This is a genomic window from Burkholderia sp. GW821-FHT14F03 (genome assembly GCF_058803765.1).
Window position 1 is genome coordinate 1 of the sequence record NZ_JBXAPG010000048.1, and the last position, 56,682, is coordinate 56,682.

Annotated in this window: 46 protein-coding genes, 1 tRNA gene and 2 pseudogenes; 30 read left to right on the forward strand and 19 right to left on the reverse strand. The window is 69.0% G+C overall.

Translation table 11 applies throughout. The features are described from left to right. The first annotated feature begins 626 nt into the window (after positions 1–626). Positions 627–1,559, forward strand: a complete 933-nt coding sequence (locus AC1RQF_RS26760) for an EamA family transporter (RefSeq protein ID WP_274002239.1) — start codon at positions 627–629, stop codon at positions 1,557–1,559. Between the two features lie 85 nt (positions 1,560–1,644). Here the strand turns inward: AC1RQF_RS26760 and AC1RQF_RS26765 are convergent, their stop codons facing one another. The 7 genes from AC1RQF_RS26765 to AC1RQF_RS26795 form a co-directional block, all read right to left on the reverse strand. Then, entirely contained in the window at positions 1,645–2,844 is a 1,200-nt protein-coding gene (locus AC1RQF_RS26765; RefSeq protein WP_274002240.1) for an MFS transporter, read from the reverse strand. 312 nt (positions 2,845–3,156) lie between these two features. Next, positions 3,157–3,981, reverse strand: coding sequence for a phosphodiesterase (locus tag AC1RQF_RS26770; protein WP_492873321.1), 825 nt, complete (start codon positions 3,979–3,981; stop codon positions 3,157–3,159). A gap of 24 nt (positions 3,982–4,005) precedes the next feature. Further along, positions 4,006–5,034 (reverse strand): ABC transporter ATP-binding protein, encoded by a 1,029-nt coding sequence (locus AC1RQF_RS26775; protein WP_274002244.1) that lies wholly within the window; start codon positions 5,032–5,034, stop codon positions 4,006–4,008. A 34-nt stretch (positions 5,035–5,068) separates the two neighbouring features. Continuing rightward, on the reverse strand, positions 5,069–5,971 hold the full coding sequence (locus AC1RQF_RS26780; protein WP_492873322.1) for an ABC transporter permease: 903 nt from the start codon (positions 5,969–5,971) through the stop codon (positions 5,069–5,071). 10 nt (positions 5,972–5,981) lie between these two features. Then, the gene (locus AC1RQF_RS26785) at positions 5,982–6,809 is read right to left on the reverse strand and encodes an ABC transporter permease (RefSeq protein WP_274002247.1); all 828 of its coding nucleotides are present in this window, start codon (positions 6,807–6,809) and stop codon (positions 5,982–5,984) included. Between the two features lie 10 nt (positions 6,810–6,819). Next, on the reverse strand, positions 6,820–7,872 hold the full coding sequence (locus AC1RQF_RS26790; protein ID WP_443111563.1) for an ABC transporter substrate-binding protein: 1,053 nt from the start codon (positions 7,870–7,872) through the stop codon (positions 6,820–6,822). A 35-nt stretch (positions 7,873–7,907) separates the two neighbouring features. After that, positions 7,908–8,939, reverse strand: coding sequence for a substrate-binding domain-containing protein (locus AC1RQF_RS26795; protein WP_274002248.1), 1,032 nt, complete (start codon positions 8,937–8,939; stop codon positions 7,908–7,910). 228 nt (positions 8,940–9,167) lie between these two features. On the opposite strand from AC1RQF_RS26795, the pseudogene AC1RQF_RS26800 reads away from it, so the two are divergent. Continuing rightward, positions 9,168–9,523 (forward strand): annotated as a pseudogene (locus tag AC1RQF_RS26800) (cytochrome P460 family protein); the annotation flags it as partial. 197 nt (positions 9,524–9,720) lie between these two features. Here the strand turns inward: AC1RQF_RS26800 and sbnB are convergent. Then, positions 9,721–10,791: a 2,3-diaminopropionate biosynthesis protein SbnB gene (gene sbnB / locus AC1RQF_RS26805; protein WP_274002249.1), complete on the reverse strand. Its 1,071-nt coding sequence runs from the start codon at positions 10,789–10,791 to the stop codon at positions 9,721–9,723. Further along, a complete protein-coding gene (gene sbnA, locus AC1RQF_RS26810; RefSeq protein ID WP_274002251.1) occupies positions 10,784–11,785 on the reverse strand; it encodes a 2,3-diaminopropionate biosynthesis protein SbnA in 1,002 nt (333 codons plus the stop codon). Before sbnA ends, sbnB begins: the two co-directional genes overlap by 8 nt. A 450-nt stretch (positions 11,786–12,235) precedes the next feature. Between sbnA and AC1RQF_RS26815 the strand changes: the two genes are divergently transcribed. The 7 genes from AC1RQF_RS26815 (at position 12,236) to AC1RQF_RS26845 (ending at position 25,788) form a co-directional block, all read left to right on the forward strand. After that, a complete protein-coding gene (locus AC1RQF_RS26815; RefSeq protein ID WP_274002252.1) occupies positions 12,236–12,763 on the forward strand; it encodes a hypothetical protein in 528 nt (175 codons plus the stop codon). A gap of 67 nt (positions 12,764–12,830) precedes the next feature. Then, complete coding sequence (locus AC1RQF_RS26820) at positions 12,831–19,586, forward strand: amino acid adenylation domain-containing protein (protein ID WP_492873323.1); 6,756 nt, start codon at positions 12,831–12,833, stop codon at positions 19,584–19,586. Further along, positions 19,583–22,846, forward strand: coding sequence for an amino acid adenylation domain-containing protein (locus AC1RQF_RS26825; protein ID WP_492873324.1), 3,264 nt, complete (start codon positions 19,583–19,585; stop codon positions 22,844–22,846). The genes AC1RQF_RS26820 and AC1RQF_RS26825 overlap by 4 nt, the downstream gene beginning before the upstream one ends. Beyond that, positions 22,843–23,058 (forward strand): MbtH family protein, encoded by a 216-nt coding sequence (locus AC1RQF_RS26830; protein WP_274002255.1) that lies wholly within the window; start codon positions 22,843–22,845, stop codon positions 23,056–23,058. Before AC1RQF_RS26825 ends, AC1RQF_RS26830 begins: the two co-directional genes overlap by 4 nt. Next, entirely contained in the window at positions 23,055–23,906 is an 852-nt protein-coding gene (locus AC1RQF_RS26835) for a formyl transferase (protein ID WP_492873325.1), read from the forward strand. Before AC1RQF_RS26830 ends, AC1RQF_RS26835 begins: the two co-directional genes overlap by 4 nt. Further along, the gene (locus AC1RQF_RS26840; RefSeq protein ID WP_274002258.1) at positions 23,903–25,015 is read left to right on the forward strand and encodes an asparaginase domain-containing protein; all 1,113 of its coding nucleotides are present in this window, start codon (positions 23,903–23,905) and stop codon (positions 25,013–25,015) included. The genes AC1RQF_RS26835 and AC1RQF_RS26840 overlap by 4 nt, the downstream gene beginning before the upstream one ends. 38 nt (positions 25,016–25,053) lie before the next feature. Continuing rightward, positions 25,054–25,788: a hypothetical protein gene (locus tag AC1RQF_RS26845; RefSeq protein ID WP_274002259.1), complete on the forward strand. Its 735-nt coding sequence runs from the start codon at positions 25,054–25,056 to the stop codon at positions 25,786–25,788. A 293-nt stretch (positions 25,789–26,081) separates the two neighbouring features. Here the strand turns inward: AC1RQF_RS26845 and AC1RQF_RS26850 are convergent. After that, a pseudogene (locus tag AC1RQF_RS26850) lies at positions 26,082–26,390 on the reverse strand (alpha/beta hydrolase); the annotation flags it as partial. A gap of 293 nt (positions 26,391–26,683) precedes the next feature. On the opposite strand from AC1RQF_RS26850, the gene AC1RQF_RS26855 reads away from it, so the two are divergent. The 11 genes from AC1RQF_RS26855 to AC1RQF_RS26905 all read left to right on the forward strand — a co-directional run bounded on the left by AC1RQF_RS26855 (position 26,684) and on the right by AC1RQF_RS26905 (position 34,349). Next, on the forward strand, positions 26,684–26,980 hold the full coding sequence (locus AC1RQF_RS26855; protein ID WP_492873339.1) for a DUF1176 domain-containing protein: 297 nt from the start codon (positions 26,684–26,686) through the stop codon (positions 26,978–26,980). Positions 26,981–27,429: 449 nt separating this feature from the next. Continuing rightward, a complete protein-coding gene (locus AC1RQF_RS26860) occupies positions 27,430–27,708 on the forward strand; it encodes a hypothetical protein (RefSeq protein ID WP_492873326.1) in 279 nt (92 codons plus the stop codon). A 64-nt stretch (positions 27,709–27,772) separates the two neighbouring features. Then, a complete protein-coding gene (locus AC1RQF_RS26865) occupies positions 27,773–28,225 on the forward strand; it encodes a hypothetical protein (protein ID WP_274002261.1) in 453 nt (150 codons plus the stop codon). Further along, positions 28,222–28,434, forward strand: a complete 213-nt coding sequence (locus tag AC1RQF_RS26870) for a hypothetical protein (RefSeq protein ID WP_492873327.1) — start codon at positions 28,222–28,224, stop codon at positions 28,432–28,434. Before AC1RQF_RS26865 ends, AC1RQF_RS26870 begins: the two co-directional genes overlap by 4 nt. Next, a tRNA-OTHER gene (locus AC1RQF_RS26875) sits at positions 28,401–28,520 on the forward strand. Before AC1RQF_RS26870 ends, AC1RQF_RS26875 begins: the two co-directional genes overlap by 34 nt. 614 nt (positions 28,521–29,134) lie before the next feature. Then, a complete protein-coding gene (locus tag AC1RQF_RS26880; protein ID WP_492873328.1) occupies positions 29,135–29,527 on the forward strand; it encodes a DUF3592 domain-containing protein in 393 nt (130 codons plus the stop codon). 16 nt (positions 29,528–29,543) lie between these two features. Further along, positions 29,544–30,113, forward strand: coding sequence for a hypothetical protein (locus AC1RQF_RS26885; RefSeq protein WP_274002264.1), 570 nt, complete (start codon positions 29,544–29,546; stop codon positions 30,111–30,113). 386 nt (positions 30,114–30,499) lie between these two features. Continuing rightward, positions 30,500–32,611: a type VI secretion system Vgr family protein gene (locus AC1RQF_RS26890; RefSeq protein WP_492873329.1), complete on the forward strand. Its 2,112-nt coding sequence runs from the start codon at positions 30,500–30,502 to the stop codon at positions 32,609–32,611. A 195-nt stretch (positions 32,612–32,806) separates the two neighbouring features. Then, positions 32,807–33,226 carry a hypothetical protein gene (locus AC1RQF_RS26895; protein ID WP_492873330.1) on the forward strand — a complete coding sequence of 140 codons (420 nt, stop codon included), beginning with the start codon at positions 32,807–32,809 and terminating at the stop codon, positions 33,224–33,226. Then, positions 33,223–33,789 (forward strand): transglycosylase SLT domain-containing protein, encoded by a 567-nt coding sequence (locus AC1RQF_RS26900; RefSeq protein WP_274002269.1) that lies wholly within the window; start codon positions 33,223–33,225, stop codon positions 33,787–33,789. Before AC1RQF_RS26895 ends, AC1RQF_RS26900 begins: the two co-directional genes overlap by 4 nt. Further along, a complete protein-coding gene (locus AC1RQF_RS26905; protein WP_492873331.1) occupies positions 33,786–34,349 on the forward strand; it encodes a hypothetical protein in 564 nt (187 codons plus the stop codon). Before AC1RQF_RS26900 ends, AC1RQF_RS26905 begins: the two co-directional genes overlap by 4 nt. 249 nt (positions 34,350–34,598) lie before the next feature. On the opposite strand, the gene AC1RQF_RS26910 is transcribed toward AC1RQF_RS26905, so the two are convergent. Continuing rightward, positions 34,599–35,231, reverse strand: coding sequence for an FMN-dependent NADH-azoreductase (locus tag AC1RQF_RS26910; RefSeq protein ID WP_492873332.1), 633 nt, complete (start codon positions 35,229–35,231; stop codon positions 34,599–34,601). Positions 35,232–35,363: 132 nt separating this feature from the next. Between AC1RQF_RS26910 and AC1RQF_RS26915 the strand changes: the two genes are divergently transcribed. Then, entirely contained in the window at positions 35,364–36,263 is a 900-nt protein-coding gene (locus AC1RQF_RS26915) for a LysR substrate-binding domain-containing protein (protein ID WP_492873333.1), read from the forward strand. Positions 36,264–36,465: 202 nt separating this feature from the next. On the opposite strand, the gene AC1RQF_RS26920 is transcribed toward AC1RQF_RS26915, so the two are convergent. Further along, entirely contained in the window at positions 36,466–36,894 is a 429-nt protein-coding gene (locus AC1RQF_RS26920; RefSeq protein WP_492873334.1) for a copper resistance protein NlpE, read from the reverse strand. Between the two features lie 158 nt (positions 36,895–37,052). On the opposite strand from AC1RQF_RS26920, the gene AC1RQF_RS26925 reads away from it, so the two are divergent. The 4 genes from AC1RQF_RS26925 to AC1RQF_RS26940 all read left to right on the forward strand — a co-directional run bounded on the left by AC1RQF_RS26925 (position 37,053) and on the right by AC1RQF_RS26940 (position 40,138). Further along, positions 37,053–37,373: a hypothetical protein gene (locus tag AC1RQF_RS26925; protein ID WP_274002276.1), complete on the forward strand. Its 321-nt coding sequence runs from the start codon at positions 37,053–37,055 to the stop codon at positions 37,371–37,373. Between the two features lie 216 nt (positions 37,374–37,589). Further along, positions 37,590–38,855, forward strand: a complete 1,266-nt coding sequence (locus AC1RQF_RS26930) for an FAD-dependent monooxygenase (protein WP_492873335.1) — start codon at positions 37,590–37,592, stop codon at positions 38,853–38,855. Positions 38,856–38,909: 54 nt separating this feature from the next. Beyond that, positions 38,910–39,350 (forward strand): cupin domain-containing protein, encoded by a 441-nt coding sequence (locus tag AC1RQF_RS26935; RefSeq protein ID WP_274002279.1) that lies wholly within the window; start codon positions 38,910–38,912, stop codon positions 39,348–39,350. A gap of 41 nt (positions 39,351–39,391) precedes the next feature. Further along, a complete protein-coding gene (locus AC1RQF_RS26940; protein ID WP_274002280.1) occupies positions 39,392–40,138 on the forward strand; it encodes an SDR family oxidoreductase in 747 nt (248 codons plus the stop codon). On the opposite strand, the gene AC1RQF_RS26945 is transcribed toward AC1RQF_RS26940, so the two are convergent. Continuing rightward, positions 40,073–41,038 (reverse strand): LysR family transcriptional regulator, encoded by a 966-nt coding sequence (locus AC1RQF_RS26945; protein ID WP_274002281.1) that lies wholly within the window; start codon positions 41,036–41,038, stop codon positions 40,073–40,075. The genes AC1RQF_RS26940 and AC1RQF_RS26945 overlap by 66 nt on opposite strands. 221 nt (positions 41,039–41,259) lie before the next feature. Here AC1RQF_RS26945 and AC1RQF_RS26950 point away from each other — a divergent pair, with 221 nt between their 5' ends. Continuing rightward, positions 41,260–42,822, forward strand: coding sequence for an MFS transporter (locus AC1RQF_RS26950; RefSeq protein WP_274002282.1), 1,563 nt, complete (start codon positions 41,260–41,262; stop codon positions 42,820–42,822). A gap of 158 nt (positions 42,823–42,980) precedes the next feature. Beyond that, positions 42,981–44,117, forward strand: a complete 1,137-nt coding sequence (locus AC1RQF_RS26955; protein ID WP_274002283.1) for an AraC family transcriptional regulator — start codon at positions 42,981–42,983, stop codon at positions 44,115–44,117. 42 nt (positions 44,118–44,159) lie between these two features. Here the strand turns inward: AC1RQF_RS26955 and AC1RQF_RS26960 are convergent, their stop codons facing one another. Together AC1RQF_RS26960 and AC1RQF_RS26965 are read right to left on the reverse strand one after the other, a co-directional pair. After that, positions 44,160–45,458 (reverse strand): DUF2242 domain-containing protein, encoded by a 1,299-nt coding sequence (locus AC1RQF_RS26960; protein WP_492873336.1) that lies wholly within the window; start codon positions 45,456–45,458, stop codon positions 44,160–44,162. A 192-nt stretch (positions 45,459–45,650) separates the two neighbouring features. Next, positions 45,651–48,479, reverse strand: a complete 2,829-nt coding sequence (locus AC1RQF_RS26965; protein WP_492873337.1) for a TonB-dependent receptor — start codon at positions 48,477–48,479, stop codon at positions 45,651–45,653. A 413-nt stretch (positions 48,480–48,892) separates the two neighbouring features. Between AC1RQF_RS26965 and AC1RQF_RS26970 the strand changes: the two genes are divergently transcribed. After that, positions 48,893–49,285, forward strand: coding sequence for a transposase (locus tag AC1RQF_RS26970; RefSeq protein ID WP_274002286.1), 393 nt, complete (start codon positions 48,893–48,895; stop codon positions 49,283–49,285). 19 nt (positions 49,286–49,304) lie between these two features. Here the strand turns inward: AC1RQF_RS26970 and AC1RQF_RS26975 are convergent, their stop codons facing one another. Then, positions 49,305–50,225: a LysR family transcriptional regulator gene (locus AC1RQF_RS26975; RefSeq protein ID WP_274002287.1), complete on the reverse strand. Its 921-nt coding sequence runs from the start codon at positions 50,223–50,225 to the stop codon at positions 49,305–49,307. A gap of 81 nt (positions 50,226–50,306) precedes the next feature. Here AC1RQF_RS26975 and AC1RQF_RS26980 point away from each other — a divergent pair, with 81 nt between their 5' ends. Both AC1RQF_RS26980 and AC1RQF_RS26985 read left to right on the forward strand, forming a co-directional pair. Then, the gene (locus AC1RQF_RS26980; protein ID WP_274002289.1) at positions 50,307–51,236 is read left to right on the forward strand and encodes a carbon-nitrogen hydrolase family protein; all 930 of its coding nucleotides are present in this window, start codon (positions 50,307–50,309) and stop codon (positions 51,234–51,236) included. 450 nt (positions 51,237–51,686) lie between these two features. After that, complete coding sequence (locus AC1RQF_RS26985) at positions 51,687–53,552, forward strand: phosphoenolpyruvate carboxykinase (GTP) (protein ID WP_274002290.1); 1,866 nt, start codon at positions 51,687–51,689, stop codon at positions 53,550–53,552. A gap of 33 nt (positions 53,553–53,585) precedes the next feature. Here the strand turns inward: AC1RQF_RS26985 and AC1RQF_RS26990 are convergent, their stop codons facing one another. The 3 genes from AC1RQF_RS26990 to AC1RQF_RS27000 form a co-directional block, all read right to left on the reverse strand. Continuing rightward, entirely contained in the window at positions 53,586–54,608 is a 1,023-nt protein-coding gene (locus AC1RQF_RS26990; RefSeq protein WP_274002291.1) for an AraC family transcriptional regulator, read from the reverse strand. A gap of 101 nt (positions 54,609–54,709) precedes the next feature. Then, a complete protein-coding gene (locus AC1RQF_RS26995; protein WP_274002293.1) occupies positions 54,710–55,906 on the reverse strand; it encodes a porin in 1,197 nt (398 codons plus the stop codon). Positions 55,907–56,054: 148 nt separating this feature from the next. Further along, on the reverse strand, positions 56,055–56,682 hold a 628-nt coding region (locus AC1RQF_RS27000; RefSeq protein WP_492873338.1), incomplete at its 5' end, for an MFS transporter.

Sequence of the window (56,682 nt, forward strand, 5' to 3'; positions counted from 1 at the left end):
CGACCCGCCGCGACCCGCCGCGACCCGCCGCGACCCGCCGCGACCCGCCGCGACCCGCCGCGACCCGCCGCGACCCGACCCGACCCGACCCGACCCGACCGACCCGACCGACCCGACCGACCCGACCGACCCGACCGACCCGACCGACCCGACCGACCCGACCGACCCGAACGACCCGAACGACCCGAACGACCCGAACGACCCGAACGACCCGAACGACCCGAACGACCCGAACGACCCGACGGACGCTGCGCGCGTCCGTCGGGTCTCGCTTCGCCAAACTGCGACGCTGCTTGCCGCTGCCGCTGCCGCTGCCGCTGCCGCTGTCGCCGCCGCTGTCGCCGCGCCCGCGAATGTCGCGCCGAAACGTCAGCCCAGTCTGATTCGTCGCGTCCCGACATTCGTCTTACAGCCGTTCATGCATAATGCTGACGGTGCGCTCCACGGGGCGCACCGCGCAGTTCAGATCCATTCGAACCTACCGACATCCCCGGTTCCCTATCGTCGCCGCACGTTCCGACATGCCGTTCCGCCCGCTCTCGCCCGCCTTCGCCGCGCGCCCGCCGCTCCCTGGATTCCCGCCTTCCGCCGGCCCCGGCGCACGCCCCGCGCCGCGAGACTGACCGATGACCCCGTTCGACCGCTTGCTCGCCTTTCTCGGGCGGCACCCGATCCGCCTGCCGCAAAGCCGCGGGGGCCGCATCGCGCTGGCGCTCGGGTTCATCTACATCGTGTGGGGCTCGACCTATCTCGCGGTGCACGTCGCGCTCGGGTCGTTTCCGCCTTTGCTGATGTCCGGGCTGCGCAACCTGCTGGCCGGGACCGGCCTGTTCGTGTTCGCGATGCGCCGCCGGCCGGCCCGGCCGACGCTCGTCGAGATCCGCAACGCGGCGCTCGTCGGCACGATGCTCGTCGCGCTGTCGTCGGGCCTGATCGCGCTCGGCATGCGCACGGTCAGCAGCGGCTCGGCGGCCGTGATGGTCGCCACCGTGCCGCTGTTCGCGACCGTGATCGCGGCGGTCGCGGGCCGCCCGATCTCGAAGGGCGAGTGGGTGGCCGTCGCGCTCGGCATGGTCGGCATCGTCGTGCTGAATTCGGGCGGGCCGTCCACGCCCGGCTCGACCCTCGGCAGCATCACCGTGCTCGCGGGCGCGCTGTTCTGGGCCGGCGGCGCGCATCTGGCCGCGCGCCTCAAGCTGCCGTCCGACCTGTTCCTGTCGACCGCGCTGCAGATCGGCCTCGGCGGGCTCGTGTCGACGCTCGTCGCGTGGTTCCTCGGCGAGCGCATCGAGCACCTGGCTTTCACGGCGACCGTCGCGTTCATCTACCTGATGGTGGCGGGCACGATGGCGGCTTACGTCGCCTACGGCTACCTGATCCGCCACACGAGCCCGATCATCTCGAGCAGCTGCATGTACGTGAATCCCGTCGTGGCGGTCGCGCTCGGCGCGCTGCTGCTCGGCGAGCCGGTCACGACGGCGACCGTCGTCGCGACGCTCGCGATCCTCGGCAGCGTCGGGCTGTCGTTCGTGTTCGACCCCGCGCGCAAGCAGGTCTAGGCGCCGCGGCGCTCGTCGGGCAGGTAAAAAAGCCCGTTCCACTGCGCGGTGGAACGGGTTTTTTGCATCGGGCCGCAGCGCGCGGTCAGCCGCGCCGGCCGCGCGCGTGGATCAGCGCGGCGAGCAGCGAGAAGCCGAGGCCGACCGCGCAGACGCCGGTCCAGCCCGCGACGCGCCAGGCGATCACGCCCGCCGACGAGCCGAGCGCGCCGCCGATGAAGTAGCAGACCATGTACACGGTGTTCACGCGGCTGCGCGCTTCGGGCTTGAGCGCGTAGATGCGCGACTGGTTGGAGATCTGCGCGGCCTGGACGCCGACGTCGAGCACGATCACGCCGATCACGAGCCCGACGAGGCTCGCGCCCGACACCGCGAAGATCAGGTAGGACAGCGCGAGCAGCGCGATCGCGAGCGTGATGATCGCGCGCGGGCCGCGCTTGTCGGCGATGCGGCCCGCGTAGGGCGCGGCGAGCGCACCCGCCGCGCCGACCACGCCGAACAGGCCCGCGACCTGCGGCCCGTAGTGGAACGGCGCGCCGGCAAGCAGCAGCGTGAGGGCCGGCCAGAACGCGCTGAACGCGGCGAACACCGCCGCGCCGGTGGCCGAGGCCTCGCGCAGCCCGCGCAGCTCGGTCGTGAGATGCCACATCGACGCGAGCAGCTTGCCGTACGGCAGCATCGAGGTGGGGGCGCTGCGCGGCAGCCGCGCGACGATCACGGCGGCGAGCACGACGAGCGCGCCCACCGACGCGCCGAACACCGCGCGCCAGCCGAAATACTCGGCGACGAAGCCGGCGGCGGTGCGCGCGAGCAGGATGCCGAGCAGCAGGCCGCTCATCACGGTGCCGACCGCCTGGCCGCGCGCGTTCGCCGGCGCGATCTCGGCCGCGAACGGCACGGCCTGCTGCGCGATGGTCGCGAGCACGCCGATCGCGAGGCTCGCGAGCACGAGCACCGGCAGCGTCGGCGCGGCGGCCGCGGCGAGCAGCGCGAGCGACAGCCCGACGAGCTGCAGCAGGATCAAGCGACGCCGGTCGAAGCGGTCGCCGAGCGGTGCGAGCAGCAGCATGCCGGCCGCGTAGCCGAGCTGGGTCGCGGTCGGCACAGCGCCGATCCACGATGCGCCGTCGGGAAACGAGGCGCGGAAGCTGTCGAGCAGCGGCTGGTTGAAGTAGATGTTGGCGACCGAGACGCCCGCGATGGTCGCGAGCAGCAGCAACAGGCCGCGCGAATAGTGCTGCGACGCAGGCTGGGCTGTGGGGGCGGGAGCGGATGAAGCGGACATGATCGTTGAACCAGGGGGCGAATCGAGGCGCGTGGCGCGGCGGAGCTGCCCGGCGCGCCGGGCAGCTGACGATCATACCGGAGCGCCGGCCGGTCTGCCGACGTCGGCGCGTTCAACCGCTTGAGTGCCAGACCGCCAGACCGTCTAACGGACTAACGGACTAACGGACTAACGGACTAACGGACTAACGGACTAACGGCTCATCGGCTCATCGGCTCATCGGCTCATCGGCTCAACCGCCCAACCGCCCAACCGCCCAACCGCCCAACCGCCCAACCGCCCAACCGCCCAACCGCTCAACCGCCCAACCGCTCAATCGATCAAATCGCCGTCCGGCTCGAAGAACGGATAGGGGCCGTCGCCCGCATCGACGTACACGTGATGCGAGGTCAGGCCGGCCTCGGGCGTGTAGCGATGCACGGCGAACGCGGGCGCCTCCATCGAGAACGACGAGGGCGCGTCGTCGCGCAGGTCGAACGTGACCTGATGCGCGGGCGCCGGCACGGCCGCCGCGATCGTGCCGCCGAAGCGCGTGTACATCGCGCGGTGCACGTGGCCGCACAGCACCCGCTCGACGTTCGGATGCGCGCGCAGCAGCGTATCGAGCCGCGCGGCGGCGTCGGGGGCGAGGCGCATCGCGTCCATGTGGTCGATCCCCGAGACGAACGGCGGGTGATGCAGCGCGACCACGACCGGCCGGTCGCGCGCGGCGTCGAGCTGCCCGGCGAGCCACGCGAGGCGCGCCTCGCACAGCGTGCCGCCGCTCGTGCCGGGAATCTGCGAATCGAGCGCGAGCACGCGCAGCGGCCCGAGGTCGAGCGCGTACTGCACGAACTCGCCGTGCTGCAGTTCGTCGCGTTCCGCGAACACGCGTCGCAGCGCCGCGCGCTCGTCGTGATTGCCGACCAGCAGGTAATAGGGAATCTCGAGCGGCGCGAGCAGCGCCTTCAGGTGCCGGTATTCCTCTTCGTGGCCGAAATCGGTCAGGTCGCCGGTGATGAGCACCGCGTCCGGACGCGGCGCGAGCGCGTTCAGGCGCGCGACGCAGCGCGCGACATGCGCGGCGGTGTCGACGCGCTGGTACGCGAGCGCGCCGGGTCGCTTGATGTGGAGGTCGCTGATGTGGGCGAGCAGCATGTCGTGTCCTTGCCGGTGGGGGCGTCAGTCGAGTGTGATCAGGCCGGCCGCGTCGATCGCGAGGCCGACCGCGGTGCCGCGGGCCAGCTCGATGCGGCCGGGCACGTCGACCACGAGCGGATCCGGGGCCGCCTGCTCGATGGTAAGGCGAGTCCGGTCGCCGAGGAAAGCGCAGCCGGCGATCGCGCCGCGCAGCGCGGCGTGCGCCGGGTCGGCGAGGCGCGCGTCCTCGGGGCGGAAGAACACCTCGTCGGCCGGACGTTCGAGCGCGAGCGCGCCGCCCTCGGTCACGAGCGCGCCGTCGCGCCACGCGCCGGCCACGCGGTTCAGCGTGCCGATGAACTGCGCGACCGTGCGGTTCGCGGGCCGGTAGTAGATGTCGCGCGGCGTGCCGACCTGCTCGATGCGGCCGGCGCTCATCACGACGATCCGGTCGCCGAGCGCCATCGCCTCGGCCTGGTCGTGCGTCACGTAGACCGTGGTCACGCCCAGCTCGCGCAGCAGCGCGTCCATGTCGCGGCGCAGCGCGTCGCGCAGCTTCGCGTCGAGGGCGGTCAGCGGCTCGTCGAGCAGCAGCACGCGCGGCTCCACCGCGAGCGCGCGGGCGAGCGCGACGCGCTGCCGCTGGCCGCCCGACAACTGGTCGATCGATTTGTCCGCGTGCGCGTCGAGCCGCATCATCGCGAGCAGCGCATCGACGCGGCGGCGCAGCGCGGCGGCGTCAGTGCGGCGGATCCGCAGGCCGTAGCCGACATTGCCGCGCACCGACAGGTTCGGGAACAGCGCGTAGTTCTGGAACACCATGCCGACCTGGCGGCGCTCGATTGGCAGCGTGGTCACGTCGTCGTCGCCGAAGCGGATCGCGCCGCCCGCGTCGGGCGTGTCGAGCCCGGCGAGCAGGCGCAGCGTGGTGGTCTTGCCGCAGCCGGACGGGCCGAGCAGCACGAGCGTCTCGCCCGCGCCGATCGACAGGTCGAGCGGTTCGAGCACGCGCACGCCGCGGAAGGTCTTCGCGCAGCGCGTGATGGCGATGGGTACGGAATCGAGTTTCATCGGGGAGCGGGAACGGGAACGGACGGACGGGACGTCAAGCGCGCCGCCGGGCGCGCCGCCGCGCGCGCCGCCGCGCGCCGGACGGATCGACGCCGAGCCACTGCATCGCGATCAGCAGCGGCAGCGTCATCAGCAGGAACAGGATCGTATAGGCGCTGCCGACTTCGAGGCGCAGCGACGCATAGGTGTCGGCGAGCCCGACCGGCAGCGTTTTGGTGTCGGGTGTGTGCAGCATCCAGGTCAGGTTGAATTCGCCGATCGACAGCGTGAGCACCGTCAGCGCGCCCGCGACGATGCCGGGCAGCAGGTTGGGCAGCACGATCGTCGCGAAGCGCGTCGCGAACGAGGCGCCGAGGCTCGCCGCGCCTTCTTCGAGCGTGCGCAGGTCGGCGCCCGCGGCGACGGCCGCGACCGAGCGCACCATGAACGGCAGCGTGAACACGACGTGGCCGGCGACGATGAACCACGCGCTCAGGCGAAACGCGGTCCAGCCGCCGTAGACCACCAGCAGCGCGAGCGCCGAGGCGAGGCCGGGCAGCGCGACGGGCAGCACCAGCAGCTCCTCGACCACGCGCGCGGCGCGGCCGCGGCTGCGCGCGAGCGCATAGCCGGCGGGCACGCCGACCAGCAGCGTGACCGCGAGCGTGGCGAGCGCGATGCCGAGCGACAGGAACACCGAGTCGTGATACTGGGCCCAGACCTGCGCGAGCCAGCGCAGTGTCAGGCCGCTCGACAGCCCGCGGAAGTAGTTGACGGTCAGCCCGGCGAGCACCGACATCACGACCGGGATGATCATGAAGGCGGCGAGCAGCAGCGTGACGGCCCACTGGAGCGCGGCGAGCCAGGCGGTCGACGCGCCGGCGCGGCGGCGTGCGGGCCGGCGCGCGGACCGGCGCGCGGACCGGGCGGGCGAGGCGGAGGCGGGGGAGGCGTGCATCGGGCGATCCTCAGGCGGCGGCCACGGCCTGACCGCTGAAATGACGGGCGAGCGCGAGCGCCGCCCAGGTGACGACGCCGAGCACGATCGACAGCCCGGCCGCCGTCGCGACGTTCGCGTTCAGCGTGAACTCGGTGTAGATCGCCATCGGCAGCACGTTGAGGTCGGTCGCGAGCGTGAACGCGGTGCCGAACGCGCCCATCGAGGTCGCGAAGCAGATCGCGCCCGCCGCGACGAGGCCGGGCGCGAGCGCGGGCAGCACGATGTCGAGCAGGATCCGCCACGGCGATGCGCCGAGCGAGCGCGCGGCCTCTTCGAGCGAGGCGTCGAGCTTCGACGCCGCCGCGATCACCGTGACGATCACGCGCGGAATCGAGAAGTACAGGTAGCCGACGAACAGGCCCGCGACCGAATAGGCGAACACCCACTTGTCGCCGGTGAGGCGCGCCGTGAGCAGGCCGATCAGGCCCTGGCGGCCCGCGAGCATGATCACCATGAAGCCGACCACGACCCCGGGAAACGCGAGCGGGAAGGTCAGCAGCGCGATCAGCACGCGCTTGCCGGCGAATTCCCGGCGCGCGAGCAGCAGGCCCGCGAGCGTCGACAGCACGAGCGTGACGAGCGTGACGGCCGCCGACAGCGCGACCGTCGCGCCGAGGCTCGACATGTAGCGCGGATTCGACAGCAGCGCGGCGTAGGTGTCGACGAACGCGCCGTTCGCGGACACCTGCGCGAGCGCGGCCATCGGCAGCAGCCAGAACGCGGCGAACACCGCGAGCGCCGGCGCGACGAGCGCGACGCGCCAGCGCGCCGGAAAGGTGAGGTCGGAGCGGCTCATCGGGCGGCCGTCACTGCATGGTCTGCAGATAGCGCAGGCCGAACGCCTGCTGGCCCGCCGCCATCTTGCCGAAGTCGACCGTCTTCGCGCGCGCGTATTCGCTCGCGGGCAGGAACTTCGCGGCCAGCTCGGGGCTGACGGCCTGCGCGCGCACCGGCCGCAGATAGGCGTTCGCCCACAGCCGCTGGCCTTCGTCGGACAGCACGAAATCGAGCACCTTCCTGCCGTTCGCCTCGTGCGGCGCGCCCTTGACGAGGCTCATCACGTATGGCACCGCGATCGTGCCTTCCTTCGGGATCACGAACTCGACGTTCGCCTGGTCCTTGTATTTCGCGCGGTAGGCGTCGAAGTCGTAGTCGAGCAGGATCGGGATCTCGCCGGACAGCACGCGCGCGTACGCGGTCTGCTTCGGCACGATCGGCTGGTTCGCCTTCAGCTTGCGGAACCAGTCGAGCGCCGGCGCGAAATTGTCGAGCGTGCCGCCGAGCGCCTGGTTGACCGCGACCGCGCCCGCGTAGCCGACGAACGCGCTCGACGGATCGAGGTAGCCGACCATCCCCTTGTATTCGGGCTTGAGCAGGTCCGCCCAACTGCGCGGCACGGGCTTGCCGTCGAGCGCGTCCTTGTTGACGAAGAAGCCGAGCGTGCCCGAGTGGATCGTGAACCAGTAGCCCTGCGGATCCTTCAGGTTCGCGGGGATGTCGTTCCAGTGCGCGGGCTTGTACGGCGCGATCACGCCCTTGTCCTTCGCCTGATAGGCGGACGACACGCCGAGGTACACGACGTCGGCGACGGGGCTCTTCTGTTCGGCGATCAGCTGCGCGATCGACTGGCCGGAGTTCTTGTTGTCGAACGGCACGCGGATGCCGGTCTTGTCCTTGATCGCGGCGATCTGCGCGGCCCAGTCCGCCCATTCGGGCGGGCAGTTGTAGCAGATCGCGGTTTCGTCCGCGTAGGCGGCCGGCGCGAGCGACACGAGCGCGGCGGCGCACACGAGCGGCGCGACGAACAGGCCGCGGACGGCGGCGAAGAGGCGCGAGCGGGAGGCGGGGCGGTGGTTCACGAGCAGGGTCTCCTGGAGAGGCGGGGCGGTGCGGGTCAGGCGGGACGGGGTTCGGCGCGCGCGCCGAGCCGGGGCGATGCGATCGACGCGCCGTCGCGCACGGTGTGCGGCAGCGTGAGCGCCGCGCGCGGGTGCTGGATGCCGCTGATCCGTTCGACGAGGCGCTGCCACGCGGCGCGGCCGATCTCGCGATTCGGGGTGGCGACGCTCGCGAGCGGCGGCGCGAGCAGCTCGCCGATCGCGAGGCCGTCGAAGCCGAGCACCGAGACGTCGTCCGGCACGCTGAAGCGCGCGGCGCGCAGGCCGCGCATCACCACCATCGCGAGCAGATCGTTGCTGCAGAAGATCGCGGTCGGCCGCGTCGCGCGCGCGGTCAGGTGCGCGAGCACGGCGGCCGGCAGCGCGGGCGCGTTGAAGTCGACTTCGAGCGCGGGCAGCGGTTCGAGCCCGCCGTCCTCGAGCGCCTGCGCGTAACCGCGATGACGCAGCCGAGCGCGGTCCGAGGCCGCGAGCGCTCCCGCCAGCATCAGCACGCGCCGGTGGCCGCGCGCGATCAACAGGCTGACGCCGTCGTAGGCGGCCTGCCGGTTGTCGACGGCGACCGACGGGCGGCGCAGCGTGTCGTTGTGCATCAGCACGTAGAGCGGCCCGTCGTGGTCGAGGGCGTCGAGGAGCGGATGGGCGTCCGCGTCGGCGACCGTCAGGATCAGGCCCTCGACGCGTTGCGCGCGCAGCGTTTCGATCGCGTGACGCTCGCGCGCGGCGTCGTACTCGGTGGTCATCACGATCAGCTTGAAGCCCGCGAGCGAGGCCAGCTCGTCGATGCCTTGCAGGCATTCGGCGAACACCGGGTTCGCGAGCGTCGGCAACACCACGCCGACGAGCTGGGTGCGCTCGCTGCGAAGCTGGCGCCCCAGCGGGTTGGGGCGGTAGTGCAGCGTCTCGATCGCGGCGCGGATCGACGCGAGCGTCGAGGGGCCGACGGTGTGCGGCGCGTTCAACGCGCGCGAGACGGTGGCGATCGAGAAACCCGAGAGGGCGGCGACATCCCTGATGGTCGACGGCATGGTGCGTAGCGTGGATGTAAACGTTTTCGTCGAGGCGGATTATCGGCAGCGACTGTGAAGTTTCGATGACGCGGCGGGCCGGTATCCGTGTGTCTCGGAGGCCGGTGCGGATACGCCGCGCGGCCCGGGCGGACATGTTCTGGATACGTGTGCCGGTTCCAATCAAGCGAGGCGGCCGACGCGCTCGCGCGGCCGCGCCCGGGCGGGCGCGAACCACCCAGATTCGATATGACCCGCATGCGCGCCGCGCTCCTGACGATGGCGACGGCCGAACCGGCGGCGATCGGCGCGGCGTCGCCGATCCATGGTGTGACGATCCGGACGGCTGTCGCCGATGGACGCTGATCGCGCCCGCCGAGGAAGCCGCGCCGCTCGACGAACTGCGCGTCGTGCTCGGCAACCCGACGGCGGTGCGCGCGGTCGAGCGTGCGACCGCGCCGTTTCCGGACGGGACGGTGCCGGTCAAGCGCGCATGGAAGGGCGCGCCGCCGAAGGGCGCACCGAGCGCCACGGTGCCCGGGGCCGCGACGACCGTGCAGGTGAGGGTCAAGGACGCGCAGCGCTGCGCGGCGACGGGCGGCTGGTGCGTCGACGACCCGCTCGACGGGCCGATGATGAAGGCGTGTCGCACCGAGCAGGGGGCGGACGTCGCGTTCTCGACCTTCCGCGTGCGGATCGGCGGCATCTTCGACCCGGCCGGCGTGAGGCGGGGGCGCTCTCCACCCGGCGGGCCCGAGGACGCGGGACGGAGCGGCGCGCGCCGCTCCGTCGACGCCGCGGCTTACCAGCGCGAGCGTTCCGCGAAGAACCCCGGGATGTCGACGACGCGCCCCGCGCGCCGCGCCGCCGCATGCACGTGCTGGCCGACCGCCAGATCCAGGATGCCCATGCCGAACGGCGAGTAGATCACGGGCCGCGCCGGATCGACGCGGAACGCGCCCTGGACCGCGCCGGCGATCGTGCCGGTGATGAAGCGCCGGTGGCCGACCTGCTGTTCGGCGAGGTGCGGGGACGTGTCGGCCTGCAGGCAGTGGTCGACGTCGTCCACGACGTTGTCGGCGGCGAGGATGACTTCGGGCGCGAGATCGCGCAGCGAGATGTTCAGCACGACGGGCGCATGCGCGAACCAGCCGGGATCGAGCACGTGGGGGCGCGGCGCGGTCGTGGCGAATATCACCACGTCGCTGTCGCGTATCAGCGTCTCGATCGAGGACGACGGCTCGGGCGCGGCGACCGGGCCGACATGATCGAGCAGACGCCGCGCGTCGTCCCGGTTGAGGTCGAACGCGGCGATGACGGCGGGCCGGGCGCCTTGCGCGAGGATCATGTCGACGATGTAGCGCGCGATCACGCCGCAGCCGATCACGCCGATGCGCGGCTGCGCCGGCAGCCGGCCCGCGCCGAGCTCCCGCAGCCCGAGCGCCGCCGACGCGGCGGTGCGCGCCGCGCTGATCGTGGACGCCTCCATCACGCACAGCGGGTAGCCGGTGTCGCGGCGATTCAGCACGAGCAGCGCGGACGCGCGCGGCATCGACCGCTCGACGTTTTCGGGCCAGCTCGCGATCCATTTGATGCCGGCGAGCCCGACATCGGGACCGAGATCGGCCGGCAGCGCGATGATCCGGTCGCGCGGGCGATCCGCGAAGCGCAGGAAATGGCTCGGCGGGTTGTGCGCGACGCCGAGCGCATGCGCGAGATAGGCGTCGCGCACGATGTCGACCAGTTCCGGAAAGGACGCGGCGACGATCTCGCGCACCGTGTCGCCGGCGATGACGGAGAACGCGAACGGGTCCGCGGCGGGATCGCCGCCGGCCCGCGACGCGGCGCGTTCGCGCGTGAGAAGGTCAGCCATGGTGGCGCTCCCAGAGAAGAGGGGCGGCGGAAATCGTCCTGCCGCAGCGTTCGAGCAGGCCGGCGAAGCGCGACTCGACCCAGGTGTTGTCGTAGATCGTGTCGACGTAGCGGTCGCCGAGATCGGGCGAGACGGCCACGACGACGGCGTCGGGCGGGATGCATTCCGCGTAGCGCGCAACGGCCGTGAGCACGGTGCCCGTCGAGCCGCCGACCAGCAGGCCCTGCGCGGCGAGCCGGCGGCACATCACGATCGTGTCCGCTTCCTCGATCATCTCGAGGGCGTCCATCGTGCAATCGTCGGCGATCGGCGGGCGGCAGCTCGTGCCGAGTCCCGCGATGTAGCGCCGGCCCGACGGCAGGCCGAAGGTCACGGAACCGACCGAATCCACCGCGATCAGCTTCGTCGCCGGCGAATACTGCCGCGCGTAGTGCGAGATGCCGCCGAGCGTGCCGGTCGTGCCCGCGCCGACGAACAGGAAATCGATGCGCGGAAAGGCCGAGAAGATCTCGGGGCCGGTGAAGCGCAGATGCGCGCCCGCGTTGTCGGCGTTGGCGTACTGGTTGAGCCACACGAGCCCGGCATCCTCCTCCAGCCGCTGCCGGATGTACGCGATGCGCGTGCCGAGGTAACCGCCGTTCGCGTCGTGCTTCTCCACGATCACGACTTCCGCGCCGAACGCGAGCATCAGCTTGTGGGTCTGCGGAGACAGATTCGGATCGCTCACACAGGTGAAGCGATAGCCGCGCTCGGCGGCGATCATGCTGAGCGCAAGCCCGAGATTGCCGGACGAACTTTCGATGAAGCGCTGGTCCCGATGCGCGTGGCCGCGCGCCTCGTGTTGATCGAGCATATGGCGCGCGGTCTTGGTCTTGATCGAACCGCCCGAGGTGAACCCCTCGATTTTCAAATGCACGGTTCCCTTCGGAACGATGCCGCGAAGACGGATGAAGGCATCCCCGACCATCAGCTCGCTCGGCTTGTCAGCAAACATTCGATAACTCCCCAATTAAGAGAATCGATTCGATAGGCATGCAAATTAATTAACCGATGAATTGTTTCGTATCGGAAGGAATGTTTGATTCGGTGGATTTCTGGTTGGTATTTGATTGGAATTTTATTTATCGAAAAGAAATTGATAAAAATCATACGAATAGGATTTCCATTCCGGCACTAAACAGTACTATACGCAACCGAAGAGTCAAGCAATCGGCGGAATGTGTTCATAGCCGTGCTTCGGCATGGAAGCGGCTTTCGGCGTGCCGAAAGCACATGCAAAGCCGGATATCGTTGCAAGGCGATGAACGATCCTCGCGCGTTATTATGAGTGGTTATTTGTGTCGTTTTCGGGTCCGATTAAATATCAAATTAAAGAGTTGCATAAAATTTCGTGCGTACTATATATAAGCATCGATTTACGTGCGCCGATAAAGGAGGCCGAATCATGTCTGATGGGGAAGATAAAACGGGCGAGAATGCCGCCAGCCGTCGCGAATTGCCGGATGGCGGCACCGGGACGCCCGGGCCGTACAACGGCAACGGGACGGCGATACCGGTCTCCGCCGCGCACGTGACGCTTCCCAGCAGCAGCGGGGCGCCGTCGATCGCCGATGCGATCGCCACGGCGTACCGCGACCTGTACGACAAGCTCGCCACCGCGTGGCATTCGGTGGAGATTCGACAGGCCATCGCGGAAGCCGACTACGAACTGCAACAAAAGCTCGCGGCGCTGTCCTCGCCGGGGCAGACGCTCGAACGTTGCGAGCTGGTCGCCGACTACCTGCGTACGGTGCGCACGCTCGGCGCGCCCGAGCGCCAGCAGGCAAAGATCGCGTTTGCGTATTCGCGCTATCTCGACGAAGTGAAGGTCATCTGGTCGCGGCACGACATTCACGACATCGATCCCCGCCAGCTCTCCGCGTTCGGCGAGAGCATCGCGTGGGCCGGCTATTACGCCAGCCTGCGTCCCTGACTATTTCGCAATCATCCGGCCCGGGCGCATCGCGCCCAGGCCGTTTCGCCGGAGCGGTGACTCGACGATGACGGATCTCCAGGATGTCTTTGCGGCGGGCGGCGCGCGGCCGGCGACGCTCACGAGTGAACAACGCCAGGCGCTGGAACAGCGGTTGATGGAGCGAGGCGGCGAAGCGCGGGGCGCGATTCCCCGCCGCGGCGGGACGGATGCCGCGCCGCTGTCGTTCGCGCAGGAGCGGCTGTGGTTCTTCGATCAATTGCATCCGGGCAGCGCGCTGTACAACGTGCCGTTCGCGCTGCGGGTCCACTCGGCGGTGCGGGTGGCCGTGCTGGAGCAGACGCTGAACGAGATCGTGCGACGTCACGAGACGCTGCGCACGCGCTTCGAGGCGCATGGCGGCAAACCCGTGCAGCGTATCGTGGAAGCGGCGTCCGCGCCGGTCGCGGTGAGTGATCTGCGCGGGCTGCCGGCCGGCGAGCGGGAGGCGGCGGCGCAAGCGATCGCGGCGCAGGAGGCGGAGCGGCCGTTCGATCTCGGCCGCGCGCCGCTCGTGCGGGCGCGCCTGGTGCGGCTGGGCGAGGCGGACCATCTGATTCTGCTGACGCTTCATCACATCGTGTCGGACGGCTGGTCGATGCACGTGCTGCACCGTGAGTTGGGCGCGCTGTACGCGGCGTTCGATGCGGGCCTGCCGTCGCCGCTGCGGCCGCCGTCGATCCAGTACGCGGATTTCGCGGTGTGGCAGCGGGACTGGCTGCAGGGCGAGACGCTCGCGGCGCAACTGGACTACTGGCGCGGGCAGCTGGCGGGCGCGCCGGCGGTGCTCGCGCTGCCGACGGACCGGCCGCGTCCTGCGGTGCAGCGCTATCGCGGCGGGCTGCTGCCGTTCGTGATCGACCGCGAGACGACGGCCGCGCTGCGCGCGCTCGCGCAGGCCGAGGGGGCCACGCTGTTCATGGTGCTGCTCGGCGCGTTCGCGCTCCTGCTCGCGCGGATCAGCGGCCAGCCGGACATCGTGACCGGCACGCCGATCGCGAACCGCACGCGCGAGGAAACGGAGGACCTGATCGGCTTCTTCGTGAACACGCTGGTGTTGCGCACGCGAATCGACGGGAACGCGTCGTTCCGCGCGCTGCTCGCAGATGTGCGGGAAACCACGCTCGCCGCGTACGCGCATCAGGATCTGCCGTTCGAGCGGCTGGTCGAGGAATTGCAGCCCGAGCGCAGTCTCGCGTACAACCCGCTGTTCCAGGTGCTGTTCGCGTTGCAGACCGACGGCGAAACGCGCGCCGGCTCGGGAACGGCGTCCGCGCAGCCCGTCGAACCGGCGGTGCCGCGCAACGGGATGGCGCGCTTCGATCTGTCGCTCGCGATCACGGACCAGGGCGCGGGGCTCGGCGGCGTGTTCGAGTTCAGCCGCGACCTGTTCGACGATGCGACCGTCGCCGGGCTGGCCGGCCAATTGCAGATCCTGCTGGCGGCGCTCGTGCGGCAGCCGGATCTGGCGGTCCGACGGCTGCCGTTGCTGTCGCCGGCGCAGCGGCACGCGCTGCTGTACGACTGGAACGGCCCGCGTCATCCCTATGATCCCGACCTGTCGGCGCCCGATCTGATCGCGTACCTGGCCGGGACGCTCCCGGAGCGCCCGGCGGTCGAGGCGCCCGACGGTCGGCTCAGCTATCGCGAACTGATGCGGCGCGCGCAGGGCGTCGCCGCGGCGTTGGTCGCGCGCGGCATCGGCGCGGAGGACCGGGTCGGCGTCTGTCTGCGTCCGTCCGCGGCGCTCGCGGTCGCGTTCCTCGGCGTCCTGCAGGCGGGCGCGGCGTACGTGCCGCTCGACCCCGCGTTGCCGTGCCGGCGGCTCGCGCACATCGCGCGGGAAGCGTCGCTGCGCGTCGTGCTCGGCGATCCGGGCGACGGGCACGACTGGGTGCCCGGAGACATCACGCTCGTCGACGTCGCGCAGGCGGCGTTCACGAGCGCGCCGTTCGTCTACCGGCCGCGGCTCGCGCCGGCGCAGTGCGCGTACGTGATCTTCACGTCCGGCTCGACCGGCGAGCCGAAGGGCGTTGCCGTGACGCACCAGGGGCTCGCGCGCGTCGCGTTCGGCCAGCGCGCGCTGTTTCGGCTCACGCCGGCCGATCGGGTGCTGCATTTCGCCGCGATCGGCTTCGACGCGTCGATCTTCGAAATGCTGCTCGCGTGGACGGCGGGCGCCTGCCTGCATTTCGCGCCGGCCGACGCACGCGCCCCCGGCGCGCCGCTCGCCGCGCTGCTGCGCGCGCAACGCATCACGGCCGCCGTGTTGCCGCCGGCGGCGTGCGCGATCACGCCCGACGCCGGGCTGCCCGACCTGGCGTTGCTCATGATGGTGGGCGAGGCTGTCGAGCCCGCCGTCGCGGTGCGCTGGGCCGCCGGACGGCGCTTCATCAACGGCTACGGGCCGAGCGAGACCGCGATCTGGGCGGCGACGGGCGGCTACGATCCGGCCACCGGCCGGGTGCCGATCGGCCGGCCGTGCATCAACACCCGGCTCTACGTGCTCGACCCGCATGGCGAACCGACGCCGCCGGGCGTCGCCGGCGAGCTGTACATCGGCGGTGACGGACTGGCGCGCGGCTACCTCGGGCGGCCCGATCTGACCGCCGCGCGTTTCGTGCCCGATCCGTTCTCAGGCGAACCGGGCGCGCGTCTGTACCGATCCGGCGATCTCGTGCGCCTGCGCGCGGACGGCATGCTCGATTTTCTCGGGCGGACCGACGAGCAGGTCAAGATCCGCGGCTTCCGCATCGAGCCCGGCGAGATCGAGGCGGTGCTGAGCGCCGCGCCGGGCGTCGGCGGCGTCGCGGTCGTCGCGCGCGGCGAGGGCGCGGCGCGGCGGCTCGATGCGCATCTCGCGCCGGCCGGCGCGTCGCTCGACGTGGACGCGGTGCGGCGTCATGCGCAGGAGCATCTGCCCGGCTACATGGTGCCGTCGGCGCTGTACCTCCATGCGGCGCTGCCGCTGACGCCGAACGGCAAGATCGATCGCGCGGCGCTCGCGGCCGCGCCGGTTCAGCCCGAGCAGACCCCCGCCGATGCGCGGCCGCGCAGCGAGGCCGAGGCGGCCGTCGCGGAGATCTGGTCCGGGCTGCTGGAGACCGACCAGGTCGGCATTCATCGCAACTTCTTCGAGATCGGCGGGCATTCGCTGCTGGCGACGCAGCTCGTGTCGCGCCTGCGCGAGCGCTTCGGGCTCGAGGTGCCGCTGCGCACGATCTTCGAGACGCCGACCGTCGCGGGTCTCGCGGCGCTCGTCGAGCGCGCGCCCGCGGGCGGCACGCCGCGCGCCGGGGCGGCGGAGGTTCCGGGCGCACCGGTTCCGCGCGCGCCAGCCGAACTGGCCGACGTCGTGCTCAATGATCTGTTGTGCGCGCTGGCGACGCCCGACGGCGCGGACGCGGTCGACGCCGCGATCGACGCGGCGCTGCGCCGCCAGCCGGCGGATGGCGCAACGGCTTCGCTCGACGACCTGACGCCGGTGGACAAGCGCGCGCTGCTCGCGAGACTGTTGTCGGGGCCCGCGCGCGCGGCCGCCGAGTCGCGCGTCGCGCCGCTGTCGTTCGCGCAGGAGCGGCTGTGGTTCTTCGATCAGTTGCATCCGGGGAGCCCGCTGTACAACGTGCCGTTCGCGCTGCGGATCCGCGCGCCGCTGAGGGCGACGGTGCTGGAGCGCGCGTTGAACGAGATCGTGCGGCGTCACGAGACGCTGCGCACGCGCTTCGACGCGCGGGAAGGCAAGCCGGTGCAGCGGATCGCGGGCGCCGCGTCGGTGCCGTTCGTCGTGGACGATCTGCAAGGGCTGCCGGAGGGCGAACGGACGGCGGCGGCGCAGGCGATCGCGGCGGAGGAGGCGGGGCGGCCGTTCAATCTGGGTGAGGCGCCGCTGATGCGGGCGCGGCTGGTGCAGTTGGGCGAGGCGGATCATCTGGTCCTGCTGACGCTGCATCACATCGTGTCGGACGGCTGGTCGATGGGCGTGCTGTACCGCGAGCTGGGCGCGCTGTACGAGGCGTTCGACGCGGGCCGTCCGTCGCCGCTGCGGCCGCTGTCGATCCAGTACGCGGCGTTCGCGGCATGGCAGCGGGATTGGCTGCAAGGCGACACGCTCGCGGCGCAGCTGGACTATTGGCGCGGGCAGTTGGCGGGCGCGCCGGCGGTGCTGGCGCTGCCGACGGACCGGCCGCGGCCGGCGGTGCAGCGATATCGCGGCGGACTGCTGTCGTTCGCGATCGACCGTGCAACGACGGCGGCGCTGCGCGCGCTCGCGCAGGAAGAGGGCGCGACGCTGTTCATGGCGGTCGCGGCCGCCGTGAAGCTGTTCCTGAGCCGTTGCAGCGGTCAGCGCGACGTCGTCGTGGGCACGCCGATCGCGAATCGCACGCGCGCCGAATTCGAGGACTTGATCGGCTTCTTCGTGAATACGCTGGTGCTGCGCACGCGGATCGATGACGATGCGTCGTTCCGCGCGCTGCTCGCGAACGTGCGGGAGACCACGCTCGCCGCGTACGCACATCAGGATCTGCCGTTCGAGCGGCTGGTCGAGGCGCTGCAGCCCGAGCGCACGCTCGGCCACAACCCGCTGTTCCAGGTGATGCTGCTGTTCCAGGCGGCCGCCGGCACGTCGAGCGAGCCGGCCGCGCCGGCCGACGCGCCGCCGCCCGAGGCGCTGGGCGGCACCTCGAAGTTCGACCTGACCGTGGCGTTCGCCGAGACGGGCGGCGCGCTGTCGGGTGCGATCGAATACGCGAGCGATCTGTTCGATCCGGCGACCGTGGCGACGATGGCGGACCATCTGGTCAACCTGCTGCGCGCGATCGTCGCCGAGCCCGATGCGAGCGTCGCGGCGCTGGAGCTGATCGGCGCGGACGAGCGCGCGCACTTGCTGACGGGCCTCGCCGAGCCGGCCGAGGCGTTCGAGCCGGGACTGACGCTCGACGTGCGCGTCGCGCGCCAGGCGGCGAGCGCGCCCGGCGCGCCCGCGCTGGCGTTCGCGGACGCGACGCTCAGCTATGGCGAACTCGACGCGCGCGCGAACCGGCTGGCGCGGCTCTTGCGCGCGCGGGGCATCGGCACCGACGCGCGCATCGGGCTGTGGCTCGATCGCTCGGCGGCGCTCGTCGTCGCGATGCTCGCGGTGTGGAAGGTGGGCGGCGCGTTCGTCACGCTCGACACGCGCAATCCGCCCGAGCGGCTCGCCTCGATGCTCGCCGACGCGGGCGTGGAGCTCGTGCTTACGGCGGGCGGCGTCGAGGCGCCGCTGCCGGACGGCATGGCGCAGCTCGACCTGGACGCGCAGGCCGGGGCGATCGCGGCGCGTTCCGCGCAGTCGCTCAAGACGCGCAACGCGCCCGCCGGGCTCGCGCAGATCATCTTCACGTCCGGTTCGACCGGCAAGCCGAAGGGCGTGATGATCGAGCACCGTCAATTGTCGTGGCTGCTCGACGCGATGCACTCGGCGCGCATCGCGCCCGAGGATCGTGTCGCGCAGAGTTCGAGCCCCGCGTTCGACGTGATGGCGTTCGAATGCTGGGGCGCGCTGAGCGCGGGCGCGTGCCTCGTCGGCATCGAACGCGACGCGCTGCTGGTGCCCGACCAGCTCGCGGCGACGCTGGCCGAGCGCCGCGTCAGCGTGCTGTACCAGACGGCCACGCTGTTCAACCAGACGGCCGCGCATCGCCCCGACGCCTATCTCGGCGCGCGCCTGCTGCTCGTCGGCGGCGACCAGGTCGATGCGGCGAAGGTGCGCGCGGTGATGCAGGCGTCGCGGATTCCGGTGTTCAAGCACACCTATGGTCCGACCGAGACCACGGTGTTCTGCTCGATCCAGACGCTGACCGCGCCGCCGCCCGAAGGCGCGCCGCTGTCGCTCGCGCCGGCGCTGCCGCACGCGACGCTGTACGTCGTCGACGCGGCCGGCCGGCTCGCGCCGACGGGCACGATCGGCGAAATCCTGATCGGCGGGGCGTGCGTCGCGCGCGGCTATGTCGGCCGCCCCGACCTGACGGCCGAGCGCTTCGTGCCTGATCCGTTCGGCGGCGCGCCGGGCGGGCGGCTGTATCGCACGGGCGATCTCGCGCGGCTGCGCGCGGACGGCACGCTCGAATTCCTCGGCCGCGCCGACGGACAGGTCAAGATCCGCGGCTACCGGATCGAGCCGAGCGAAGTGGACGCGGCGCTGCGCGAGCATCCGGCGGTGCGGACGACGGTGACGGTGTGCCGGGGCGGTCCGGACGACCGGCAGCTGGTTGCCTACGTGGTGGCTGCCGACGCGGCCGCGCCGCCTGACGACGACACGCTGCGCCGTCATTGCAAGCGGCTGTTGCCCGACTACATGGTGCCCGCGCATTTCGTCGCGGTCGACGCGATTCCGCTGACCGCGAACGGCAAGCTCGATCGCGCGGCGCTGCCCGCGCCCGGCGAACGGCCGGCCGGCGGCGCGCCGGGCGAGCCGCCGCAGAGCGACACGGAGCGGGCGGTCGCCGCCATCTGGAGCCGGATTCTCGGCATCGAACGGATCGCGCGCACGGATCATTTCTTCGACATCGGCGGCCATTCGCTGCTGGCGACCCAGGTGATCTCGCGGCTGCGCGACGAACTCGGCGCGGAGGTGTCGTTGCGGACGATCTTCGAGATGCCGACCGTCGTCGATCTCGCGCGCGCGGTCGACGAGCTGCGCGCGAACGGCGCGCCGGCGTCGTCGGTTCCCGAGCTGGTCAGCGTGCCGCGCGCGGCCTATCGGGCGCGACGCGGCGGCTCCGCGCGCGGTGACGCGCAATGAGCCCGCTCGACGTCGCCACGCCGCCGGAGACCACTGAACAGGACGTGTACGTGTTTCCGGCGTCCTTCGCGCAGGAGCGGCTGTGGTTTCTCGAGCAGCTTCAGCCGGGCCAGGCGATCTACAACATGTACGACATCGTGCCGTGGCGCGGCGCGCTCGCGTGGGGCGCGCTGGAGCGCGCGCTCGACGCGTTGATCGCGCGGCACGAGACGCTGCGCACGCATTTCGACGTCGAGGACGGCCATCCGGTACAAGTCGTCGCGTCGACGGTGACGCTGCCGCTCGCGCTCACCGACCTGAGCGCGCTGCCCGAGGCCGAACGCGCGGCGGCCGCGCAGCGGTGCGCGGTCGACGAGGCGGCGCGGCCGTTCGATCTGGACGCGGCGCCGCTGTTGCGACTGCGCGTGATCCGGGTTGCGCCCGATGAGCACCTGCTGGTGCTGACGATCCATCACATCATCGCCGACGGATGGTCGATGCGCGTGTTGTATCGAGAATTCAGCACGCTGTACGCGGGATTCGCCGACGGCCGGCCCGCGACGCTCGCGCCGCTGCCGATCCAGTACGCGGACTTCGCGGTGTGGCAGCGCGACTGGCTCGACGGCGACGCGCTCGAGCGCCAGCTCGCGTTCTGGCGCGGCCAGCTCGACGGCGCGCCGGCCGCGCCGCTCGATCTGCCGTTCGACCGGCCGCGCCCGGCGGCGCCGAGCTATCGGGGCGCGCTGCACAACTTCTCGCTCGACGCGGCGACGACGCGTGCGGTGCGCGCGTTCGCGCAGCGCGAAGGCGCGACGCCGTTCATGGTGTTGCTGGCCGTGTTCAAGCTCTTGCTCGCGCGCTGCAGCGGACAGTCCGACGTGGTGGTCGGCACGCCGATCGCGAACCGGACCCGCGTGGAACTGGAAGGCTTGATCGGTTTCTTCGCGAACACGCTCGTGTTGCGCAGCCGCGTCGACGACACGCGCGGATTCCGCGCGCTGGTGGGCGCGGTGCGCGAGACGACGCTCGCCGCGCATGCGCACCAGGACTTGCCGTTCGAACGGCTCGTCGAGGCGCTTCGGCCGCAGCGCGCGCTGAATCACAACCCGCTGTTCCAGGTGATGTTCGTCCTGAACGCGTTCGACGATCGCGGCCGTCCGGCCGAGGACGACGGGCACGACTACCGCGAGATCGGCATCGGAACCGCCAAGTTCGATCTGCATGTGTCGATGATCGAAGTCGGCGGCCGCTTGCGGGGCATCGTCGAATACGCGACCGACCTGTTCGACGCGCCGACGATCGAACGGCTCGCGCGCCACTTCACGACGCTGCTCGGCGCGGCGCTCGCGTCGCCCGACCAGCCGATGGGCGCGCTGCCGCTGATGGACGCCGCCGAGCACGCCGCCGCGCTGGCCGCTGCCGCGTCGCCGTGGCCGGCCGAGGCGACGCCGCCGCTCGTCCATGAACGCGTCGCGGCCCGGGCGGCGGCGACGCCGGACGCGATCGCGCTTCGGCAGGGTGAGCGCGCGCTGACGTACGGCGAGCTGGCGCACCGCGCCGAGCGGCTCGCGCACGCGCTCGCGGCGCGCGGCGCCGGACCGGACGCGCCGGTGGGTATTTATATCGACCGTTCCATCGAGCAGGTGGTGGCGGTGCTCGCGGTGCTGCAGGCGGGCGCGTGCTACGTGCCGCTCGATCCGGTCTATCCCGAGCAGCGGCTCGCGGCGATCTGCGCGGACGCGCGGCTCGGGCTCGTGGTCACGGCGGGCGCGGCGCCCGCATTCGCCGGGTCCGCCTGCGTGCCGGTGGACGCGGACGCCCCGGCGGCGCGCGAGGCGCTGCCGGCCGCCCGGCGCGACAGCCTCGCCTATCTGCTCTATACGTCGGGCTCGACGGGGCGGCCGAAAGGCGTCGCGATGCCGCACGGGCCGCTCGCGAACCTGATCGCGTGGCAGCACGCCGCCGCGCCCGCGCCGGCGCGCGTGCTGCAATTCACGTCGCTGAACTTCGACGTGTCGGCGCAGGAGATCTTCTCGACGCTGGGCGCGGGCGCGACGCTCGTGCTCGCGAGCGAGGAGGAGCGCCGCGATCCGGCCGCGCTGCTGCGCCGCCTTGCGGCCGACGGCATCGAACGGCTCTTCGCGCCGGCGGCCGCGCTCCAGGCGCTGGCCGCGACGGCGGCGGACGACCCGGCGGGCCCGGCGCTGGCGTTGCGGGAGATCATCACGGCGGGCGAGCAGTTGCAGGTGTCGCGGCCGCTCGCGGATTTCGTGCGCCGCCATCGCATCGCCGCGTTGTCCAACCAGTACGGCCCGACCGAGACGCACGTCGCGACCGAGTGGCGTCTCGCCGGCGCGCCGGACGACTGGCCGGAACTGCCGCCGATCGGCCGCGCGATCGCGGGCGCGCGGGCCTATCTGCTCGACCGCCTCGGCGCGCTGGTGCCGGACGGCCTGCCGGGCGAGCTGTGCATCGGCGGCTGCCTGCCCGCGCGCGGCTACCTTGGCCAGCCGGCGCAAACGGCCGAGCGCTTCGTGGCCGATCCGTTCTCGCCGACGCCAGGCGCGCGGATGTACCGCACCGGGGATCTCGCGCGCCGCCGCGCCGACGGCGCGCTCGTGTTCCTCGGTCGGCTCGACCGGCAGATCAAGGTGCGTGGCGTGCGGGTCGAACCGGGCGAAGTGGAGGCCGTGCTGCGCGACGCGCCGGGCGTGCGCGAGGCGGTGGTGGTCGACGGGCCGGACCCGGCGGGCGGCCGTCGCCTGATCGCGTACGTGAACGCCGCGCGCAGCCAGGACGGCGCGGCCGACGCGGCTGCGCTGCGGCGTCACTGCCGCACGCGGCTGCCCGAGTCGATGGTGCCGGCGCTGTTCGTGCCCGTGACGGCGATGCCGCTCACGCCGAGCGGCAAGATCGACCGCGCGGCGTTGCCGGATCCGGAGCCGCCGCGCGCGGCCGCGTCGTCGGACGCGCCGCCCGGCACCCCCGTCGAGATCGCGCTGGCGGCGATCTGGAGCGAGGTGCTGAAGGTCGAGCCGGTCGGCCTGCATGACAATTTCTTCGACCTGGGCGGCCATTCGTTGCTCGCCACCCGGGTGGCCGCGCGCATCCGCGCGCGGCTCGGCGTCGAACTGCCGCTGCGGCGGCTGTTCGAGGCGCCGACCATCGCCGAGCTGGCCGTCGCGATCATCGACGCCGAGCTGGCGCGCACCGCGCCGGCCGAACTTGCCGCGCTGCTCGGCGAGACGGCCGCGCGCGATTTCCAGGGAGATCGCCGATGACACGAGACGAGGACGACACGACGCGCTACCAGGTCGTGGTCAACGAGGAAGAACAGTATTCGCTGTGGGCCGCGCACGCGACGCCGCCGCTGGGGTGGCGCGAGACGGGCTTCGAGGGCGACCGGGACGCGTGCCTCGCGCGCGTCCGCGAGGTCTGGACCGACATGCGGCCGCTGTCGCTGCGCCGTGTACTGGGAGGGGACGCCTCATGAGCGAACAGCCAACACCGCTGCGCATCGCGCTGCTCACGTCGGACGACGCGCATCACCGTTATCTCGCCGCCGAACTGCATCGCCGCTTCGGGCTCGCCGCGCTGGTGGTCGAGCCTTCCGATTGCCAGCACCGGCGGCTGTGGCGGCGCAGGCGCTGGATCGACTGGGCGGCGCTCGGCTATCACCGCTGGCGTCGCACGCTGGTCGGCTTGAATGCCTATCGCCGCGCGTATTTCGCGCTGCCGCCCGACGCGCCCGAATGGCCGACACCGCCGAGCCTGACGGTCGACTGGATCAATCGCGACGAGGTCGTCGCGCTGCTGGAGGAGACCGCGCCCGACGTGACCGTCGTGATCTGCACGAGCATCCTGTCGCGCCGCACGCTGGCCGCGACGGGCACGACGATCAATATCCACGGCGGTTTCCTGCCGTGGTATCGCGGCAATCAATGCTTCTTCTTCGCGCTCTACGACCGCGCGTTCGACCGGATCGGCTCGACGATTCATTTCGTCGACGCCGGGGTCGACACGGGCGACCTCATCACGCGGATCACGCCGCCGCTGTACGCGGACGACACCGCCGAGAAGCTGTACTGCCGCGCGGAGAAGGCGGCCATCCACCGGCTCGTCGAACTGCTCGCGGATCTCGAGGCGGGCGTGCCGCTGCCGCGCGCGCCGCAGTCGCCGGTCGGACGGCAATACCGCAATCGCGACCGCAATGTGTTCCATGACCTGCGGCTGTTCTTCCGGCGCAAGCGCGGCGCGCTGGGCATTCCGACCGCGGCCGCGGCCGCGGGCGCGCGCGTCGCGCCCTCTGAGTTCCTGCGTTCCGAAGGAGAATCGCGATGAGCCATGTCTACGTGCTTTACACCGGCGGCACGATCGGCTGCATCGGCACGCCGCTCGCGCCGATGCCGGGGCCGCAGTTCCAGGCGCTGATCGAATCGATGCCGGGGCTCGCCGGCGGCGAGGTGGCGGGCTATCCCGACCTGAGCTACACGGTCGCGTGGTTCGACACGCCGCTCGACAGTTCGAACATGACGCCGGCCGACTGGATCACCATCGCGCAGTCGCTCGCCGAAGTCTACGACGACTACGACGGCTTCGTGGTGCTGCACGGCACCGACACGATGGCGTTCAGCGCGGCCGCGACGTCGTTCCTGCTGCAGGGGCTCGCGAAGCCCGTCGTGTTCACGGGCTCGCAGGTGCCGCTCGCGACGACGCTCAACGACGCGCTGACCAATCTGATCGGCGCGATCGTGATCGCCGGCACGACGGGCATTCCCGAGAGCCTGCTGTACTTCGATTCACTGCTGCTGCGCGGCAACCGCTCGGTCAAGGTCAACGCGAATCAGTTCGCGGCGTTCGCGTCGCCCAATTTTCCGCCGCTCGCGACGGTGGCCGCGCAGATCACGATCAACACGGCGTTGCTGCTGCCGCCGCCGGACTGGAGCGTGTCGCTCGACAACCCCGCGAACCTCGCCGCCGCGAAGACGCGCCTGAGCAGCCAGTCGCAGGCGCTGCGGAATTTCGCGGCGATCGTGATGACGCTCTATCCGGGCATCGGCGCATCGGTCGCGAACGCGATGATCAACGAGAGCGCGCCCGCCGTGCGCGGCGTCGTGATCGAGGCGTTCGGGGAAGGCAACGGCCCGTCGGCCGCAGACTTCCTGCAGGTGCTGTCGACCGCGAACAAGGCGGGCGTCGTGCTGATGGACAACACGCAGGTGCTCGCGGGCACGGTCAACATCGGGGCCTACGAGACGGGCTCCGGACTCGCGGAAGCGGGCGCGATCAGCGCCTACGACATGGTGCCCGAGGCATCGCTCGCCAAGCTCGTCAGTCTGATCAGCGTGGGCATGGCGCCCGCCGAGATCCGCAAGACGATGCAGCGCAGCCTGGCGGGCGAGATCACGCCGCCCGAGAGCGCGGCCGTGAGGACGCTGCCGGGCCACTGAGGCCGCCGCCGATTCACTCAACCCGAAGGAGACAGAAAATGCTGATGAAACCTTATGCGCGTTACCGGCTGAGCGGGATGATCCACGAAGACGACCCGCGCTATGCGGTGCTCAGTCCGGGGATGGAGCTGGCGTCCAACCAGCAGATCGCGCCGAACTACGTGACCGTGCCAGGCGGCAAGCGGGTGCCGCAGTACGCGCCCAGCGTGGTCGGCACGTCGATCGCCTACGATCCGGCCGCCAACTGCGAAGGCTGCTTCATGTCCTACAAGTTCCAGGTGAACAACAACTGCTACAACTACTCGACGAACATCGCGTCGAACTCGTTCGCGCAGCCGGGACGGATGCACGGCTATTTCCTGACGTCGCCGCCCACCGGTCCCGACGTGGTCAAGGGCGCGGAACTCGACGGGCTCGTCAACCTCGGTTCGTCGACCCGCGAGGACATGGCGCAGCATGCGCGCGCGCAGGGCGGCGTCGGCCACTACGTCGCGCTGCTGATTTCGCCGGGCGACGCGTCGGTCGGCTGGCCGGGCGACTATCACTGGGTGCGCTGCGACTCGACGTCGAAATTCGATACGTGGTCGCAGAAGGACGGGGGCGACCAGGTCACGAACTTCGATTTCGCCGGCAACCCGATCAGCTGGCCGCCGACGGCCGACTGGGTGGTGAACCAGGGGCCGCTGATCCAGGGCAATCCCAACGACATCGTCGTGTCGTACAGCTTCTACTGCTTCATGTACGTACCCGCCGCCGGCATCTCGGTGATCTGAGCCGGATGCCTCTGCGCGCCTCGGCGGCGAGGGTTCGCCGTCCGGCGCGCGGGTTTCGCCGCGCCGCGCGGGCAGCGTGGGCCGCCGGCCGCGCCTCGGCGAGACAACCATGGAGCCTGAGAGGACCGCGCGCGGGACGGTGTGATGCTGTCCGCTGTCATCCCTCCATCCCTCCATCCCTCCATCCCTCCATCCCTCCATCCCTCCATCCCTCCATCCCTCCATCCCGTCATCCCGTCATCCCGTCATCCCGTCATCCCGTCATCCCGTCGCGGCCCCGCAGTCCTGCGGCCTCACAGCCGCGCGACGTCGGCGATCGCGTCCACGAACGCGCGCGGGGCTTCCTGAGGCAGGTTGTGACCGATGCCGCCCGAGATCGTCCGGTGCGCGTACTTGCGCGCATAGACGGCGGGTTCAGGATGGGGCGCGCCGTTCGCATCGCCTTCGAGCGTGATCGACGGCACGGTGATCGGCGGCGCGGCCGCGAGCCGCCGTTTCAGCGCGCCGAAGCGCGATTCGCCCTGCACGAGCCCCAGCCGCCAGCGGTAATTGTGGATCACGATTGCCACGTGGCCGGGATTGTCCAGCGAGGCGGCGGAGCGCGCAGATCAAGGCCTGCGACGGCGATATCGATGACGACGCGCGCAAGCGGGCGCGCTTGGGCAACCGCGCCGCCGCGCTGTCCGCCGGCGAGGCGCGGGTGTCGATCGGATGCGGAGAAGGTGGCGCGTACAACGATCTCAGTCGCGGGTATCGGCTGCGCCGCGTGGGGCCGTTGTCCGGCGATCCGGTTGAACCGGAGGGGGCGGGGCGCGACGATGCGTTGCAGCCGGCGAATCAACGGGCGGGCGCGGGATAGACGGCGGAGCAGCAGTGCTTGTCCAGTTTCGATCGCGTGCGCGGCATCGGAGACTGCGGCGACCAGACGGACTGGGACGTCGACGGGACGCGGTTCGTGCGGGAGCGCGAGCGCCTGGAAAGCGCCTGCGCGGGTATAGGCGTGGCGGCGTGGCCCCGGCTCTATCGAACGAAGCGGGAGTCGTTGACCCGGCGTTTGTTTTGCGTGCGCGCGTGGCGGCGGTGCGCGGTCGGCGAGCGGGAAAGCGGGTTGCGGGGCCGGACCGATGGTAGAATGCCGTCCGCCCTTGCCGGGGTGATGAAATTGGTAAACATAGCGGACTTAAATGTTTGAGTGCCCGGTTGGAAACGGCCGGTGTAGAACCCTTCAAATTCGGTGAAACCCCTGATGCGCGATGCATCGAGGCAACGCCGAGCCAAGCCTTGGCGTTGCCGAGGAAGGTGTAGAGACTAGACGGGGGGCGCCTAAGATCCGGCGCGGCGCGCATCGCGCGCGCCGAACGGAAGATGGCGAAGGCATAGTCCAGCGCACGAACGGGCTGCGCACGCAGCATCGGCTTCGAAAGAAGCAGTGTGATGAAAATCCGCCGCCTTAACAGGCTTGCCGGTTCAAGTCCGGTCCCCGGCACCAAGCACCCTCTACGTAATTTCCCAAAGAAGTAGAACCTAGTGGAATCAAGGGGTTGGAGGGGTTTTCTTATTGAATTCCTTTTCACGTTTCCCATGTTCGGGTCGTAAAGTGCGGGCTCAATTCCCCACTTCCTCCCCACGTCACTCCCCATCATGGCATCAGTCACGCCGGTTAATGGAGGCTTTCGCGCCCAGGTGTATATCGCTGGTAAGGACGGTACGAAGTCCCTCCGCGTCTCCAAGGTGCTGCGCACCAAGCGCGAGGCGACGAACTGCGGCGCTGCCCGAGAAGCGGCGCTTTTAGCGCAGCGCGATACGCCACCCGCAGACCTGCACACCCTCGAAGATGCGATGAAGCCGTACGCCGAACGCGTCTCGACGAAAAAGGGCGGAACGAAAGAAGACGCGATCCTTGGAATGAGCATTCGATAAGATCCATCAGAATGTCGCGGAATTCGTGCCTGCTAGAATTCGAGCGAATTCCTCTGGAGGCGATATGGCGAAATGCACGCGTTTCTATCAGGCGTTCAAATCGAATATGGACGCCTTGGGACTCTCGGCGCCTGCCAGCTTGTTCGGCTCTGTCCAGGCGGCTACGGGGACGCTGACGACGATTCTGGGCACGCTCAAGGCCCTCGGCCCCAATGCCACGGTCGCGGAGCTGATCGGCGCGACAACCGGACTTGAGCTGCTTGGTGTGGTCGCTGCCGGTGGCGCTGCATTCTATGCGGGCGCTGTAGTCGGGAGCCTCATCGTCGCGACCAACGCGTCGCTCTATTGCAGCAACAAGGTTGCGGCGGCGTCGAGCGTGCATCAATGGGCGTCGCGTCGCGGTATCTCGTTGCCGCCGAGCGTCTATCAGGCTATTCAGCGGCATCCGGAAGTCTTGCAACCCGGCAACGCGTCGCGCGCCTACGCTTTCCGCGCACAACTTCGGGCGGCAGCATGAGCCGGCTTGCGGATCGAGCGCTCCTCATCCTGGCGGCGGTGGTGCTTGCTGGCGGCGCGTGGGCGATGCTTCATTATTCTGGAGAGTGGTTTTTCCCGGCAGCTTCGCTCGTTGTGTTCGTCCTTCTGGTCGTACAAAATCATCGGCTCAGAAAGCGCCTGAAAAGCGGGGCGGTGCGGGAGGGCGAAAGGGCGGCGCGGCGACATTGAAATACGGTCTTTAACTACGCAATCATTACCCACGGAGGACGCGGAGCCGCTTCTGGCTTGCCGGTTCAAGTCCGGTCCCCGCACCATTTGCCTGCCACGCGCGTTGCACCGAAGCGGCTGCCGCGCGTCGCGCCGCCCAGGCGGGCGCAACTGGGCGGGAGCGCTCGAAGATCGGCCGGCACACTGCAATCGGCCATGGATTTGCTATTCTGGTTGTCGGCGTTTCGCACGCGATACCGTATCCATCGGGACGATCGAGCAGGCCCGGGTCGTCAATCTGTCTTTCAACATACCGAAGCATTGCTTGCCATATCCATACAGGTGGCGCTGAAGCGCGTGATCCGATTGGCTGGGTCGAGTTTCCGGCATTGACGTTTTGCACCGATATTCCGGCGACGCGGCCTGTCGCATGGGCCGATCGCGAACCCGTTAGTGAGTGATCCGCCGGACGCGCGTCGGTAGGCGGTTTCCCACCAACGTGCCGCGTTGATCCCGTGTCGGCCTCGCCGAGGCGCACCGATCGAATCATGCCGCTCATAGCCGGGCGCTTTGGGAATTCGGACGACCCGGGCAGTGCAGTCACGGAGCGCAAGCGTGTTTCCAGCGGGCCGATCAGGGGCATATAGACCAACCGGGACGGTAGAATCAGGCTCCCTGGCGGTTGAACCTGTTGCTGTCGGATCGAGGCGAACGAGCAAACATGACGAAGTCGGCCGATACGTTCAAAGCGATGTTTTTCTGCCTGCTGGGCTTGGCCTTGCTGGCGGGGATGGTGTATTCGATCGTCGACACGCGTTCGTTTCTGAAGGAAGCGGAGCGGGCGAGCGGGCAGGTCGTGGCGTTGAATGCGGGCGGCAGCCACCCTGAAATCGCATTCGTGACGTCCTCCGGCGAGCATGTGTCCTATGCGCAAGGCGGTCTCGTGTTCGGTATGAAAGTGGGGGATGCGGTGCAGGTGCGCTATCTGGCGTCTTCGCCCCGGACCTCGGCCACCCTGGATCGATTCCTGGCGATTTGGACCGTCCCGATCTTTCTGGGCTTTTTCGGTGTGAGCGCGGCGTTGGGAGGGGTGTTCAGCTTCCCTCGGCCCTGACTTCCGGGATCAATCCATGTCTTTGTTGCGGCGTAGCCATTGGGAATATCAGACCGGAGCGACATTCGGCGCGAGCGTCGAATTCGTCACGGGCTCGGGCGGCGAGATCCTGTTGAAGAATCCCGCTGGGCAGTTCCAGCGTTTCTGGTATGGCGGCCTGGGTGTTGGCGTGGGTTTCGGCGTCAAGCTTCCGAAGGTCAAGTTGCCGACATTCGCGATCAGCGGCAAAGCCCTCAGCGGCAGCGGTTCGGCCGAGGCATTGCCCAGCGCCGGCTGGATTTACATGACGCCGGCTTTTTCCGGCACGGAGCTTGAACGGGCCGACTTGCAGGGCGGCGCCGTTTATCTGGACGGAAGCGCTGAAATCATCCTCGCGGGCGGCGGCGGGTCGGTCATGTTGCTCGGCATCAACGCGGCCTTGCTTTCGCTCGCGATCAGCCAGATCACGATCAATCCCTTGCTGTTCGAATGGGTGCTGCAACACGCGAAGGCGCTCCTGATCATGGTGGGCGTCAATGCCGGCCTGAATGCAAACGGCAAGGGGTTCGGCGGCGGGGCCGGCATTCTCGCCGGATACGTCCACTGATCCGGATCGGGGCCCGCGTGCCGGGCGGGGCGTGCATCGCAGGCGGGCCAGCCGGCTTCCGCCGCCGCGACACGCCGGTGTCGCGGTTCGACCGGGCATGGGGACGGAAGAAGCGCACCATGGCCGGGGCGAATCGATGCAGGCGGGCCATGCCGCGATGATGGGAAAGCGTCGAGCGAACCTTGCCGGATGACGTACCAGCACTCCGGCTTTACGTTTGTAATAGGCCGACAGGCGATTCATTTACGAATATCGACCGCGCATTAAAAGATATTCCGCCCCTTAATTTTATGGGGTTGAACGTCGAGTAAAGTGACAGGCGGTCATATTAGAATGGCCGCGCGGACAGAGAGACCGCCCCTCCGCCGAGAGACTCCGAGGCTATTATGCAAATGTCAGAAATTGCGAGCTTCTTCCAGCTCCAGAGCAATCGCCTGTTTACGATCCAAACGCCGCTCAAGGGGCGCTCGGATCTGGTGCTTGTCGATTTCCATTGCACGGAAGGGTTGTCGCGAAACTTTGAGATTCACGTCCGGCTTGCGTCGCAGGATCAGAAGATCGAGCTGAAGAAGCTGATCGGACAGCCGGTGAGTATCGCCTTGCAACTGACCGATGCGCCGACCAGTTCCGACGCGCGCTATTTTCACGGTTATGTCGCGGGGTTCTCGCATCTCGATACGGATGGGGGTTTTGCCATCTACAGCGCGACGATCCTGCCGTGGTTCTGGATGCTCTCGCGTCGGCAGGATATCCGGATTTTTCAGGAAGAGAATACCGAGGCGATTATATCGAGCGTGTTTCGCGAATACGGCAAGCTCGCGTCTTTCGAGTTCCAATTATCGAAGGGAACGAAGAACCGCAGTTACTGCACGCAATACAAGGAAACCGATCTCGCCTTCGTCGAACGGCTGATGCGGGAGGATGGTCTGTTCTATTACTTCGAGCATGCGAAGGACGGACACAAGCTGATCATCGCGGACAACTCGGTGATCGCGAAGCCGATAGACGGACGCAGCCCGTCGCTGCAATACAACCAGGGCGAGGCGATGGACGACCTCGCTGTCGTCACGTCGTTTCAGGCGCAGCGTCAGCTTGCGTCGGACACGGTCGGGCTGAAGACCTTCGACTACAAGATTCCGCATGCGCGGCGATTCGTTTCGGGCGGCACGGAAGTCAATCAAGGCGACGTGCCTTCCTACGAGATCTACGACTACCTCGGCGAGCATGGTTTTGCCGACACCGATCGCGGCGAGGAGCTCGCCCGCTTCCGGACCCAGGCATTGGCCGCCCATAGCAAGACGTTCGTCGGGGCCGCGACCAGCCGGCGGATGACGCCATGCCGATACTTCGAGCTGGACGACCATTACGATCACGCCGCCGGCAGCCAGGAAGACCGGCAGTTTCTGCTGCTGACCGTCTCGCACAGCGGCATGAACAACTATCAGGCCGGCGAGGGAAGCGCCGCGTACTCCTGCAGCTTTACTTGTATCCGCAAGAAGATCCCGTACCGTCCGGCTGTCGAGGGCGACCGCCCGACGATCGTCGGGCCTCAGACGGCGATCGTCGTGGGGCCGAAGGGCGAGGAGATCTATACGGATAGCCTTGGGCGCGTGAAGGTCCAGTTCCACTGGGATCGCCTCGGCAAGCGCGATCAGGGCAGTTCCTGCTGGGTGCGGGTGAGCCAGCCCTGGGCGGGGAGCGGATTCGGGATGATCCAGATTCCGCGTATCGGCGACGAGGTGGTCGTGAGTTTTCTCGACGGCAATCCGGACCGTCCGCTCGTGACGTCGCGCGTCTACAACGCGCAGAACATGCCGCCCTGGGTGTTGCCGGCCAACGCGACGCAGAGCGGCATCCTCACGCGCTCGACCAAGACCGGCAGCGTCAACACCGCGAATGCGATCCGCTTCGAAGACAAAAAGGGCGCGGAAGAGGTGTGGCTGCACGCCGAGAAGGATCAGCGCATCGAGGTCGAACACGACGAGTCGCATTGGGTCGGTCACGATCGCGTCAAGAACATCGACCACGACGAAACCGTTCAGGTCGGCAACGACCGCACGGAGGCGGTCGGCCAGAACGAAACGATTGCGGTCGGTGCGAACCGGACGGAGACCGTCGGCGACAACGAGACGCTCCATGTCGGCGGCAACCGCAGCGAAACGATCGACGGGACTCAGAACCTGCTGGTCGCGCTTGCGTCGGCGGAGACCGTCGGGCTGGCGAAGGCGTTGACGATCGGCGGGGCCTACATCGTCACGGTTGCCGGGGCGATGAACACGGCGGTCGGTCTGGCCAGCGGCGAGGAAGTCGGGCTTTCGAAGGCCACCCAGGTCGGCAAGACGTATACGCTCAATGTCGGCGATCGCATCGAGATCAAGGCCGGCAAGGCGAGCATCGTGATGACGAGCAACGGCGACATCATGATCAGCGGCGCGAATGTGAGCATCAAGGGTTCCGGATCGGTCAAGCTGGACGGCAACACGATCAGCAACAACTGATGCGCTGCCGATTGGCGTCGCGAACGAACCGATCACGAGCGACGCCGCGCGCGGCGCATCCGTCGGCCTTGACCTGCGCGGGTGGTCCGTTTTGATCGATGCCGGGAGCGAACCCTGTCCGCATCGTCGAACTGGATGGTCATGGCGCGACGACGGATTGATTCGACACAACACGTTTCAACCACGGGGCGGGATATGCCAACGGATCACAAGCCGGAAACCCATTGCGCGATGCTGCACGGCATCTTGTCGCGGTTTCCCAACATGGCGAACGTGCCGGGCGCGTCGACCCTCGACGCAATGGGAAATCGCGTGCCCTTTGCCGCGATCCAATCCGAGTCATCCGGGTGTTCGATGCTGGGCACGCTGGGATACCACACGACATGCTCATGCTGGAGCCACGATCAATTCTTCCTGCTGACGGACGACTATACGGGGAAGCCTCTGGCCGACGTGCCGTACGAGATCGTGACGGCGGAGGGGGATAAGATCGAGGGCCGCACGGATGCCCAGGGGCGTACGAAGAAAATCTCGGATGATGCGGCTTCGTCGGCGACCCTCTACGTGTATGAAGAGTACACGCCGTTGAATCCGGACTGGGATCGGGGCGCATGAACACCAAGAAGAGGCTGGTCAAGAAACAGACGGCCCAACTGACGCCGAAATCCAAGACTGCGCCCGTGCCGGTGCCCGTCGACGACTCGGCGCGGCTGCGCGAGATCCGGGCGCTGGTCCAGGCCAACAATCATTCGACACTCGACGAGAACCTGATCATCTGCCAGATCTACATGGAGTCGCGATTCGACGCAAACGCGGCAGCGGGCGGCAGCAGCGCGAAAGGCCTGATGCAGATGACCTCGACCGCCACCAAGCAGGTGTTCAAGGAACGGTTGAAGAAGGATCTTGGCCACACGCCCAGCGACAAGCAGTCTCAAGAGGCCTTCCAGGATGCGGCGACCTTCCACGGAACCCCGCAGATCTTCGATGAGGCCACCAATATCCAGTTGGGCACCGAATACATGCAGTACTGGGTGGATTCGACTTCGTCGGTCGACGACGCCTACAAGAAATATCGCGGCGTCGCGAACGGGATCTACTATAAGAAAATCAACGCCTGCGCGGAAAAACTGAAAGGCGAGCCGGATTCGATGCAACTTCTGCGGGACATGGTCAAATGAAACACTGGGCTATTGCACTGGCATGCGTCGCAGCCGCGGGCTTGAGCGCGCCGTCGCACGCGAACGATGCCGGTTCGGGCAAGCTGCGCACGGTCACGTCCTGCACGCTCGCGGACGGCACGCACGCTACGCTGAAGGCGGAACCGCACGGCGAGGACGGCGAGGCGCTCTTCGTCGACGAAGGCGGGGAGGCGAAGCCCGCGTTTCTCGACATGCCGGATACCCAGTTCGTCGGCCAGATCGCGCTGGCGCGCTGCGTCGACGGCGTGCTGGTCTTTGCTCTGGCGTATGGGCCGCCCTATCTGAAAGGGGTGGCGATCCGCCGGAATCCGCAGACCCACGCGGATGAACGCCTCTATTTTGCGGAAAAGGCGCTGCCGAAATGGCTCTATCTCAGCGACAAGGAAATGCTTGTCGTGATCCCGAACATCGGGCACGAGACGGAGAAAAAGTATCTCGTCTATCGCTATGTCGCGGGGAAGGGGCAGCCTGACGAGAGCGCGGCAACCGATACGCTGCCGGCCTCGACGAAAGCGCTGCTTCCGGTGCAATCGCGGTGAGGTTCGGGTTCAGTGGATAGAGATTGCGTGGCAGTTCAAACGATCTCTTGTTACGCGCCCGGAGACGCCGATCGTCAGTCGGCGGCAGCCGCGCCCCGTATCGCGACCCAGGAAGCGGAGCAGATGGCGTCCCGACCGGGACGATTCGCCTCTCCTGGGCGCCTCGACGCGCTCGTCAGGCGCGGCCCGCCTATTCGCCGAATGCCGTGCCGACGGCGCTGAGGATACGCGCACCCCAGCCCCGCACGGTCAGAACGTCAGCGCAATTTCCCGCGCCGCTTCGATCGCCCGACGCCGATCCACCTTCCCGTCGGCGCCGAACAAGGTGCGCTCCACCACGATGCCCACGACCTCCTCCACGCCCACGAACCTGAGCCAGGTCTCCATGAACGGCCGCTGAAGATCGAATTCGCCGGCCGGCGTAAACGAGCCCGGTGACGTGTAGCTGAGCCCGCGCGCATACACAAGCGCCGCCTTTTTCCCCCGCAGCAATCCGCCGAACCCCGACCCATCGAACGTAAACAGCACGTCCTTCTGCGAGATCACGTCGATCAGCTGCTTGAGTTTGTACGGGATGCTGAAATTCCACAGCGGCACGCCGAACAGCAACTTGTCCGCCGCATGAAACGGCGCGGCGAGTGCTTCGATCCTCCGCCACGCCGCCGCCTGCGCCGGCGTCAACGCCTCGCCGCTCAACCCCGCATACTTCGCGTTCATCACGTCGCCGTCGAATTCCGGCAACGCCATGTTCCAGATGTCGAGCTTCTCGATCTCATGATCGGGATGCGCCGACCGGTACGCATCGAGAAACGCATCGCATACCTCGATGGACGCGGCGTGCGCCTTGTTCGGAGAGCCTTCGATATAAAGCACGCGTGTCATGAAATCGGTCCTTGGTCAACGTGACGGCGACGCACGGGAGGCGCGCCCGCCCACGATGCTTCACAGCCTATCGAGCCGCCTTATAATTTGGAAATGATATTAATTGATCGAATTAACCCGATTAGGTGATGAATGAGCAATCCTCTCGACACCGCTTTGCTGCATACCTTCGTGACGGTCGCCGACGTGCGCAGTTTCACCGGCGCGGGCCGTCGCTTGAATCTGAGCCAATCGGCGGTCAGCGCCCAGGTGGTGCGCCTCGAAGAGCAGATCGGCCGCGTGCTGCTCGTGCGCAATACGCGCAGCGTCATGCTGACCGAACACGGTCAGACGCTGCTCGGATACGCCCGCGCGATGCTCAACCTGAGCGAGGAGGCCAGGGCGCGCCTGGGCGCGGGCAACGCGTGCGGCGGCAAGCTGCGCATCGGCGCATCGGAAGATGTCGCGGGCGCATGGCTGCCCGACGTGATGCGGCGCCATGGCGCGGCGCGTCGAGGCTTGCGGCTGGACCTGACGGTCGACATCGGCGACAGCCTGTTCCAACGCCATGCCGACGGCGATTTCGATCTCGTGATCGGCAGCCGCTGTTCCCCCACCGCCGCGGGCGCGACCTTGTGGCGCGAGCCGCTCGCCTGGGCATTCGCGCAACACGAGCCGCTTCCCGAGGGCGAGGTGCCGCTCGCGTGCTTCCCCGATCCGTGTCCGTACCGCGAGTCGGCCATCAAGGCGCTCGCATTGGCCGGCATGCCGTATCGGATTGCCTGCGAAAGCCCGAGCGTGACGGGCATCCGGGCATTCGCGCGGGCCGGCATCGCCATCGCGCCGGTGCCGCGCAACGCGATCGACGATGCGCTGCGCGAATTGGGCGCGGCCGAGGGCTTGCCGGCGCTGCCGGAGATTGAATTCGTCATGGCCTACGACGCCAAGGCGCCGGCGGCCGTCGAATTCGCCGGGACGATCTTCGACGAGGTCGCCGCTCGAACGGGAGCGGGCAAGCGCAATCAGGGCGCGGCGAGACGCGCCCGCGCCTGACGCGGGATCGCGCTCGGCGAGGACACTGCTGCGAGGGGAGGTGTGCGGTGTTCGCCGGGGCGCGTTGCACGATGCGCCCGTTGCTCGCGGTCGTCGTGCTCGATGTGGCCGCGGTGGCCGCGGTGGCGGGATGCGCTGTCGGGCATCGAGTCGGTGGGCGCGTACCGAACGTGGGCCGCCCGGATTGGCGGCGCGGCGCGCGTCAGGGCTGCGCGACGCGCTGGAGTTCGTAGGGCAGCGTGCTGTCGATGTGCTTGCCTTCCTGGTCCAGCATGCGGATCCGGTCGGGCGACAGCACCTCGAAGCGCGCGCGCGCTTCCGATGCGGCGTGCTCGGACGCCAGGCGGATGTTCTGTCCGTCGAGCGACCATTTGCCTTTCATGGCCTCCGGCGTCGAGGATTGCGCGGTGCCTTCGTACTGCTCGACCAGCGTGTAGCTGCCGTCGTGCGTGAGCGTAAGCGTGGTCTTGATGCCCGCGCAGTCGGCGCACGGCAGGGTGCCTTCGAAACGGCCGGCCGCGAGCGCCGCGGTGGTATGCGCGCCGGCGTCGGTCGCGGCGCGTTCATGGCAAGCGCCGAGTACCGAGAGGCTCAGGGCGATCAGGGTCGTGGAAAGAAGCGTCGATTTCAATGCGGACCTCGTTGCGATGAGTGGATCATGCTGTCCGCATGATATTCATATTTGTAAGGAGTGCGTGTCAGATTTTGTAAGAAGCGTCCGCGCTTCGTTACGTTCCGGCGTGGGATCTTTATCGACCCAGGGCAGCTTCGTGCACTTGAGCCGATGCGTTGCGTTCCGCATTCGGCGGACTGCTTTGGCAAGCGGGCGTGCATTTGATGATCGCCGCCGCCGTGTTGTATCGCCACGGTATCGATCGGCAGGTGCGCATCGTCAAAGCGTTGCGCGACGCCGGCTTCGGGTGGCGCTGCTTCGTGCCGGTCGATCCTGACTGTGACCGCCTGCCGCATCCGTCGGCCGGAAACGACCGGCGTTTGCCCGCGCTTGTCACGCACGTTGAGTCGCGAGTCCGCGAAATCCCATCGATCGAGGTATCGACGCACGTTGCAGGATGGTGCGCGTCGGTTTTTGATTCGAGGTTGATTTATTGAATTGAACGAAGAAGGAGGCTTGAATGAAGGCGAATGAATGATCGTTGTCGGATCATTTGCATGGCTTTTGTAAATCAATAATTTCCACAATGCAATTCGTGGGAAAATAACGCATGAGATCCGACGATATTGTGATAGGAAATATCTCGCGTCGGATCCAATGAGGCGGGATGGCGAGGAAACGTACACTCCTTCATGAAAGAAGACATTTAATACGTGATCGGCGCCGACGGCGCGCGCAGCCAGGTCGCCGCCGATGCGAACCTGCCGATGACGGGCAAGGAGAACCAGGCCGGCTGCATCAACATCTTCTTCGACGCGGACCTCGCGCCGCTCGTCGAGCACCGGCCGAGCGCGATCTTCCTGATCTTCAGCCGCGCGGCGCTGGCGGGCGGGATCGGCGTCGGCGCATTGCGGATGGTGCGCCCGTGGCACGAATGGCTCGGCGTGTGGAACTACGACATCGATCGTCCGCCGCCGAAGCTGAACGGCGACGAGGCGACCGCGATCCTCCGGCAGATGATCGGCGACTACGATACCGAGATCCAGGTGCGTTCGATCTCGACCTGGACCGTGAACAGCCGCTACGCGACGCGCTATTCGAACGGCCGGATGTTCTGCGTCGGCGACGCGGTGCATCGCCATCCGCCCAACAACGGCCTCGGCTCGAACACCTCGATTCAGGATTCCTACAACCTGGCGTGGAAGCTCGCCTACGTGATCAAGGGGCAGGCCGATGCGGGCCTGCTCGACACCTACAGCGACGAGCGCGCGCCGGTCGGGCGCGGGATCGTCGAGCGGGCGATGAAGAGCATCGACGAGAGCCGCACGCTCAGCGCGGCGCTCGGCCTCGACCGCGCGGGCGCGATGGACGAGGACTATCTCACGCTCGGCGGCGAGGCGGGGCAGCGTCGGCGCGAGCAGTTCTATGTCGCGCTGCGCGCGAAGAACTATGAATTCAACGGGCACGGCACGGAGCTTAACCACCTGTACCGTTCAGGCGCGATCGCGCCCGATGCGCTGGAGCCCGCCCCCGCCGAGGATCCGGATCTCCTTCATCGCTTCCATTCGGCGTTCGTCGCGGGCGCGCGCGTGCCGCATGTGTGGCTGTCGCTGCGCGGCAAGGAAGTGTCGTCGCTCGATCTGGTCGGGCGCGGTGCGTTCACGGTGCTGACGGGCATCGCCGGACGCGCGTGGGCGCTGGCCGCGAAGCGCTGCGCGACGGAGATCGGCCTGCCGGTGCGCGCGAGCGTGATCGGCCCGGGCGAGGCGGTCGAGGATCTGTACGGCGACCTCTATGCGCGCTGCGGCTTCGACGAATCGTCGTGCGTGCTGGTCCGGCCCGACGGCCATATCGCCTGGATCGGCACGTCGCCTGGCGACGAGGCGGCCTGCGCGGCGCGCCTGCGCGCGGTGCTGCAGCAGCTGCTCGGCCTGCCGCAGGCGGCGCGCGCCGTGCAGCCGGCGTCGGCGGTGCATTGAGCCGTCGGGCCGTTGCGCATGACCGCATTTCATCCGCTTCACGGAGACTCGAAGATGACTCAGACGTCTTATTCGTCGAAAGACTTTGCGATCGTGCCGGACACGCTGACGGCGTCCGCGCCCGAGCGGCTCGTCCATCGCGACGTGCTGGCCTCGGCGGCGACGGATTTCAGCCGCGCGCGCCGGCACGCGGTGGGCGTGGTCGACCTGCCGAGCCGGACCATCAGCATGACGCTCGGCGGGTTGGAGCCTGGCCAGTCGACGCGCCTGCACCGGCACAGCTACGAAACGCTGATCTACGTGGTGCGCGGCGCGGGGCACTCGGTGATCGGCGATGCGCGGATCACGTGGCGGGGCGGCGATGCGTTCTACGTCCCGACCTGGGCATGGCACCAGCACTGCAACGACAGCGACAGCGACGACGCGCTGTACGTGGCGTGCGAGAACGCGCCGCTGTTGCAGAACCTCGGCGTCGCGTTGCGCGAAGAGCAGTGAGCGGCGCGACGCGCCGATCTCGATCAATCCAGGGAGGGGGCATGGGCAGGCTGAACGGAAAGTATGCGCTGGTCACGGGCGGCACGACGGGCATCGGGCTGGAGACGGCCCGACAGTTTCTCGAGGAGGGCGCGATCGTCGCGCTCACCGGGCAGAACGCCGACACGCTCGCGGCGGCGGAGCGCCGCTTCGGGCGCGACGTCTGGGTGATCCGCAGCGACGCCGGTTCGGTCGTCGCGCAGCGCGCGCTCGCGGACACGCTGCGCACGCGCTGGCCGCACGTCGATGCGCTGTTCGTCAACGCAGGCATCGTCACGAGCCACGCGCTCGACGCGGAGCGCGAGGACAGCTATGACCGACTGATGGCGATCAACGTGAAGGGGCCGCTGTTCCTGATCCAGGCGCTGGCGCCGCTGATGGCGGCCCCGTCCTCGATCATCCTGTGCGGCTCGGTCAGCGGGCACCTCGGGCGCAGCGGCGTGAGCGCGGCCTATGCGATGAGCAAGGCCGCGCTGTTGTCGATGGGGCGCGTGCTGGCGGGCGAATTCACGGACCGGCGGATCCGCGTCAACAGCATCAGCCCCGGGCCGATCCGCACGCCCGCGTTCGACAAGCTCGGCATCGGCAATACCGAACGCGTATTCGAGGAGGTCAGCGCGATGATTCCGGCCGGTCGGGTCGGCGCGCCGGAGGACGTGGCGAAGGCCGCCGTCTACCTGGCCTCAGACGAGTCGAGCTTCCTGCTCGGCGCCGAGATCGTCGTCGACGGCGGCATGATTCACGTGTGACAGCGCGGGGGTGGGCGTCGTGAACAGGTTCGCGTGCAGGAATTCGACGAACGCCCGCAGCTTGGGCGTCGGATGCTTGCCGGATGGCCACAGCACGCGGAACACGCCGGCATTTTGCGTGTACGCGTCGAGCACGACCTGCAATTCGCCCGCGGCGAGCGCGCCGCGGACCGCGAAGTCCGGCAGGCACGCGATGCCGTGGCCGGCCTTCGCGGCATGCAGCAGGGTTTCGATGTTGTTGCAGGTCATGCGCGCCGGCAGCTGCAGGCTGTCGTCGGGCGAGTCGGTGCTGAGCGGCCACTTCTCGAGCTTGCCGGTGGTGGGGAAGCGGTGCTGGAGGCAATCGTGCCCGCACAGCTCGGCGGGCCGCCGGGGCACGCCCTTGCGCGCGAAGTAGTCGGGCGAGCCGACCAGCAGCAGGCGGTAGGCGCCCAGCTCGCGCGACATCAGCCGCGAATCGTTGAGCGCGCCGGTGCGTACCGCGGCGTCGAAGCCTTCGTCGATCAGGTCGACGAGCCGGTCGGTGAAGTCGATGTCGAGTTCGATCTCGGGGTAGCGCCGCATGAACGCGGCGATGACGGGCAGCATCAGGTCGCGCACGAGCGGCAGGCTGACGCGGAACTTGCCGCGCGGGGCGTCGAGCGTATGCGATAGCTCGGATTCCGCCGCTGCGGCTTCCGCGAGGATGTGTTGGCAGCGCTTCAGGTAGAGCGCGCCTTCGGCGGTCAGGTTCATGCTGCGGGTACTGCGATGCAGCAGCCGGACGCCCAGGCGTTTTTCCAGGCGCGCGATGCTCTTGCCGACCGCGGACGCGGACAGCCCGAGCTGCTGGCCGGCGCCCACGTAGCTGCGCGTTTCGGCGACCTGTACGAAGACGGTGATGCCACTCAGCTTATCCATGCCATGGCCCTTCCAGTGCGGAATATATTTCCCGTGACAAAGGAATCATATGTGATTTTTCTTCCGTGCCGAATCTCGTACGCTTGGGGTGAACCGGTTGAAGCGGTTTCCAGGCAATGCGCGCATTGGCATGCGCGGTTCCGCCGGGCATGCGAGCCAGCGCGCGGAACCTCATCTCTCTTCCGTTCCCGATCCGCAGTGAATTCTACGAGCCAATTTTTATGAGCCAATCCGAGCTGCATTCGAACCGGGGTCCAGCGAACCTGCTGTTGCTGACGGCGTGCATGACCGCCGTGCTGATCCCGCTCAGCATCGCGGGGCCCGTCGTGACCGTTCCATCGATCAATCGCTTGCTGGGCGGCACGGCGGTCGAGCTGAACTGGGTATCCAATGCCTATCTGCTGACCTACGGCAGCGCGACGATGGCGGCGGGCAGTCTCGCCGACGTCTATGGCCGCAAGCTGCTGTGGCTGCTCGGCATGCTTGCCTACGTGCTCGTGACGGCCGCGATCCCGTTCGCGCCGAGCGTGCTCGCGCTCGACGTGCTGCGCCTCGTGCAGGGGCTCGGCGCGGCCGCGGCATTTGCGGGCGCGATGGCCACGCTTGCGCAGGAATTCCACGGACGCGACCGCACTAAGGTGTTCAGCATGATCGGCACGACCTTCGGGCTCGGCGCCGCGTTCGGCCCATTGGTCGCGGGCTTCCTGGTCGACACGCTCGGCTGGCAGTGGGTATTCTGGCTGCCTGCGCTGCTCGGCGTGCTGGTGGTGCTGTTCGTGCAGGTCGCCGCGCGCGAGTCGCGCGACCCGAATGCGGCCGGGCTCGACTGGCCCGGCGCGATCAGCTTCACGACCACGCTCGGGCTGTTCACCTACGCGATCCTGCTCGTGCCGGAGAACGGCTGGGGCAGCCGCGTCGTGATCGGCGCATTGCTGGTGTCGGCCGTGCTGCTCGCGATTTTCATCGTGATCGAAACCCGCGTGCGCCGGCCGATGCTCGATCTGTCGCTGTTCCGCAGCGCGCGTTTCATCGGCGTGCAGGTGCTCGCGGCCGCGCCGGCCTATACCTATGTGGTGCTGATCCTGCTGCTGCCGACGCGCCTGATGGGCATCGACGGCCAGAGCGCGTTCGAGGCCGGGCGTTTCATGATCGCGCTGTCCGCGCCGCTGCTGGTGCTGCCGTTCGTCGCGGCATATCTCGCACGCTGGTTCACGGCCGGCGTGATCTCCGGGGTCGGCCTGCTGATCGCGGCGGTTGGCCTCGGTTGGCTCGGCGTCGCGATGGCGTCGGGCACGCTCGCGAACGCGGTCGCGCCGCTCGTCGTGATCGGGGTCGGCATCGGCCTGCCGTGGGGGCTGATGGATGGGATGGCGGTCAGCGTCGTCGAGAAGGAGCGCGCGGGCATGGCCACCGGCATCTTCAACGCGGTGCGGCTTGCTGCGGATGGCGTGGCGATCGCGGTGGTCGGTGCGATCCTGTCGGCGCGGATCTTCGATACGCTCGGTCGTGGGGCGATCGCCGGCGCGCAGCCCGAGGTGCTGAAGGAGGCGGCGAACCGGCTCGCGATCTCGGATGTTGCGCACGCAACCTCCTTGCTGCCGGGGGCGACGCGCTCGCTGCTGCTGCAGGCCTATAACGGCGCTTTCGAATTCCAGTTCTATCTGCTGGCCGCGGCGGCCGTCGTCACGGCGTTCGTCGTGTTCGCCGCGCTGGGCTCGGTCCGGACGCACGAGGAGGCCGACGTGTCGTTGCCCGATGCGTCCTTGAGTAAAGACGCCGGTTGAGCGTCGTCCAGGCGTAGGCGGCGCGGTCGGGCCGGGTTCCGAGGGGCGCCCGGCCGCGCCGCCGATGAGGGCGCCTGAAGCGGCGGCGTGGCCGCCTGCCTCGCCCGGACGACGGGCGGGGATTCGTCATGTAAACCACAAAAACAACGAGACATATCATGGAATACGTGCAAGAGAAGTGCGTCGAGGCGCGCGCCGCACCGCGCATGCCTTTGCCGACCCCCGAGGGCGGCGGGCGCGGGCTCGGCGAGCGGCCTGCCTGGATGGGCGGCACGTTCGACGGCTATCGTTTTTCCACGCGGGACTATCCGAGCGGGCAGCGCTTCGAATCGTGGGCCGAGCACAATCGCCTGCGCGAACTGACGATGTGCGACGAGTCGGACGACGGCTTCGCGTTCGATCAGGCGGATGTGCCGTTCGGCCAGATGCTGCTCGGCTTCCGGCGCTTCGCGAGCAGCGCGGCGGCCGCGCCGTCGAGCTATCGCTTCGTGCGGACGACGACGCTGATCCGGCAGGACGGCTTCGATTTCTTCTACCTGCTGCTGAACTGCAACGACACGGTGCGCTACGAAATCGACGGGCAGGGGCGCGAACAACCGCATTCGTGCCTTGCGCTGCTGGACATGTCGAAGCCCTTCAGCGCGACCGTGCCGGAGGGCGAATCGCTGATTCTCACCGTGCCGCGCAGCATGATTCCCGTCTCGGCGAGCGTGCTGCACGGCCGGATCCTGAACTGCCACGCGAGCCTGCTGCTCATGAGTCAGCTGCAGCTGGCCGCGCGCTACCTGCCGGTGCTGCGCGCGGAACAGATCGCGCACATCGCGCAGGGCGTGCTGAACCTGCTGCATGCGGTGTTCACGCCCGGCGCGGACGTGGCCGAGCAGTCGCCTTACGGCGCCGAACATCTGCAACACGAGCGGGCGAAGCAGTACATCGAGGCGAATCTCGATTCGCCCGATCTCAAGGTCGAGCAGATCTGCCGCGAGGTGGGGCTGTCGCGCTCGGCGCTGTACCGGCTGTTCGCGCCGATGGACGGCGTGGCCACCTATATCCGGCGGCGCCGGCTCATCAAGATTCGCGGCCATCTGCTCGCGCATCAGGCGTCGCACCGGACCATTTCCGAACTGGCCTACCGGTACGGGTTCAACAGCCCGACGCAGTTCTGTCGCGCGTACAAGCAGTATTTCGGCTATACGCCGCGGGAAAGCCGGTCGCTGGGCCTGGGCGGTCGCTGGACGGGGCTCGTCGATCCGTCGCGCGACTATGGCGCGTGGTTGCGCGCGAGCGGCGTGTGAGGGCGGTGCGAGCGCGGTGGGGGCGACGCGCTCGCGCGGCGTTTATTGCGGCGCGCCGGAATTCGCGGGCGTCGACGCACTGACGGGCGGAGCGGCCGGTTCGGCGGCCGATGCCGCGGACGCGGAGGGCGCGGCGGCTGCGGGAAGCGAGGCGGCGTTCGGCGTCGCGGTGGGGGAGGAGGCCGGTGCGGGGAATGCATCCGGTGCCGCGTGGGTTGGTGTTGTCTCGGGCGCAGCGGTTGCGGCAGGCGTGCCGATGGCGGTGGACGCTGACGTGCTGCCCGGTACGCCGAGAGCAGGCGCGTTGGCCGGTGCGGACGCCGGTGCGGCCGGAGCCTGAGCGTTGGCCGGTGTGGACGCCGGCACGGCGAAAGCGGGCGCATTGACCGGTGCGGACGCCGGTGCGGCGAGAGCAGGCGCGGATGCGGGTGCGGCGAGGGCCGGCGCGTTGCCCGATGCGGGCGCGGGCATGCCGACAGGCGTGGACGCTGGGGTAGCGAGAGCCGGCGCATAAACATGTGCGGACGCCGGCGCGCCGACGGGCGCGGAGGCGGGGGCACCGGCGCCAGCAGGCATGGAGGCCGGGACGGCTGCGGCCGCCGCCGGCGCGACAACGGCCGACACGCCCAAGCCCCCCGGCGCGGCCGCCCCCGCCCCCGCGTGCGCGCCCGGCGGCGGCTCGGCCTGCGCGCCCGGCGCGGCCGGCGTCTCGAGCTTCAACGGCGCGCCCTCCGGCGTCGCGGCGGGTTCCGGCAGCGGCACCACGGGCTCCTTCTCCGCCGCCTTGACCGTGGCATTGTCGCGTCGCGCCGGGTCGATCTTCAGGAAGTGGTCGACCAGGTTGAAGAAGCGGTCGTAGAACACGCCCGCCGGGATCGTCTCGCTCGCGGTCTTCACCATCGCATCGTCGCTCGAACCGATCGGCAGCGACAGCGAGCCGAACACGCTGAGCCCGACGCTTGCCGAGGTGTTGGTCTTCTTCAGCGAGTAGCGGTCCTGCACCGCGTTCACGTAGGCGATGCTGGCGGTGCCGTCCGCGTTCGCGTCGGCGCAGACCACGTGGAATTCGATCACCACGTGCGTATCGTTGCTCGGCTGGAAGTTCTTGCTGCCGTCGACCGCGTCCGCGCGCGACAGGTTCGTGATGTAGCCCTGGCTCAGCAGCGCGCGCCGTGCCGCCTCGCAGGTCGCGGCCGAGCGGTCGTGGAAGGTGCGGGTGTACGGGCTGCTCGCGGCGTCGAACTGTTCCTGCTGATACAGGGGTTTCGGCGTCGACGAGCACGCGGACAGCGCAATCGCGAGCGCGCACGGGGCGAGGAACGGTCGGAATCGGATGTGCATGGCGAGTTTCGAGGCGATCGGCGCGGGCCGACCCGGTTGACGCGAACGGTGGCCGTTGCCGATCGGTTCGCGCATGCCTGCGCGCTCCGGGACGCGGCGTCGTGCGCCGCGCGGCGGGTACCTGGCCGGCCGCTATTATAGATTCGTTTGCCCGGCGGGCCTCGAAGGCCGCCGGGCGCGCCGCGTCCGGCGTCAGTTGAAGCGGTGGTCGAACTCGAGCCAGAAGGTCCGGCCGTAGGGCATGTAGTAACCGACCGTGTAGTACGGCCAGCCGCCGGAATCGTCGTGCTTGATGGTGTTCATCAGGTTGTTGACGACGAGGGTCAGCGTGCTGTTCTTGGTCACCTGATGCCCGATGCTGAGGTTGGTCAGCACGGTCGGCGTCAGATAGCCGGTCTGCGCGGCGTTCGGCACCTTGCCGTAGCGCTCGACCTGCACGGTCGAGGTCCAGCGCGGCACCGACCAGGTCAGGCTCAGCATCAGCTTGTCCGGCCATTCCGGATTGCCGGTCGGGTTCTGCAGCGAGTGCAGCAGGTCCTGCACCGGGCCGTTCGCGAACTGCTGGTACTTGTGGCTCAGCACCTTCGTGTAATTGACCGTCCACATGAAGTTGCCGAAGCCGCGCGTGCGCAGCCGCCACCGGGCCGCGAGATCGAAGCCCGTCGTCTTCTCCATCGCCGCGTTGATCGGGTTGACCAGGATCGTGTTGATCGCGCCCGGGTTCAGCACGGCCGTCATCGGGTTGCGGATCACCCGGCTCAACGCATCCTGGCAGTTCGCCGACTGCGGATTCGACTGGCCCGAGCGGCACGCGGCCTCGGTGCGCAGCAGGTTGTCGGGGTCGATCACGGTGACGAGGTTGTCGATGCGGATGTTGTAGTAGTCGGCCGACAGGTCGACATCCGGCGTCGGCGCGAGCACGAAGCCCGCGCCCCACGACTTGCCGTTCTCCGGCTTCAGGTTGCTGTTGCCGGTCTGCACGTAGTTGTTGCCCGGCGACACGTTCGCGTACGTGCAGCGGCTGATCGGCTGGCCGGACTGCTGGCAGCGGTAGTAGTCGGTGGTCGATTCGAAATAGCCGGCGGTCTTGCCCTGGAAGATGTAATTCATGTCCGGCGCGCGGAAGCTCGTGCCGTAGTTGCCGCGCAGCAGCAGCTCGCGCACGGGCCGGTATTCGACGCCGAAGTTGTAGGTCAGCTTGTTGTTGCTCCGGCCGGCGAAGTGGTAGTCGTCGTAGCGGGTCGCGATGTTCGCGTTGAGCTGCCGGAAGATCGGAATGCGCAGCTCGAATGCGGCCGCGTAGCGCTTGCGGTTGCCGCTCACGCTCTGCGGCGTGCCCGCGTTGTAGTAGACGCCCTGGGCGATCGCCGGATCGACCGTGTTGCTGAAGCCCTGGGTGCCGTACTCGATCACGCCCGCGGCCTTCACCGCGCCGGCCGGCAGCGTGAACAGGTTGCCGTTCGCGCTCAGGCTCACGGTCTGGGTCCAGGTGTTGTTCTGGCTCGATGATTGCCCATACAACGAGTTGAACTGGGCCGGCGTCAGCGGCGTCGAGAAGTGCGAGGGATCGGGCGAGTAGATCGGGATGCCGTCCGCGGTGGTGCCGAGGCGCGGCCCGAGGAAGTCGTTGTCGATGCCCGACAGCAGGAGCGGGCGGGTCGCGCGGCTCTGGTAGCCGGACGCGCTGTAGGCCAGCTCGTAGTTCCAGCTGGTGTCGAGCACCGCGCCGCGCACGCCGGTGATCAGGTTGCCCGCGCGGTCGTCCCAGCGACGGTTCCAGGTGCTCGCGCCGCCGATCTCCTCGGGGGCGAAGCGCTTGGTCCACACCTCGTTCGCGCCGGTCGCCTGGTTGTAGAAGTAGCCGTCGCCCGCGGCGTTCGAGGTCCAGCTCGGGCCGCGCGTGTTGTTCTCGGTCTGGTTCAGCGCGACCGAGGCGGAGCCGAACAGCGTCGCGTGCGGATTGAGCTTGTATTCGAAGCCGCCGTACAGGTTCTCGCTGGTGTTCGCGGTCTGGGTGGTCCAGAACGCGGGCTTCGCGAAGCCGCTGCCGCAGGTCTTGCCGCTGCTCGTGACGCTGCCGCCGAACGCGCCGATGCCGCGCAGGCTGCCGCACGCGCCGGGCGCGCCGAGATAGGCGCCGGTGTCGAGATTCTGGCGCGACCACACGGTCGTCGGCGTTTCGCCTTCGAGCGTCGTGGACGACATGAAGTCGCGCTGCGACGACCAGATCGGATTGGTGCGGCTGACCTCGAGGCCGAACACGGTGTCGAGATCGCCGAAGGTCTTGCCGCCCGAGACCTGCAGGCGGCCGTTCGCGCCGCCGCCGCGCTGGGTGGTGCCGCCCTTGACGTTCACCTCGACGCCGTCGATGTGCTTCTTCATGATGATGTTGACGACCCCGGCGATCGCGTCCGAGCCGTAGATCGCCGACGCCGCGCCGTTCAGGATCTCGATCCGGTCGATCATCTCCGACGGGATGTTGGCGAGGTTGACGAAGTTGACGTTGCCGTCATAGGCGATCGGGTAGTCGGCGACCCGGCGGCCGTCCACCAGCACCAGCGTGTGGTTCGGCCCGAGCCCGCGCAGGTTGATCGCGTTGGCGGCCGGCGTGAAGGTGTTGCCGTAGTCGGCGCCCTGCGTGAAGCCGGTGTTCTGCGTCTGCTGCTGGAGCGCGTCGTAGACGTTGCGATAGCCGCGCGCTTCCAGGTCCTGCCCGGTGATCACGGTGACGGCCGTCGCGCCTTCCTTCTCGGTGCGCGGAATCCGCGAGCCGGTCACGACGAACTTGCGCAGCGAGGCGGTGCCGGGCTGGGCGGCGGAGGCCGCCGTCGGCGGCGCGGCGGTCGACGTGGTCGAGGAGGCGGGTACCGATGCCGCAGCGGCCGCCGAGGCGGCGACGGGCGGTCCGGCGTCCGGCGGATCCTGCGCGCGCGCGCCGGTCGTGAAGGCCAGCGATGCAAGCACCCCGAGCGAGGCCGCGCGCGCTCGCATCGCGCACTTTGTCTTGTTCTTGTCGTTCATGATCCGGCTGCATGCGGCCTGCGCCGCTGCGCAATGTCGTTATGTGGATGGGAGAAACCGGCCGGCCGGCGTGAGGCGTCGCGACGTGGCATGCGTCGCGGCGTTACGGACCGGCTGAAATCCGCGGTAATTTATCGATCCGCATCAATCACGGTCAAACAATGTTTACTCATATCAATGTGATTGATAGTGATCGCTAATCAAATTGAATTAATCGTGTTGGAGCAACAATTCGTCCGTTGTGACAGCGGCGCGTCATGAAAACGAAAGGTGGGCGATACGGCTAAATGCCGGATGGCGCTTTGCAAAGCACAACATTGCATTTAGCGAAGCAGTGGCCTCCTGTATCTTGAGTTCCCGCCCTGCGACGGATGGGACATCGAGGACACAACGGAGGATCGAGGTGAGCGACCATGCAGATCGAGGCATTGACTGACGACGAATGGGCACAGGTCGAACCCCTGCTGGACGACGCGCGCACGCATGGCCGGCGCTCGGGCCGGCCGCGCATGGAGGCGCGCAAGGTGATCGACGCGATGCTGTGGGTGCTGGCGAACGGCGAGGGATGGGGCGCGCTGCCCGAGCGTTTCCCGTCGTCGCCGACCTGTCGGCGGCGTTTCGAGGCGTGGCTCGACAACGGCTCGCTGCATGACGTGATCGAGCGGCTGCGCGAAGGCGGCCGCGCGATATCCCTGGATGGGCGGATCGGGCCGTTGGCGCTGAAGCCGCTCGCGCTGCCGCGCCGCGCCGAACCCTGCGCGTTCGCGTGGCGCGCGCCCGAATCGTGGCGGCCGCCCGCCGAATGACGCGCGGCGGACGGTTCCGCTAGCGGCTCGCGCCGCTCATGCGGCCCACGCAGTCGAGCAGCGCGTCGCGCACCCGCATGATGGCCGGGTCGCGCGCCGCGCTCGTGCGCCAGCCCAGCTCGATCGCGTACGCCGGCAGCGCGACCGGGCACGCATAAGCCTTGAGCGGCGTCGCGCGCGCGAGCGCGCGGGCCGCATGCGCGGGAATCGTCGCGACCGCGTCGCTGCCGAGCAGCAGGTGCGGCAAGGCGGCGAAATGGGTGGTGGCCGCGGCGACGCGGCGCTCGCGCCCGAGCGCCGCGAGCGCTTCGTCGACGATGCCGACCACGCCCCCCGACGAGATCAGCACGTGCGGACGCCGCAGGTAATCGGCGAGCGTCAGCCGGCGCGGCGCGCCCGCGCGCGGGTCGAGCACGCACGCATATGCGCCCGCGCCGATCACGCGCCGGCTCAGTCCGCTCGCGGACAGCCCGCCCGAGGCGAGCGCGAGATCGACATGCCGGCCCAGCAGCGCATCGCCGGCGATGCCGCTGTGGGTTTGCCGGAAGATCAGCCGCAGCGTGCGGCTCTGCGCGGCGAGCGCATCGATCAGGGCGCGCCCGAGCGCGATCTCGAAGTCATCCGACAATCCGACCGAGATGGTCCGCCCGACCTGTTCGCCCGCGTCCGCGCTCATCGCGAGGCTTTGCCGGCAGCGTTCGAGCGCGTCGGACAGGATCGGTTTCAGTTCGTCCGCGCGCGGCGTCGGCGACAGGCCGCGCCCGGTGCGCACGAACAGGGGATCGCGGTACAGCGTGCGCAGCCGCGCGAGCGCCGCGCTGACGGCCGACTGGGTGAGGTCGAGCCGCAACGCCGCGCGGCTCGCGCCGCCTTCCTCGTAAAGCGCCTCGAACACTTTCAGCAGGTTCAGGTCCACGCGTGCGATATCGATGGGGCTCATATCAGATATGTCGGTATCGATTTGATCGATGCCCATCATATCGGCAAAGATGGCGCGGTCCACGACAGGAGACCTTCGACCATGCCCAGTTCAGTCATCGCCGCGCTGCAGCTCGGCGCTTCCCCCGACGGCACGCGCGCTACGCTCGACGCCATCCTCGGCTACGAGGCCGAGATCCGCGCGCGCGAGGCCGCGCTCGTGGTCCTGCCGGAGGCCGTGCTCGGCGGCTATCCGAAGGGCGAGATCTTCGGCACCCGGCTCGGCTATCGGCTGCCGGAAGGTCGCGACGCGTTCGCGCGCTACTACGCCCAGGCGATCGACGTGCCCGGCCCCGAGACCGACGAACTGGCGGCGCTGTCGCAGCGCAGCGGCGCGTCGCTCGTGGTCGGCGTGATCGAGCGCGGCGGCAGCACGCTGTATTGCACGGCGCTGTTCTTCGAGCCGCGCGCGGGGCTCGTCGCGAAACATCGCAAGCTGATGCCGACGGGCGCCGAGCGCCTGATCTGGGGGCAGGGCGACGGCTCGACGCTGCCGGTGGTCGACAGCGCGGCCGGCCGGCTGGGCGCGGCGATCTGCTGGGAGAACCACATGCCGCTGCTGCGCGCCGCGATGTACGCGAAGGGCGTGCAGGTCTGGTGCGCGCCGACCGTCGACGAACGCGAGGTCTGGCAAAGCACGATGCGCCACATCGCGCACGAAGGGCGCTGCTTCGTGGTCAGCGCGTGCCAGGTGCAGCCTTCTCCGCGCGCGCTCGGCGTGGCGGCGCCGGGCTGGGACCCGGAGCGGCCGCTGATCCGCGGCGGCAGCGTGATCGTCGGGCCGCTCGGCGACGTGCTGGCCGGGCCGCTCGTCGGCGAGGCGGGGCTGATCGCCGCGCGCGTCGACACCGAGGATCTGGTGCGGGCGCGCTACGACTTCGACGTGGTCGGCCACTACGCGCGCGCCGACGTGTTCTCGCTGCGCGTGGACGAGCGGCCGAAGCAGCCGGTGGTGTTCGACGGCGGCGCGTGATCGGGATTTTCCCGGGCGCGCGCCGCGGCGCGCCCGGCTTCGGCGGGTCGGTTATTGTCCCTATTGCGCGTTTCGCGCCGCGCCGCCCAGCCCCGTCGGGACGGCGCGGCGCGACAGTGCGCGCCTCGCAGGATCCATGCCGGGCGCCGCCGCGCCGCGAACATTCCTTGCTGCAACGCAACGCCAAGCGCGCCGACGCGATGGTATGCTGGCCTCCGATCGATTCGTATGGCTGGCACACCGGCAAGCATGGCATCCCCGTCTCGCGTGGTCCTAAATAAAACGAACGCTTCGGCCCACCTGGAGTCGGAGCATTGAAGGCGACGCCCGAGCTGCGCGCATGCGCACGCTTCCTGCCCCGCGCACGCGCCGGGCAGCCGGTATGTACCGGTTCCATCGCGGGTCGCGCCCGCGCACAGAATTCTAGTTCTACAACATGGAGACAGTTTCATGACCGAGAGCCAAGCGGCCGCGGGAGCGCGCGCCATTCCGATTGACGTTCCCGCCCACGTCCGGCACCGCGGGCTGATCGACTGGGTCGCGCGCGTGGCCGCGCTGACCGAGCCCGCGCGGGTCGTCTGGTGCGATGGCTCGCAGGCCGAGTACGACGCGCTGTGCGAGCAGATGGTCCGGCAGGGCACGATGATCCGGCTGAATCCGGCGCTGCGGCGGAACTCGTTCCTGGCCCTGTCCGATCCGTCGGACGTCGCGCGCGTCGAGGACCGCACCTTCATCTGCAGCGCGACGCGCGAGGATGCGGGGCCGACCAATCACTGGGTCGCGCCGGCCGAGATGCGCACGACGCTCGACGGCCTGTTCCGGGGCGCGATGCGCGGCCGCACGCTGTACGTGGTGCCGTTCTCGATGGGGCCGCTCGGCTCGCCGATCGCGCATATCGGCGTGGAGCTGTCGGACAGCCCGTATGTCGCGGTCAACATGCGGATCATGACGCGCATGGGGCGCGACGTGCTCGCCGCGCTCGGCGAGGACGGCGAATACGTGCCGTGCGTGCACAGCGTCGGCCAGCCGCTCGCGGCCGGCGAACCCGACGTGCGCTGGCCGTGCAATCCGACCAAGTACATCGTGCATTTCCCGGAAACGCGCGAGATCTGGAGCTTCGGCTCGGGCTACGGCGGCAACGCGCTGCTCGGCAAGAAGTGCTTCGCGCTGCGCATCGCGTCGACGATGGGGCGCGACGAGGGCTGGCTCGCGGAGCACATGCTGATCCTCGGCGTGACCTCGCCCGCGGGCCGCAAGTACCACGTCGCGGCCGCGTTCCCGTCGGCCTGCGGCAAGACCAACTTCGCGATGCTGATTCCGCCGAAGGGCTTCGAGGGCTGGCGCGTCAGCACGATCGGCGACGACATCGCGTGGCTCAAGCCGGGCGCGGACGGCCGCCTGTACGCGATCAATCCGGAGGCCGGCTATTTCGGCGTCGCGCCGGGCACGGGCGCGAAGACCAATCCGAACGCGCTCGCGACGCTCGAGGAAAACGTGATCTTCACCAACGTCGCGCTGACCGACGACGGCGACGTGTGGTGGGAAGGGCTCACCGAGACGCCGCCCGCGCACCTGCTCGACTGGCAGGGCGAGGACTGGACGCCCGAGATCGGCCGCGCGACGGGCCGCAAGGCCGCGCATCCGAATGCGCGCTTCACCGCGCCCGCCTCGCAGTGCCCGTCGATCGACGACGACTGGGACAACCCGGCCGGCGTGCCGATCGACGCGTTCATCTTCGGCGGCCGCCGCTCGACCACGGTGCCGCTCGTCGCCGAGGCGCGCGACTGGACCGAGGGCGTCTACATGGCGGCGACGATGGGCTCCGAGACCACGGCGGCCGCGGCGGGCCAGCAGGGCGTCGTGCGGCGCGACCCGTTCGCGATGCTGCCGTTCTGCGGCTACAACATGGGCGACTACTTCGCGCACTGGCTCGCGCTCGGCGAGCGGCTCGCGGCGTCGGGCGCGCGCCTGCCGCGCATCTACTGCGTGAACTGGTTCCGCAAGGGCGCGGACGGCCGCTTCGTGTGGCCCGGTTACGGCGAGAACATGCGCGTGCTCAAGTGGATGCTCGACCGCATCGACGGCGCGGGCGCGGGCGTCGAGAACGCGTTCGGCGTCACGCCGCGCTATGAGGACCTGAACTGGGACGGGCTCGCGTTCACGCCCGCGCAGTACGAGCAGGTGACCTCGATGGATGCGGCCGCGTGGCGCGACGAGCTGGCGCTGCACGACGAGCTGTTCGAGCGCCTGAAGGCGCGCCTGCCGCGCGCGCTGGTCGAGACCAAGGCGCGCATCGAAGGCCGGCTGGCCGGCTGAGCATCGGCGCGCGCAGCCGACCGCAGCCGACGCCTAGGCGGGCGCCGGCTGCGGGTCGCGCGGGCCGTGGCCGGTCCAGCGCTTGAACGCGCGGCGGAAGTTGTGCGAATCGCTGAAGCCGACTTCGTGCGCGACGTCCTCGATCGACAGGCGCGGGTTGCTCAGCAGCGTGAACGCGCGTTTCTGGCGGATCGTGTCGATCACCGTCTGGTAGGACACCCCCTGGTCGGCCAGGCGTCGCCGCAGCGTGCGTTCGCTCATGCACAGCTGCGCGGCGATGGCCGCGAGCGTCGGCGCGTGGCGCAGGTCGCGACGCACGATGCGCTCGATCGATTCGAGGAAATCGGGGCCTTCGGGCTCGACCGGCTCGGCGCTCTGCAGGAATTCGAGCGCCTGACGGTGCGCGAGCGGATCGTGGGTCGCGATGGCGCGCGCGCCCCATGCGGCGTCGCAGCGGAACAGGTTGTGCGGCTGTTCGAAGCGCACCGGGCACTCGAACGCGCGCGCGTAGGCGTCGGCCTGGGCCGGGCGCGGATAGGCGAGATCCACTGACAGCGGCCGGAATCCCGCGCCTGCCAGCGCGCGGCCGATCTTCATGAAGTTGCCGAACGCTTCCTCGACGAGGAAGGCCTCGATATCGGCCTCCAGCAGCAGGTTGGTCGCATGGATCGACATCGCCCGCGCGTCGCTCTTCAGTTCGAATTGCAGCAATGGCCCGGTATGGCGCTGCAGGCGCATGCCGACCGCGACCGCATCCTTGAAGGTGGGGCTCGTCAGCATCGCGTAGCCGACCAGGCCGATCGACGCGATCGTCTCGCTCATGCCGAGTTCGAGGCCGAGCGCGCGCCCGGGCGCCATCGCGAGCGCGCGCCGGATCATCGCGCTGGCCTGGCGCAGCGAGATGCGGCACGCGGGATTGGACAGGTCCTCGACCTCGAAGCCGAGCCCGCGGCACAGCCGCGTCGAATCGATGCCCAGCGTGTCGCTCGTCTCCGCGAGGCAGCGCAGCAAGTGAACCGGCAGATTCGCCGTCGTATAACGGGCGGTATCCTCCATGGGCGCTCCATGCTTTTTTTTCGCGATTGTACTCGCTCCCCCCGGCGCGCATGGGCCGCCGGCACGGCATGGAAAACCCCCGGTCCACTGCTGCATCACGCTCAGAAATAGTGGCGCAGGCCGACCGTCGCGCCCAGCTGCGTGCCGGCCGTGCTGGGCCCCTGGCCGTTGATGCCGACCAGCTGCGCGCCGATCAGCCCGCCCCGGTAGAGGGAATAGTCGAGTTCGGCGTAGAGCAGGTCGCGCTTCGACAGCGCATAGCCCGCGACGATCTGGTATTGCTGCGCGTGGCCGTCGAAGTCGGGCGTGTAGCCCGATTGCGTGGTCCACCAGCCGTTGACGGCGGCCGTCAGCGCCGCGCTGACGCGCCAGCTCAGGCCGGCGAGGATCATGCGGCGGCGGCGGAAGCCGCCCGGTGTGTTCGGATCCGCGACCTGCGCGGGCGAGATGATGCCGAGCCCCGCGAGATCGGCCGGGCTGAACGGCCCGTTCGCGAACGAGGTGAATGCGTTGTCGCGCGCATTGTCGAGGTAGCCGGCGTTGACGGTGACGGGGCCGAGCGTGAACGCCGCGCCCGCCGTGTAGATCGAAAAGGTCGCGTGCGTGACGTCGTCCCGGTTGCGCAGGAACGAGGCGCCCGCGCGCAGCGGCCCGGCGTCGGGCGCGTAGGCGACCGACGCGCCGACCTGGCTGCCGAGCGGGCCGCCGCCCGCGCGGCCGCCCGGCGAATACTGCGCGAGCAGATAGAGGCCGCCCAGCTGCGCGCCGTACTGGATCATGTTGTTGGTGCGCGAGCCCGCGAGCAGCGTCTGCTCGGGCTTGAAGACATTCACGTACGGATCCTGCGGGCCCGCCCACAGGTTCGAGCCGTAGGTGAGCGACACGCCTTCGAACGCGACGTTGTACTGGCGGCCGAGCGTGAGCAGCCCGAGCGTCGGCGACATCAACCCCACGAACGCGACCTGGAAGAAGTTCGTCGAGCCGGCCGGCACGATCGCGCCGCTGTTCGGGCCGAAGTGGCTTTCGAGATTGAACTGCGCCTGCAGGCCGCCGCCCAGGTCTTCCTGGCCTCTCACGCCCCAGTAGCTTTCGGTCAGGCCGCCGCCGTCGGCCATCGAGATGCGGCGTCCGGTGGACGACGGCGCACCGTCGGGGCCGTAGGTCACGCCGTGGGTCTCGTAGCGCAGGCCGGCGTCGAGCACGCCGTACAGCGTCACGCTGCTTTGCGCGCGCGCGCCGAGCGCGCACAGGGCGAGCGTCGCGCAGCAGGCGACGCGAAGGGAGCTTCTGGGCTTCATGCTGAGTCAACTCCGGACTGCGGGTCGGGGAGGGCGGCCGGAGCCGCCGGGTGGCATCTGGGTGCCGGAATCGACTGTAGGGAGCCAATTTTCCGCGGAGCAAGGCCGCAGCGGCCAATCTCGTGGTGCGAGACGGCCAGCTTCGCGTTCAGCGCGACGGCTGGACCGCCTGCCCGGGCGAGGCGGGGGGCGTCGCGCGCAGCGCGGGCCGCACGAACGGCGCGGCCGCGACGAGCGCGACGCACAGCAGGTCGGCGAAGCGCGCGCTGCCGTGGCGTTCGAGCAGCGCGCCGGACAGCGCGGTGCCCGCGCCCGACGCGCCGAACGTGATGACCAGCGTGCGCGCGACGAGCGAGCCGTCGGGATCGAGGTCGGACAGCCGCCCGGTCAGGAACGGCACGATCACGAAGAACGCGCTGTTCAGCAGCAGCTGGCTGAGGAAATAGTCCTTGCCGTCCGTCGCGCCGAAGAACCATTGCAGCGCGCCGAGCATCGCGAACAGCGCGATCCACACCAGCGCGATGCGGCGCGGATGGCTCGCGCGCTGCGCGGGCACCAGCGCGCCGGCGAAGCCGAGCAGCGACGAGACCGACAGCAGCACGCCGATCAGCGTCGGCGACAATCCGGCGCGCGCGCCGACGAAGCCGGCGATCGCCCATTGCGAGGTCTGCACGCCGTAGATCAGCACGGTCACGATCCAGATGGCGGCGACCGGCCGCCAGGGCGGCGCGGCCGGGCGCGAGCGCTTCGCCGCGCGCGGGGGCGCGGGCGCGGCG

What these genes read in the sequence shown, in the direction of transcription:
- AC1RQF_RS26760 (WP_274002239.1), top strand. Translation starts at nt 627, where the DNA reads ATGACCCCGTTCGACCGCTTGCTCGCCTTTCTCGGGCGGCACCCGATC.
- AC1RQF_RS26765 (WP_274002240.1), bottom strand. Translation starts at nt 2,844, where the DNA reads ATGTCCGCTTCATCCGCTCCCGCCCCCACAGCCCAGCCTGCGTCGCAG.
- AC1RQF_RS26770 (WP_492873321.1), bottom strand. Translation starts at nt 3,981, where the DNA reads ATGCTGCTCGCCCACATCAGCGACCTCCACATCAAGCGACCCGGCGCG.
- AC1RQF_RS26775 (WP_274002244.1), bottom strand. Translation starts at nt 5,034, where the DNA reads ATGAAACTCGATTCCGTACCCATCGCCATCACGCGCTGCGCGAAGACC.
- AC1RQF_RS26780 (WP_492873322.1), bottom strand. Translation starts at nt 5,971, where the DNA reads ATGCACGCCTCCCCCGCCTCCGCCTCGCCCGCCCGGTCCGCGCGCCGG.
- AC1RQF_RS26785 (WP_274002247.1), bottom strand. Translation starts at nt 6,809, where the DNA reads ATGAGCCGCTCCGACCTCACCTTTCCGGCGCGCTGGCGCGTCGCGCTC.
- AC1RQF_RS26795 (WP_274002248.1), bottom strand. Translation starts at nt 8,939, where the DNA reads ATGCCGTCGACCATCAGGGATGTCGCCGCCCTCTCGGGTTTCTCGATC.
- sbnB (WP_274002249.1), bottom strand. Translation starts at nt 10,791, where the DNA reads ATGGCTGACCTTCTCACGCGCGAACGCGCCGCGTCGCGGGCCGGCGGC.
- sbnA (WP_274002251.1), bottom strand. Translation starts at nt 11,785, where the DNA reads ATGTTTGCTGACAAGCCGAGCGAGCTGATGGTCGGGGATGCCTTCATC.
- AC1RQF_RS26815 (WP_274002252.1), top strand. Translation starts at nt 12,236, where the DNA reads ATGTCTGATGGGGAAGATAAAACGGGCGAGAATGCCGCCAGCCGTCGC.
- AC1RQF_RS26820 (WP_492873323.1), top strand. Translation starts at nt 12,831, where the DNA reads ATGACGGATCTCCAGGATGTCTTTGCGGCGGGCGGCGCGCGGCCGGCG.
- AC1RQF_RS26825 (WP_492873324.1), top strand. Translation starts at nt 19,583, where the DNA reads ATGAGCCCGCTCGACGTCGCCACGCCGCCGGAGACCACTGAACAGGAC.
- AC1RQF_RS26830 (WP_274002255.1), top strand. Translation starts at nt 22,843, where the DNA reads ATGACACGAGACGAGGACGACACGACGCGCTACCAGGTCGTGGTCAAC.
- AC1RQF_RS26835 (WP_492873325.1), top strand. Translation starts at nt 23,055, where the DNA reads ATGAGCGAACAGCCAACACCGCTGCGCATCGCGCTGCTCACGTCGGAC.
- AC1RQF_RS26840 (WP_274002258.1), top strand. Translation starts at nt 23,903, where the DNA reads ATGAGCCATGTCTACGTGCTTTACACCGGCGGCACGATCGGCTGCATC.
- AC1RQF_RS26845 (WP_274002259.1), top strand. Translation starts at nt 25,054, where the DNA reads ATGCTGATGAAACCTTATGCGCGTTACCGGCTGAGCGGGATGATCCAC.
- AC1RQF_RS26860 (WP_492873326.1), top strand. Translation starts at nt 27,430, where the DNA reads ATGGCATCAGTCACGCCGGTTAATGGAGGCTTTCGCGCCCAGGTGTAT.
- AC1RQF_RS26865 (WP_274002261.1), top strand. Translation starts at nt 27,773, where the DNA reads ATGGCGAAATGCACGCGTTTCTATCAGGCGTTCAAATCGAATATGGAC.
- AC1RQF_RS26870 (WP_492873327.1), top strand. Translation starts at nt 28,222, where the DNA reads ATGAGCCGGCTTGCGGATCGAGCGCTCCTCATCCTGGCGGCGGTGGTG.
- AC1RQF_RS26880 (WP_492873328.1), top strand. Translation starts at nt 29,135, where the DNA reads ATGACGAAGTCGGCCGATACGTTCAAAGCGATGTTTTTCTGCCTGCTG.
- AC1RQF_RS26885 (WP_274002264.1), top strand. Translation starts at nt 29,544, where the DNA reads ATGTCTTTGTTGCGGCGTAGCCATTGGGAATATCAGACCGGAGCGACA.
- AC1RQF_RS26890 (WP_492873329.1), top strand. Translation starts at nt 30,500, where the DNA reads ATGCAAATGTCAGAAATTGCGAGCTTCTTCCAGCTCCAGAGCAATCGC.
- AC1RQF_RS26895 (WP_492873330.1), top strand. Translation starts at nt 32,807, where the DNA reads ATGCCAACGGATCACAAGCCGGAAACCCATTGCGCGATGCTGCACGGC.
- AC1RQF_RS26900 (WP_274002269.1), top strand. Translation starts at nt 33,223, where the DNA reads ATGAACACCAAGAAGAGGCTGGTCAAGAAACAGACGGCCCAACTGACG.
- AC1RQF_RS26905 (WP_492873331.1), top strand. Translation starts at nt 33,786, where the DNA reads ATGAAACACTGGGCTATTGCACTGGCATGCGTCGCAGCCGCGGGCTTG.
- AC1RQF_RS26910 (WP_492873332.1), bottom strand. Translation starts at nt 35,231, where the DNA reads ATGACACGCGTGCTTTATATCGAAGGCTCTCCGAACAAGGCGCACGCC.
- AC1RQF_RS26915 (WP_492873333.1), top strand. Translation starts at nt 35,364, where the DNA reads ATGAGCAATCCTCTCGACACCGCTTTGCTGCATACCTTCGTGACGGTC.
- AC1RQF_RS26935 (WP_274002279.1), top strand. Translation starts at nt 38,910, where the DNA reads ATGACTCAGACGTCTTATTCGTCGAAAGACTTTGCGATCGTGCCGGAC.
- AC1RQF_RS26940 (WP_274002280.1), top strand. Translation starts at nt 39,392, where the DNA reads ATGGGCAGGCTGAACGGAAAGTATGCGCTGGTCACGGGCGGCACGACG.
- AC1RQF_RS26945 (WP_274002281.1), bottom strand. Translation starts at nt 41,038, where the DNA reads ATGGATAAGCTGAGTGGCATCACCGTCTTCGTACAGGTCGCCGAAACG.
- AC1RQF_RS26950 (WP_274002282.1), top strand. Translation starts at nt 41,260, where the DNA reads ATGAGCCAATCCGAGCTGCATTCGAACCGGGGTCCAGCGAACCTGCTG.
- AC1RQF_RS26955 (WP_274002283.1), top strand. Translation starts at nt 42,981, where the DNA reads ATGGAATACGTGCAAGAGAAGTGCGTCGAGGCGCGCGCCGCACCGCGC.
- AC1RQF_RS26960 (WP_492873336.1), bottom strand. Translation starts at nt 45,458, where the DNA reads ATGCACATCCGATTCCGACCGTTCCTCGCCCCGTGCGCGCTCGCGATT.
- AC1RQF_RS26965 (WP_492873337.1), bottom strand. Translation starts at nt 48,479, where the DNA reads ATGAACGACAAGAACAAGACAAAGTGCGCGATGCGAGCGCGCGCGGCC.
- AC1RQF_RS26970 (WP_274002286.1), top strand. Translation starts at nt 48,893, where the DNA reads ATGCAGATCGAGGCATTGACTGACGACGAATGGGCACAGGTCGAACCC.
- AC1RQF_RS26975 (WP_274002287.1), bottom strand. Translation starts at nt 50,225, where the DNA reads ATGAGCCCCATCGATATCGCACGCGTGGACCTGAACCTGCTGAAAGTG.
- AC1RQF_RS26980 (WP_274002289.1), top strand. Translation starts at nt 50,307, where the DNA reads ATGCCCAGTTCAGTCATCGCCGCGCTGCAGCTCGGCGCTTCCCCCGAC.
- AC1RQF_RS26985 (WP_274002290.1), top strand. Translation starts at nt 51,687, where the DNA reads ATGACCGAGAGCCAAGCGGCCGCGGGAGCGCGCGCCATTCCGATTGAC.
- AC1RQF_RS26990 (WP_274002291.1), bottom strand. Translation starts at nt 54,608, where the DNA reads ATGGAGGATACCGCCCGTTATACGACGGCGAATCTGCCGGTTCACTTG.
- AC1RQF_RS26995 (WP_274002293.1), bottom strand. Translation starts at nt 55,906, where the DNA reads ATGAAGCCCAGAAGCTCCCTTCGCGTCGCCTGCTGCGCGACGCTCGCC.